Origin of the sequence: Streptomyces sp. NPDC002476 (assembly GCF_042889785.1) — a bacterium.
Lineage (GTDB): Bacteria > Actinomycetota > Actinomycetes > Streptomycetales > Streptomycetaceae > Streptomyces.
Genome location: NZ_JBIARH010000001.1, coordinates 304,360 through 354,072, shown reverse-complemented (window position 1 = coordinate 354,072; position 49,713 = coordinate 304,360). Strand labels below are relative to the sequence as shown.

Here is a 49,713-nt window from a genome sequence, read left to right as displayed (position 1 = left end):
CCGCGCGGACCAGGCCCGAAACTGAGACCGGCCCGTCGACCGGGCCGTCCGGCGGCAGGGGCCCACCGGCATGGAACGACCGGCGCAGGACGGTGCAAAAGAGGGTGGGGCGCACCCAATCGGTCCGCCCCACCCTCTTTTCCGTTTCCGCCGCGTCGGGCGTCAGCGCATCTTCCCGCCGCCACGAGGCATCCGCATGCCCTTCGGCATCGGACCCTTCGGCAGCGGCATGTTGCTCATCAGATCGCCCATCGCGCGCAGCCGGTCGTTGGCGGTGGTCACCTGCGGGCCGGTGAGCACCCGAGGCAGCTTCAGCATCTTGGTGCGCACCTTCTTCAGCGGCACCTGGCCCTCGTCGTTGCCGACGATGATGTCGTGCACCGGCACGTCGATCAGGATGCGCGCCATCTTCTTCTTCTCGGCCGCGAGCAGCTGCTTCACCCGGTTCGGGTTGCCCTCGCCGACCAGTACGATGCCCGCCTTGCCGACGGCGCGGTGGACGACGTCCTGGCTGCGGTTCATCGCGACCGCAGGGGTCGTGGTCCAGCCGCGGCCCACTCGTTCGAGCACCGCCGCCGCGGCACCCGGCTGCCCCTCCATCTGCCCGAAGGCCGCGCGCTCGGCACGCCGCCCGAAGACGATCGCCATCGCGAGGAGAGCCAGTACGAAGCCCAGAATGCCCAGGTAGACCGCGTGGTCGATCAGGAAGCCGACCCCGAGGAGGACACCGAAGGTGACGATTCCCACGCCCGCGACGACAAGACCGACCTTGGGATCGGTCCGCCGGGTCATCTTGTAGGTCAGGGCGATCTGCTTGAGCCGCCCCGCGTTCTCGGCGCTCTCCGCGCCTTCAGTGTTTGCCTTCCTCGCCATGCACAGAAGTTTACGTGGCTCAGGAACGACGGTCGGCCGCGGCCTCCGGTACGTGCCCGGCCAGTACGTGCTCGGTCTCCACGCGGTCCTCGGCCCGGCGGCGGTCCTCCAGGACGGCGGTCCAGGCGTTGCGGCGGGCGGTGCGCTGGCCGCCGCTCAGCAGCAGCGACTCGACGGCGCGAAGAGCATGGGTGACGGAAGGGAGGGGGGTGGCGCGTACCGGCACGGTCTGCATCGTGGAGATCTCCTCGGAGCGGATGTGCGGACCGGGTCGTGCGGACGAGCCGCGCGTACCCGGCTGCCCGGATGGGACGGACCGGGGCGGACTGCTCCGGACCGCGTTGCGCGAAGTGAGCGGGGAAGCGAGTGGGTGGGCGGTGGAGTGGGTGCGGGGGACAGGACGGTGGCGGCGACAGCGGCGCGGGGTGCCGCCGCGGCGTGACCGCCCGGCGTCACCGTGCTGCGACCACCTGATGTCACCACGCCGTGAGCACCCAGCGTCACTGTCCGGTGTGACCAGCGTATGACCGGTCGGCCACACACCAATGAAACCTCGATCCGGACGCGGCGCACGCCGAAGCGGCCCATATGCGCCTTTGACCTGCGAGGAGCGCACGGGGCCGCTTCGGACCGGTGGTGACCGGAGAGTATTCGCCTGTGGGCGGATTCACACGGTGGGAGCCGTGGTGGCGGCGCCACGCCGCTCCATCGCCTGCTGGAAGAGCCGGCCCGCGCGGTACGAGGAGCGGACCAGCGGCCCGGACATCACGCCGGAGTAGCCGATCGCGTCGGCCTCGTCCTTCAGCTCCACGAACTCCTGCGGCTTCACCCAGCGCTCGACCGGGTGGTGGCGCACGGACGGGCGCAGGTACTGCGTGATCGTGATGAGCTCGCACCCCGCCTCGTACAGGTCGCGCAGCGCCTCGCTGACCTCCTCGCGGGTCTCGCCCATGCCGAGGATCAGGTTGGACTTGGTCACCAGACCGGCCTCACGGGCCCGCGTGATGACCTCCAGGGAACGCTCGTAACGGAAACCGGGGCGGATCCGCTTGAAGATCCTCGGCACGGTCTCGACGTTGTGCGCGAGCACCTCGGGGCGCGCGGAGAAGACCTCGGCGAGCTGCTCGGGCACCGCGTTGAAGTCGGGGATCAGCAGTTCGACCTTGGTACGGCCGGCCTCCCGCTCCGCGGTCATCGCGTGGATCCGGCGCACGGTCTCCGCGTACAGCCAGGCACCACCGTCCTCCAGGTCGTCGCGCGCGACGCCCGTGATGGTGGCGTAGTTCAGGTCCATGGCGACGACGGACTCACCGACCCTGCGCGGCTCGTCCCGGTCCAGCGCCTGCGGCTTGCCCGTGTCGATCTGGCAGAAGTCGCAGCGCCGGGTGCACTGGTCGCCACCGATGAGGAACGTGGCCTCGCGGTCCTCCCAGCACTCGAAGATGTTGGGGCAGCCGGCCTCCTGGCACACCGTGTGCAGACCCTCGCTCTTCACGAGCTTCTGCAACTGGCTGTACTCGGGACCCATCTTCGCCCGGGTCTTGATCCACTCGGGCTTGCGCTCGATGGGGGTCTGGCTGTTCCGGACCTCCAGGCGCAGCATCTTGCGCCCGTCGGGTGCGACAGCGGACACTCCGGCACTCCCCTTTGCTTTCACTGCACTGGTTGCTTCGGTTGCTTCGGCATTGGATTCTTCGGCGGACACCAGGGTACGCCCGTGGTTCACACGGCTTTACGACTGGCCAACCTGTGGCCGGCAGGCCCTATTCCCGGCGGGCACGTCCCGCGCCCCCGTCGGCCGTCACCGGACCGCCCGGGGCACCGGGCTCCGGCCGTCACCGGACCGCCTCGGCCGTCACCGGGCCGTCACCGGGTCGTCCCGGCCGTCAGGCCGTGGCCACGGCGTCCGTCGGGCGTTCGACGGCGCGCGGGGCGAGCTCCGCGTTCTCCAGGACGTCCTTGAGGTGCTTCTCGACGACCGGCAGCACCTCGGCGATCGTGATGTCGCGGCCCAGCTCGTACGCGAGCGAGGTGACGCCCGCGTCCCGGATGCCGCACGGCACGATGCGGTCGAACCAGGTGGTGTCGGGGTTCACGTTGAACGAGAAGCCGTGCATGGTCACGCCCTTGGCGACCCGGATGCCGATCGCGGCCAGCTTGCGGTCCTCGCGGCGCTGGCCCGCGTTGGACGGGGCGTACTCGGGCCCGTGCAGCCGCGCGTCGAACTCCTCGTCCGTCAGCCGCGGGTCGAAGTCGAGGGAGAGACCGCCGAACGCCGGGCGGTCCTCGACCGGGTCGCCCAGCACCCAGACCCCGCTGCGGCCCTCGATCCGGGTGGTCTCCAGACCGAACTCGGCGGCGGTACGGATCAGCGCCTCCTCCAGCCGGCGGACGTGCGCCACCACGTCCACCGGGCGGGGCAGCTTCTGGATCGGGTAGCCGATGAGCTGGCCCGGGCCGTGCCAGGTGATCTTGCCGCCCCGGTCCACGTCGATGACCGGGGTGCCGTCCAGTGGGCGCTCGCTGTCGGTCGTGCGCCGACCCGCCGTGTAGACGGGCGGGTGTTCCAGCATCAGGCAGGTGTCGGGGACGGCGTCCTCGAACCTGGCCGCGTGCACCTCGCGCTGCTTCTGCCAGGCCACCTGGTAGTCGACGGCTTCCTCGCCGAATCCCAGCCGGACGAACCGGAGCTCGGTCACGACAGATGCCTCCCTACTCGTGGTGGCGGGAGCCGGGAGTGCCCGGAGCCGCGTCACCAGCACTGAATCAGCCCCGAGCCACTGTACGTCCGGTACCGGGGAGACGGACCGGCAGGTGGATTCCGTCGACCCTCGTCAGCACCGCCCTCAATCCTCACACGATCGGATGAAAGCGAAGTGAAGGCGGCTTGGGCCTGGGCGAGGGCCGCTAAATTCACGCCGTTCCATTAGGGCTGCCCGCCGGCCCCGAAGGCAGGAGACCGTACAGCTGATGTCGGAACGACCTCCGCAGCGCACCCCCAACCGCCGACTCGCCTCCCTCATCACCGAGGCCGGCTTCTCGCACGCCGGCCTGGCCCGCAGGGTGGACCAACTGGGTCTGGAGCACGGCCTCGACCTGCGGTACGACAAGACCTCCGTGACCCGCTGGCTGCGCGGTCAGCAGCCGCGCGGCACCACGCCGGCGCTGATCGCCGAGGTCTTCACCCGGAGACTCGGCCGCCGGCTCTCCGCGCAGGACCTGGGCCTCGACGCGTGCGCTCCGGTCTACGCGGGCCTGGAGTTCGCCGCCACGCCCGCCGAGGCCGTCGACATCGTCAGCGGACTGTGGCGGAAGGACTCGGGCAGCCACGCCGAGCTGCGCAAGATCGCCTTCACTCCGGCCGGGCTCGTCGTGCCCAGCCGGGACTGGCTGATCGGCCGGGCCGATGAGTGGGTGGCGCGGGGGAGCGAGTCCGCCGCGCCGGTGCCGGGCGACGCGGCCGGGAGCCGTACGCCCGGCGGGGTCCGGACGTCCGAGGGGGCCGGAACACAGGGGGCACGCGGGTCGCACGGGGCACACGGGTCGCATGGGGTGCACTGGCCCGGAGGCATGCACGGCGGCCACGTCGGGACGCGAGGACCGGGTCCGTCCCGGCCCGCCGGACCGCCCGCGCCGCCCGGGCCCCCCGTCGGTCCGCCCGGCGGTCCCGCTGTGCCCCGGCAGCGGCAGACCGAGCGGAGCCCCGGCCAGCGCGTCGGCGGTGGTGATGTCGCCGCCCTCCGATCGGTCGGCGAACTCTTCCGCACCCTCGACCACACCTACGGCGGCGGGCACGCCCGCCAGGCGCTCGTCCGCTACCTGGAGCACGAGACGGAGCCGATGCTGCGGGGCACGTACGGCGAGGCCACCGGGCGCCGGTTATTCTCCGCCGCCGCCGATCTGACCCGGCTGGCGGGCTGGACCTCGTACGACATCGCGGCCCACGGCCTGGCCCAGCGGTACTTCGTCCAGGCGCTGCGGCTGGCCCAGGCCGCGGGGGACCGCGCGTACGGCAGCTACGTCCTGATCACCATGAGCCGGCAGGCGGTCTATCTCGGGCACGGCAGGGAAGCCGTGCAGCTGGCCCGGGTGGCGCAGCAGGGCATCGGTTCGTCGGCGCCGCCCGTCGTCCAGTCCCTGCTGCACGCCGTCGAGGCGCGTGGGCACGGGGTGCTCGGCGACGCCAGGTCCTGCACCGCCTCGCTGGCACGGGCGGAACGCGCACTGGAGATCGCCCGCCCCGGGGACGAGGTCCCGCACTGGGCGCGGCACTTCGACGAGGCCCAGCTCGCCGACGAGTTCGGGCACTGCCATCGCGACCTCCAGCAGTACCGCGCCGCAGCGCAGCATGCGGAGCGCTCCCTCGAACTCCGCGCGCCGGTGTACGCCCGCAGCCGGTTGTTCTGCCGGGTGGTGCTGGCCTGCGCCCGGCTCGGGCTCGGTGAGCTGGACCAGGCGTGCCTGCTGGGCGCCGAGGCCGCCCAGCAGGCGATGGAGATGCGGTCGGCACGGGCGACGGAGTACGTACGGGACTTCGAGCGCCGTCTGGAGCCGTACCGGGACGCGGCCGCGGTGCGCGGATACCGCGAACGGGTCGCCGCGCTGGGCTGAGGCGAGTCGCGCCGGGGCGGGGCATACCTCGCCGAGGTGACGGCGAGCCGTTCTCCGCCCCGGTCCGGCGGGCCGCTCCTGCCGGGGGTCACGCCGCTCCGGCGGCCCGGGCCGGAGGCGTCACGCGGCTTCGGGGAGTGCCTTACCGCCTCCGTCGCCCTTTCCTCCGCGCCCCGGGCGCACGCCCAGGTCCGTGAGGATCGCCTCGGCCGCGCGACGCCCCGAGAACAGGGCGCCCTGGACCGTGCTGGTGTCGCGGTGGTCGCCGCACACGTACAGCCCGGCGAGCAGCCGGACCGGGCGGCGCAGATCGTGGGGCGCGGGCATCGCGGGGACGGCTTCGGGGTCGTGATGGGCGGCCAGCAGCTCCCAGTCGTCGGTGGGGGTGCCGTACAGGACGGCGAGATGGGAACGGACCGCGCGGTCCAGGTCCGGCGGCGGGGTGCCGAGCACCGTCGAGCTGATCAGCGTCCGGCCGCGCGGGGCGCGCGCGGGGTCGACCGCGCTCATCACCGCCGTGTGCGCGACCGGACCCGAACGGTCGGAGTCGAGCAGAAGTGAGGCACCGGTCTGCGGGGGAACCGGCGCGGTGTGATGAAGCACCGTCACCGGGTGGAAGGTGGGCACCCGCAGACCGGGCAGCAATGCGGCGGCGGCACCGGCGCCGGTCGCCAACAGCAGGGAACGGCAGCCGAGTTCGCCGTGGTCCCTGGTGCGGACCGAGGTGATGTCGGCGGCCGTGACATGGACCCCCGTCCGTATCGTGCCGGGCGGCAGCGAGGCCGCGAGCAGTTCGGGCAGCCTGCCCGCACCGCCCGCCGGCACGCACAGCCTGCCGCGCGCGTAGTCGCGCAGGACGAGGTCGGCACAGCGGCTGGACGTGGTGAGTTCCGGGTCGCTCAGGAGCGCGGAAAGAAGCGGGCGCAGGAAGCCGTTGACCGTTCGGGAAGGCAGGCCCCGGTGGGACAGGGCGGCGAGCGCGGTCTGCTCGGGCCGGGCCAGGATGCGGGACGCCGGGGTGGCGGCGAGCCGGTTCAGGGCGGCACCCAGCCGTGCCTGGTCGATCGGCCCGCCCATCGGCGGCCGGGGAGAGCTCGCCAGGGCGCGTGCTGCCTTGAACGCGCCCCGCGCGCCCCGTACGTCGCCGGTCCGGTACTGGCGGCCCTCACTGTGGACGAGCGGCCCCGGTGCGAAGGGGCGCAGGGCGAGTCCTTCGAGGGCGGGCGTGAGGCGGAGCTCCGGGTACGCGGTGCTGAGGAGCGGTCCGAGGCGGTCGAGCAGGAAGCCGTCCGACTCGGTCGTGGTCATTCGGCCGCCGACCCGGTCGCTCGCCTCCAGGACGTTGACGCTCACTCCCGCGCTGGTCAGGCGGTGGGCGGCCGACAGGCCGGCGATGCCTGCCCCGATGATGACGACGTCCGCGTGATGTGCCGAGCTGAGCACGTGCCCTCCCCGAGCCGTCGCAACCGGTGGGGGCTCTTGTCCCCGACGGGCCCCCGGAGTACCGGAGTTCGCAAGGAGGCTAGGAGGGCGGCCGGGACAGTCGCAGACGCGCGCGCCCGGGGCACCGTTGCACGGGGTCGCACGTCCGTCCGATTCGGTGGCGGGCGCGGACGGCCGCGCGTCCGAGAGGCGCGACCGGTGTGCGCCGGTGCCCTTCACGGTGCGCTGGGCGCGGCGCCGCGAGGCGCGTTCGGTGTGGTGCCGGGTGGTGGTGTACGGAGCGTTCGGTCTCGGTGGGGGTGGTGCACGGCCGCGTTCGGACCGGTGTTCCGCGCCGCGTCCGGCACGGTGTCGTACGGAGCGGCGCGGGCCGTTCAGCGCAGCGCCGCGCGGATCGCCGCGTCGATGCCGGGGAAGGCGAACGCGAAGCCCGAGTCCAGCAGCCGGCCGGGCAGTACCCGCTGGCTGGCCAGCACGTCCTCGGCGAAGTCGCCGAGGACCAGGCGCAGGGCCGGTGCCGGTGCGGTCAGCAGCGTGGGGCGGCGCAGTACCCGGCCCATGGCGGCGGTCACCTCGGCGTTGGTGACCGGGTCGGGGCCGGTGAGGTTCACCGGGCCCGACAGCGACTCCGTGTCCAGGATGTGCCGCAGCGCAGCGACCTCGTCGTGCAGGGCGATGAAGCTCCAGTACTGGCGCCCGTTGCCCAGACGTCCGCCGAGCCCCGCCCGGAACAGCGGGAAGAGGCGTCCCCAGGCCCCGCCGGCGCGGGCCACGACCAGACCGGTGCGGGCGTGGACGGTCCGTACGCCCGCCTCCTGCGCGGCCGCCGTCGCCGCCTCCCACTCCACGCAGACGGACGGCAGGAACCCGGTGCCGGCCGGGGCGCTCTCGTCGACCGCCCGGTCCCCGGTGTCGCCGTAGTAGCCGATGGCCGACCCGGACACCAGCACCTTCGGCGGCACGTCCAGCGAGGCGAGGGCCTCGGCCACCGCCGTCGTCCCGTGCACCCGGCTGTCCCGGATCTCCCGCTTGTACGCCGGTGTCCAGCGGTGGTCGCCGACCCCGGCCCCGGCGAGGTGGACGACGGCGTCGCAGCCGACCAGGCCCGCCACGTCGACGTACCGGCGCTCGGGGTCCCACTCCACCTCGTCGCCGGCCCGCGCCGGGTGTCGTACCAGGCGGACGACCTCGTGCCCGTCGGCCCGCAACGAGCGCACGAGCGCCGCTCCGATGAGTCCGGACGATCCGCTGACGGCGATACGGGAGGGCAGCATGGCCCCATCTTGCCGCAGGCGTTCCCGGATGCCCCAGCGGCCGGGCCGACCGGGTGGGAGAACGGCCCCACCGGGCCGCCGACGGCACGGGGCGGGGCCGGTCCGCCGACGGACGAAAAGAGCTGTTCCGACGGGTGGGCTGCGTGGCACAGTGGCGCGCATGCAAGACATCCACACGCCTCCGGCCTGTTCCGTGCGCCCCGCGAACCTCTCCGACGACGACGCCCTCGGAGAACTCGACCGCGCCACCTGGTCGACCCTGCACGCGGTGATGCCGAGGCCGCAGCCGCCGTACCCGCCCTTCTTCGACGACCGCCACCGCCCCGAGGACCTGCTCGTGGCCGAGGGGCAGAACGAGGCGGGGAAGACGGCCATCGCCGGGTACATCAGGGTCGTTCCGCCGACTCCGCTGCCCTGCAACTCCCACGTCCGCCAGATACAGGGCCTGGCCGTGGCCGACTGGGCGCGCGGCCGGGGCGTCGCCAGGACCCTGCTGCGGGCCGCGTGCGCGGCGGCACGGGACGGGGGCGCCAACCGGATGACACTGCGGGTGCTCGGGCACAACGCGCCCGCGCATGCCCTGTACGAGTCGGAGGGATTCGTCGTCGAGGGCGTGCTGCGCAGCGAGTTCTTCCTCGACGGCCGTTACGTCGACGACGTCCTGATGGGGCGTTCGCTCGCCCCCTGATCCGCCCTAAGGGCTGTCCCGTAATCCCTGGCGGGCGCGCGACGACAGCTGCGGCACCTCGCCGCGTTGTCGGAACGTCCGCATGCGTCCAGTATGCGGACGCCCCTCCGCCTTGCGATGCACCACATCCGACGCCGCGCGCTGGTCCGCCACGGATTACGGGACAGCCCTTAGCGCCCCCGGCTCGGTCGCCGAACAGTCGCATGCCGCCGATGAGCTCGTGCAGGCAGCGCACCGCGAGATCGGCGGGTGAGCCGCGCCCGGTCGCGCTCAGTCGCCCCGGAAGCGCGCCCAGAGCGCGGGGAAGTGCTCCGCGAGGCTCGCCTCGTCCTCGATCGCGAGCGGGACGCCTTCCGGTTCGGCGGGCTGGGCCGGCAGCCCGAGATCCGGGTCGACCACGCCGGTGAGCTGTTCGTACGCCTCGTCGGCGGCGTAGCCGAGGTCCTCGCCGTCCCCGTCGATCTCCTCGTCGAAGTCGTCGAGGAGATCGGCGAGGGCGTCCGGATCGTGCAGCGCGCCCTCGAAGACCTCCCGGCCCTGCCCGATCAGCCAGCAGCGGAAGAAGTCGAAGGCGTCGTCGCCCGTCCCGCCGAGCAGCACGGCGGCGGCGCCCCGCAGATCCCAGCGGTACGCGCGGTTGTAACGGGCCTCGAAGTGCCGGGCGAAATCCAGCACGGCTTCCGGATCGAGCCGTACCAGCCGTTCGACGAGCAGGTCGGCCTGATCCTCGGGGTCGCCCTCGGCGTCCTCGCGGGTGCTGTCGATGATCTCCCAGAACTCCGTCTCGTCCATCACGGATCAAGCATCGGCCGTGTCGGCGGACCGCGCACGTGGACGCGACCGGAGGACGCGCTCAGCGGTACAGGTCGTGCAGGCGCCGCGCCGCCGCGGCGAGACGGGTCCGCAGACCGGCCGGTTCGAGCACCTCCGACTCGGGCCCCAGCCCCAGCAGTTGGGTGTACGCGATCTCCAGGGACTCGACCGGCAGAGTGAGCGTGCGCCACCCCCGCGCGTCGGGCGGGCCCGCCGCCTCCAGGGCCTGCCGGACCGCCGAACGGTCCATCACGTGCGGCAGTCGGCGTACGCCTTCCTCCGACACCCGCACCGTCACCTCCTCCCGCAGCAGTGAGCGGGCGAACTGCGCGGACCGTTCCACCCAGAACCTCGGCAGGTCGAAGTCCTCGTCGCGCGCGAACCGTTCGTCCGACACCGTGACCGCCGAGAACCGGTCGATCCGGTACACCCGGAAGTCCTCCGCCACCCGGGCGCAGAGGTACCAGACACCGGCCTTCAGGACGAGTCCGTACGGGGCCAGCTCCCGCTCCACGTCCTCGTCCCGCCCGTTGCGGCGGTAGCGGGCACGCACGATCCGGTCGTCCCACACGGCCTGCGCGACGGCGGACAGCAGTTCGGGGGTCTCCGGCTCCCGGAACCAGCCGGGCGCGTCCAGGTGAAAGCGCCGGGCGGTGCTCTCGGAGGCGTCCCGCAGCGAGGGGAGCAGGGCCGCCGACACCTTGAGCCGGGCGGCGGACGCGGCTTCCTCCAGACCCATCTCGCGCAGGGCGGAGGGCAGACCGGAGAGGAAGAGCGCCTCGGCCTCGTCGCGGGCGAGACCGGTGAGGCGGGTGCGGTACCCGCCGACCAGGCGGTAGCCCCCGGCCCTGCCCCGGTCGGCGTACACGGGAACGCCCGCCTCGGAGAGGGCCTGCGCGTCCCGGGTGACGGTCCGCTCGGACACCTCCAGCTCCCGGGCGAGCTCGGCGGCGGTCATGGCGGGGCGGGACTGCAGGAGCAGCACCATCTTGATGAGGCGGGCAGCACGCATGGCCCCATTGTGGCCGCGGGCCCTCCATCGCCCGCGCCCGCCGCCCCGGCCCGCGCCGCCCCGGTCCCGGCGTCGGCCGGCCTGCGCCACCTGGCCGCGGAAACGATGCGGCCGCGGAAATGACGCGGCGGTGGAATCGGTGCGGCGGTGGAATCGGTGCGGCGGCGGCCGGGTGCACCCGGCCGCCGCCTTCCACCGTTCCCGGTGTCACTCCGGGGTCACAGCCCGTACCGCTCCCGGGCCTCCTTGACCGCGGCCGTGCTCACCTCGCCGCGGCGGACCAGCTGGGCCAGCGCCGCGACCGTGATCGACTGCGCGTCCACACCGAAGTGGCGACGGGCCGCGTCACGGGTGTCGGACAGGCCGAAGCCGTCCGTGCCGAGCGAGGACCACTCCTGCTCCACCCACTGGCTGATCTGGTCCGGTACCTGCCGCATCCAGTCGCTGACCGCCAGGACCGGACCCGGCGCGCCCTCCAGGGCGCGGGTCACGTACGGCACCCGCTGCTCGCCCCGCAGCAGCGCCTCGTCGCACTCCAGGGCCTCCCGGCGCAGCTCGCCCCACGAGGTCGCGGACCACACGTCGGCCGTGACGCCCCATTCAGCCGACAGCAGCTCCTGCGCCTCCAGGGCCCAGTGGATCGCCGTACCGGAGGCCAGCAGCTGGACGCGCGGCGCGTCCGCCTCCGCGGGCGTGCCCTCCTTGAAGCGGTAGAGGCCCTTGAGGATGCCCTCCTCGACCCCCTCCGGCATCGCGGGCTGCGGCTTCGGCTCGTTGTAGACCGTCAGGTAGTAGAAGACGTCCTCGGCGTCGGGGCCGTACATCCGGCGCAGACCGTCCTTGACGATCACCGCGATCTCGTACGCGAACGCCGGGTCGTAGTTGAGCGAGGCCGGGTTCGTGGACGCGATCAGGTGCGAGTGACCGTCCGCGTGCTGGAGACCCTCGCCCGTCAGCGTCGTGCGGCCCGCCGTGGCGCCGACCACGAAGCCGCGGCCGAGCTGGTCGCCGAGCTGCCAGAACTGGTCGCCGGTGCGCTGCCAGCCGAACATCGAGTAGAAGATGTAGAAGGGGATCATCGGTTCGCCGTGCGTCGCGTACGACGTGGACGCGGCGATGAAGTCCGCCATGGCACCGGCCTCGGTGATCCCCTCGTTGAGGATCTGGCCGTCCTTGGCCTCCTTGTAGTACATCAGCTGGTCGCGGTCGACCGGCTCGTACGTCTGGCCCAGCGGCGAGTAGATGCCGGCCGACGGGAAGAGCGACTCCATGCCGAAGGTACGCGCCTCGTCCGGGACGACCGGTACCCAGCGCCTGCCCGTCCGCTTGTCCCGCATCAGGTCCTTGACGAGGCGGACGAAGGCCATGGTGGTGGCCATCTCCTGCTTGCCGGACCCCTTCTTCAGCGCGGCGAACGCGCGCTCCTCGGGCTCGGGCAGTGCCACGGCGTGCACCCGGCGGGCCGGGGCCGGACCGCCGAGGGCGGCGCGGCGTTCCTGGAGGTAGCGCACCTCGGGGGAGTCGGCGCCCGGGTGGCCGTAGGGCACCAGGCCGTCCACGAAGGCGCTGTCCGGGATCGGCAGCCCCAGCAGGTCGCGCATGTCCTTGAACTCGTCGGCGGACAGCTTCTTCATCTGGTGGTTGGCGTTCTTGGACTCGAAGCCCTTGCCGAGCGTGAAGCCCTTCACCGTCTGGGCGAGGATCACGGTCGGGCCGCCCTTGTGCTCCAGGGCCGCCTTGTACGCCGCGTAGACCTTGCGGGGCTCGTGGCCGCCGCGCGAGGTGTAGAAGCACTCGGCGATCTTCGCGTCGGTGAGCAGCTTCGCCATCTCGACGAGTGCGGGCTCGGCGCCGAAGAAGTGCTCCCGGATGTACGCGACGTCGCGGGTCGCGTACGTCTGGAACTGCGCGTCCGGGACCTCGCGGAGCCGGCGGACCAGCGCGCCCGTGGTGTCCAGCTGGAACAGTTCGTCCCAGGCGTTGCCCCAGAGCGTCTTGACGACGTTCCAGCCGGCCCCGCGGAACGCGCCCTCCAGCTCCTGGACCACGCGGAAGTTGGCGCGCACCGGGCCGTCGAGGCGCTGCAGGTTGCAGTTGATGACGAAGGTCAGGTTGTCCAGCCGCTCGCGGGCCGCGAGGGCGAGGGCGGCGGTCGACTCGGGCTCGTCCATCTCGCCGTCGCCGAGGAAGGCCCAGACGTGCGAGTTCGAGGTGTCCTTGATGCCGCGGTTGGTCAGGTAGCGGTTGAAGCGCGCCTGGTAGATCGCGGAGAGCGGGCCGAGGCCCATCGACACGGTGGGGAACTCCCACAGCCAGGGCAGCCGCCGCGGGTGCGGGTAGGACGGCAGGCCGTCGCCGCCCGCCTCCTGGCGGAAGTTGTCGAGCTGCCGCTCGCCGAGCCGGCCGTCGAGGAAGGCACGGGCGTAGATGCCGGGGGAGGCGTGGCCCTGGACGTAGATCTGGTCGCCCGAGCCGTCCCCTTCTTTGCCGTGGAAGAAGTGGTTGAAGCCGGTCTCGTACAGCCAGGCGGCCGAGGCGAAGGTGGCGATGTGACCGCCGACCCCGAACCGGGCGCCGCGGGTGACCATCGCGGCGGCGTTCCAGCGGTTCCAGGCGGTGATCCGGTTCTCCATCTCCAGGTCGCCGTCGAACACGGGCTCGGCGGCGGTCGGGATGGAGTTGACGTAGTCGGTCTCCAGCAGCTTGGGCAGCGCGAGACCGGCGCCCTCGGCGTGCTGGAGCGAGCGGCGCATCAGGTACGCGGCGCGGTGCGGGCCGGCGGCCCTGGTGACGGCGTCCAGGGAGGCCGCCCATTCGGCGGTCTCCTCGGGGTCGCGGTCCGGGAGCTGGTCGAGCTCGCTCGGAAGCTTTACGGGGTCGGTCATGATCGCCGCCTTCCGGAGTGGGAGGAGGGTGGAGAAGTCCCTGGCTGGCAGGACAGGGCGATGGGGCCGGTGAGCCCGCGAGTGAACTCTAGGCCGTCGATCGATGATCGATCAAAGGGTGAACGGCAAAACTTCTCGATACGAAGAAATTGGCATTCGGTGCCACGAAGTGGGGCACGGAGTGACGGGATTTAGCGCACAAAAGGGGCGCGTGATCGCACGGCCGAGCATCCCTCACCACAGATGCGTCACCCGTACCGGACGGCCTGTGCGGCGCCGGACAAGTCCCGGACGGCCCCGCGGGCGACGGACGAGCGCCGGACGGGTCGCCGGAATGCCGGACGAGTCCCGGGCCGGTCGCCCGGGTGCTGGAGGAGCCCCGGGCCGGTAGCCGCCGTGCTGCTCAGGCGCGCGGCGCGCAGCCCAGGACGTGTGCCTTGACCAGCGCCCCGATGTCCGGGTCCTTGCGCAGGAACGCCTCGATGAGCGCCTCGTGCTCCTCCGCGTACGACTTCTGCACCGTGCCCAGCCAGCGGATCGACAGGGCGGTGAACACCTCGATGCCCAGGCCCTCCCAGGTGTGCAGCAGCACGGCGTTCCCGGCGGCCCGCACCATCTCCCGGTGGAACGCCACGGTGTGCCGCACCTGCGCCTCGCCGTCGGCCAGCCGGTCCGCCTCGTAGAGCGCCGCCACGTGCGGGGCCAGGCGCGAGCAGTCCTCGCCCAGGGCCGGGGCCGCCAGCTCCGCGGCGATCTGCTCCAGACCGGCCCGGACCGGATAGCTCTCCTCCAGATCGGCCGCGGTGAGGTTGCGGACCCGCACGCCCTTGTTGGGGGCGGACTCGATCAGCCGGAGCGTCTCCAGCTCCCGCAGGGCTTCGCGCACGGGCGTCTGGCTGACCTCCAGCTCGGTGGCGATGCGGCGCTCCACGATCCGTTCGCCCGGCTTCCAGCGCCCGCTGACGATCCCGTCCACGATGTGCTCGCGGATCTGTTCGCGCAGCGAGTGGACGACGGGCGGGGTCATGTGGAGCTCCTTCGGGGCGGACCGGTGCTGTCTGCGCCATCACGGCGGCCGGGGCGACCGGTGAATGACTGGTGCCACTCCCGGCAACGTCTGCCCTGTCGGCGCCGCCCGGCACGCACGCTCGCGGCGTGGCCGAAACCCCACGCAGCCCCGCTACGAGGACTTCCGGCCGCCTCGCGATCGCTCGCACCGGACAACGCGCCTTCCGGGCAAACATTTCCGGTCACGGCACTGGTGCCACTCCCGGCAACGTTTGCCCCGGGCAAACCTTTCCGGTCACGGCACTAGGACGTGTTTCGAACGTAGCGTCGTCCGTCCGAAGGGCGGGGTCCGCGGCGTCCGGTGCGGTGCGTCGCAAGGCGGAGGGTCGTCCTCGTACGGGGGCGTACGTGGACGATCCCGACGACGTGGCGAGGCGCCGTGCCAGGCGTCGCGGGCCGGACGGGACTTTCGAAACACGTCCTAGACAATACGGCGGTGCCCCCGCCCGGACGTGATCCGGACGGGGGCACCGCTCGTGAGGCTGGTTACAGCCGCGACATTCAGAGGCCGAGCTCGACCTCGAACTCACCGGCCTCCAGGATCGCCTTGACCGTGGTCAGGTAACGGGCGGCGTCCGCGCCGTCCACCAGACGGTGGTCGTAGGAGAGCGACAGGTACGTCATGTCGCGCACCGCGATCGTCTCGCCGAGGTCCGGGTGGTCGATGACCACCGGACGGCGGACCGTGGCACCGATGCCCAGGATGGCGACCTGGTTCGGGGGAACGATGACGGTGTCGAACAGCGCACCGCGCGAGCCGGTGTTGCTGATGGTGAAGGTGGCCCCGGACATGTCGTCCGGCGTCAGGCCGCCACCGCGGGCCTTGCCCGCCAGCTCCGCGGTCTTCTTCGCGATACCGGCGATGTTCAGGTCGCCCGCACCCTTGATGACCGGGGTCATCAGACCCTTCTCGGCGTCCACGGCGATGCCGATGTTCTCCGAGTCGAAGTACGTGATGGTGCCCTCGTCCTCGTTGATCCGGGCGTTGACGACCGGGTGGGCCTTCAGCGCCTGGGCCGCCGCCTTGACGTAGAACGGCATCGGGGACAGCTTGACGCCCTCACGGGCCGCGAACGCGTTCTTCGCAAGGCCGCGCAGCTTCATCAGCTTCGTGACGTCGACCTCGACCACCGACGTCAGCTGGGCCTGCGAGTGCAGCGCCTTCATCATGTTGTCGCCGATGACCTTGCGCATGCGGGTCATCTTGACCGTCTGGCCGCGCAGCGGGGACGCCTCCAGCTTCGGCGCCTTCGAGGCGGCAGGGCCCGCTGCGGTCACCGCGGCGGCGACCGGAGCCGGCGCGGCGACGGCGGCCCGGGCGGCCTCCGCGGCGGCGACGACATCGTGCTTGCGGATACGGCCACCGACGCCGGTGCCCTTGACCGCGCCCAGGTCGACACCGGACTCGGCGGCGAGCTTACGGACCAGCGGGGTGACGTACGCGCCGTCGTCACCGGCGGTCGCGGCCGGGGCGGCGACGACGGGAGCCGGGGCGGGGGCGGCGGGCGCGACCGGGGCGGGAGCCGGGGCGACCGGAGCCGGAGCCGGGGCGACCGGAGCCGGAGCCGCCGGGGCGACAGGAGCCGGGGCCGGAGCCGGTGCGGGGGCCGGTGCGGGGGCCGCCGGAGCGGCCGGAGCCGGTGCGGGAGCCGGTGCGGCGGCGGGCGCGGGGGCGGCGGCCGGAGCGGCCGGGGCAGCCGCCGGAGCGGCACCCGGGGCACCGATCACGGCGAGCTTGGCACCGACCTCGGCGGTCTCGTCCTCGGCGACCACGATCTCCAGCAGCACGCCGGAGACCGGTGCCGGGATCTCGGTGTCGACCTTGTCCGTGGAGACCTCCAGGAGGGGCTCGTCCTCCGCGACCTCCTCGCCGACCTCCTTCAGCCAGCGGGTGACGGTGCCCTCGGTGACGCTCTCGCCGAGCGCGGGGAGGGTGACGTCGGTGCCGGCCGCGCCACCGGCCGGAGCGGCGGCGGGCGCCTCGGCGACCGGGGCCGGGGCGGCGGGGGCCTCGGGAGCCGGGGCCGGGGCGGCCTCGGGCTCGGCGGCGGCCGGGGCGGCAGCGGCGGCGGGCGCACCCGTGCCGTCGTCGATGACGGCCAGCTCGGCGCCGACCTCGACGGTCTCGTCCTCGGCGACCTTGATGGCGGTGAGGACGCCGGACGCCGGGGCGGGGATCTCGGTGTCGACCTTGTCGGTCGAGACCTCGAGCAACGGCTCGTCGGCCTCGACGCGCTCGCCCTCGGCCTTCAGCCAGCGGGTGACAGTGCCCTCGGTGACGCTCTCACCGAGCGCCGGAAGGGTTACGGAAACCGACATGGTTTCGGTTGCTCCTTACGAAAGTGCGGAAGTGGTCGTCGTCGCGCCCGGTCGACTGGATCAGTCGTGGGAATGGAGGGGCTTGCCGGCCAGAGCCAGGTGGGCCTCGCCCATCGCCTCGTTCTGGGTCGGGTGGGCGTGGATCAGCTGCGCGACCTCGGCCGGCAGCGCCTCCCAGTTGTAGATCAGCTGGGCTTCGCCGACCTGCTCGCCCATGCGGTCACCGACCATGTGGACGCCGACCACCGCACCGTCCTTGACCTGGACGAGCTTGATCTCGCCCGCGGTCTTCAGGATCTTGCTCTTGCCGTTGCCCGCGAGGTTGTACTTCAGGGCGACGACCTTGTCCGCGCCGTAGAGCTCCTTGGCCTTGGCCTCGGTGATGCCCACGGAGGCGACCTCGGGGTGGCAGTACGTCACCCGCGGGACACCGTCGTAGTCGATCGGGACGGTCTTGAGACCGGCCAGGCGCTCCGCGACCAGGATGCCCTCGGCGAAGCCGACGTGCGCGAGCTGGAGCGTCGGGACCAGGTCGCCCACGGCCGAGATGGTGGGCACATTGGTGCGCATGTACTCGTCGACGAGGACGTAGCCGCGGTCCATCGCGACCCCGGCCTCCTCGTAGCCCAGGCCCTGCGAGACCGGGCCGCGGCCGATGGCGACCAGCAGCACCTCGGCCTCGAAGGTCTTGCCGTCGGCCAGGGTGACCTTGACGCCGTCCTGGGTGTACTCGGCGCTCTGGAAGAACGTGCCGAGGTTGAACTTGATGCCGCGCTTGCGGAAGGCGCGCTCCAGGAGCTTCGAGCTGTTCTCGTCCTCGACCGGGACGAGGTGCTTCAGGCCCTCGATGACCGTGACGTCGGTGCCGAAGGACGTCCACGCCGAGGCGAACTCGACGCCGATGACGCCGCCGCCCAGCACGATCGCCGACTTCGGGACGCGGTCCAGCTTCAGCGCGTGGTCCGAGGAGATGATGCGGTTGCCGTCGATCTCCAGGCCCGGCAGCGACTTCGGCACGGAACCGGTCGCCAGCAGCACGTGGCGGCCCTGGACCCGCTGACCGTTCACGTCCACCGAGGTGGGGGAGGAGAGCCGGCCCTCGCCCTCGATGTACGTGACCTTGCGCGAGGCGATGAGACCCTGCAGGCCCTTGTACAGGCCCGAGATGACGTCGTCCTTGTACTTGTGGACGGCCTTGATGTCGATGCCCTCGAAGGTGGCCTTGACACCGAACTGGTCGGCCTCGCGCGCCTGGTCGGCGATCTCGCCGGCGTGCAGCAGGGCCTTCGTGGGAATGCAGCCGTTGTGCAGGCAGGTGCCGCCGACCTTGCCCTTCTCGATCAGGGCGACGTCCAGGCCCAGCTGCGCCCCGCGCAGGGCCGCGGCGTAACCGCCGCTACCGCCGCCGAGGATCACTAGGTCGAAAACGGTGCTGGCGTCGTTCGCCACGTCACGTCCTCCATGCATGTGCGCCGTATGCCGGGCCCCGTCGCTGGGGGATGACCGGCCGGTCGGCTGGTGTGCGGCCGCTTGTCGTTCGGCCCTGTGGTGGGGGCCCTGTCCTGCCGAGAACCCATCTTCGCACTTGTCGACGGGTGGTGGGACGCGGGGCCCGGGTCCGGGAAGGATGCTCATCCGTTCCGGACGGTTACCGCTGCGTAGTGAGGTGCTGTGCCCATCACGTTTCGTCGAGAGCGAAACCCTCCTCCGCGCCGTGGTGCCAAGGGGGGAACGCGAACGGCCCCGGGCGTATGCCCGGGGCCGACGGTCGTCCGCGTGACGCGACCTCAGCCGAGGTCGCCGGCGGCCGTGCGCTCGGCCAGCCTCACCAGTGTGCGGACCGCGGAACCGGTGCCGCCCTTCGGCGTGTAGCCGTACGGCGCACCCTCGTGGAAGGCCGGGCCCGCGATGTCCAGGTGCGCCCAGGCGATGCCCTCGCCCACGAACTCCTGGAGGAACAGGCCGGCCACCAGGCCGCCGCCCATCCGCTCGCCCATGTTGGCGATGTCGGCCGTCGCGGACTCCATGCTCTTGCGCAGGTCCGCCGGGAGCGGCATCGGCCAGGACGCCTCGCCGACCTCCTCGGCGATCTCGTGGACGGAGGCGCGGAAGGCGTCGTCGTTCGCCATGATGCCGAAGGTGCGGTTGCCCAGCGCCAGCATCATCGCGCCGGTCAGCGTCGCCACGTCGACGATCGCGTCCGGGTTCTCCTCCGAGGCGCGGGTCAGCGCGTCGGCGAGGACCAGCCGGCCCTCGGCGTCCGTGTTGAGGACCTCGACGGTCTTGCCGCTGTACATGCGCAGCACGTCACCGGGGCGGGTGGCGCTGCCCGACGGCATGTTCTCGGCGAGCGCCAGCCAGCCGGTGACGTTGACCCGGAGGCCCAGACGGGCGGACGCGACGACGGCCGCGAACACGGCGGCGGCGCCGCTCATGTCGCACTTCATCGTCTCGTTGTGGCCGGCCGGCTTCAGGGAGATGCCGCCCGAGTCGTAGGTGATGCCCTTGCCGACCAGGGCCAGGGTCTTCTCCGCCTTCGGGTGCGTGTAGGCGAGCTTCACCAGGCGCGGGCCGTTGACCGAGCCGCTGCCGACGCCGAGCAGGCCGCCGAAGCCGCCCTTGACGAGCGCCTTCTCGTCGAGGACCTGCACCTTGATGCCGTGCTCCTTGCCCGCGGCGGTGGCCACGGCGGCGAAGGACTCGGGGTACAGGTCGTTCGGCGGGGTGTTGATCAGGTCGCGGGCGCGGTTGATCTCCTCGACCAGCGCGACGGCACGCTCGGCGGCCTCCTTGAACGCCTTGTCGCGCGGCTTGGCGCCCAGCAGGGCGACCTCGCCCAGCGGCAGCCTGGGGCCGTTGCCGTTCTTCTTGCCCTTGGGCGCGATCTTGTCCTCGCCGCCCTGGTACGCGGTGAACGCGTACGCGCCGAGCAGCGCGCCCTCGGCGATCGCCCCGGCGTCCTCGGCGGACTCGACGGGCAGCGCGAAACCGGCCTTCTTCGAACCGGCCAGCGCGCGGGCGGCCGAGCCCGCGGCCCGGCGCAGCGCCTCGGCGTCGTACGCCTCGCCCTTGTCCGGGACGGATCCGAGTCCGACCGCCAGGACGACCGGGGCCTTGAGGCCGTCGGGCGCGGGGAGCTTGGTCACCTCGCCCTCGGCACCGGTGGCGCCCAGGGCCTCCAGGACGGTGGCGAGCTTCCCGCCGAACGCCTTGTCCACGGCCTCGGCGCCCGGTGCGAGGACCAGGCCCCCAGACTTGGATCCGGCGCCCTTGCCGACGCCGACGACGAGTGCGTCGGCGCGCAGCGTCGCCGCACCGGCAGTGCTGAGAGTGAGAGCAGTCACGGTGGTGAAATCTCGCTTCCGTTGAGTTCGTTGTCGGTCGAGGGGTGGGCCGACCATGCCCGGCGCATCGTAGACGCCGTCGCGATGTGCCGGGAATGAGCCTACGCGCGCCTTTACCGCAGGATCACGGCGGCGGGCCGTCGAAGAACGGCGCGGGGGCCCGGGCCGCGCTCGCGGACGGCCGTCGGCGGGGGCCGGGGCCGCGGGGCGCCCGGACATGCGGCGGGGGTCGTACGGGGTGAACACGCGGTGGACGCAGGGTCGTTCGGAATGCCGCACCCGAGGGGCAGAACCATGCCCGCCCGAGGAGCCGCCCGCCCGACACGTCCGGGCCCGGTGCTGCCGACCGTGGTCCTGGCCCTGCCGGCCCCTGCTGGCCGGCTGCACCGCCGCCCCGGAACCCGGCGGGACGTCCGCCGCGAGTTCCGGGAAGTACGAACTGCCGGTCGCCCGGTTCTGCGCCGACTCGAATCGGCTGGGCCTCAGTTCGCTGCGGAGGAAGTACGACCTGGGCGTCCGGCGTCAGGAGTGCCCGCGGGCCCGGCCGTAGTCCCCGCCCGTCGCGCCGGACCGGGGGAACGGTCATGGCCCCGCCCGTCGCACGGGGGTGTGGGACCTATCCGAGCGCGAGCACCACCAGCGCCGTCGTCGCCGCCGTCTCGGCCAGCGCCCCGAAGACGTCCCCGGTCACCCCGCCGAAGCGCCGTACGCAGTGCCGCAGCAGCAGGTCGGCGGCGGCGAGGGCGGCCACTACGGCGAGCGCGTGGTGCGCCGCCGCCCCGTACCCGCCCAGCGGCGCACCCGCCCCCGCGCACGCCGCGACCACCACGACGCCCGTCGCCACTGCCCCCGCCACCGGGACGGTCCCGGCCACCGCCGCGCCCAGCCCCTCCGGGCGTGCCGCGGGCACGCCCCGGCGGGAGGCGAGGGTGAGCGCCAGCCGGGCCGCCACCGCGGCGACGACCGCCGCCACCGCGCCGTGCGCCCAGCTCCGCCCGTACGCCTGCTGAAGCACCGCCACCTGGGCCAGCAGCACGAACAGCAGCGTGATCACGCCGAACGGGCCGATGTCCGACCGCTTCATGACGCGCAGCGCTTCGTCGGCCGGCTTGCCGCTGCCCAGACCGTCGGCGGTGTCCGCGAGACCGTCCAGATGCAGCCCCCGGGTCAGCACCGCGGGCACGGCGGCGGACGCCACCGCGGCGAGCAGCGGCCCGGAGCCGAGCAGCAGCGGCAGAACACCGGCCGCCGCCGCGAGTACTCCCACCACGAGACCGGCGAGCGGGGCGCACAGCATCCCGGCGCGGGCGGTGTCCCGGTCCCACCGGGTGACGCGGACGGGGATCACGGTCAGGGTGCCGAAGGCGAAGCGCGGGCCGTGGCTGTTCGGGAAGGTCACGGCGCGCAGGCTAATCGCTGCGACCGGCCGATGGATTGGACGGAGGCCGGATGAAAAACGGCCAACCATGACAAAGCGTGATGAAAGCGGCTTGTCGGGGGTGGGTGGCATGGGTCACTGATTCGACCGGAACATCGTCGAGCCGGGGAAGCTGCCCCTGCTCCTCGCGCCGGCCGCCTTCGTGCTCATCTTCGCCGTCACCCGGGTCGTCACCCGGACGATCAGGGCGGGGAAGGGCCCCTTCCGCAACATCACGCCCGGTGGGCTGCACGTCCATCACGTGGTGCCCGGTGTGGTGCTGAGCATCGTGGGCGGCACCGGGCCCGCGCCGCAGACTTCAGGACCTCATCGGCGGGGCGCCGGACCGGGCCCCGGTCCGCGGACGGCGCGATTCCTGAGTGCGGCGGTCCGCGTCACGGCCCCGGCGCCGGTGCCGGGCGACCGTGACGACGCACAGCACGAGCACCGCGGCGATCGCCGCCAGATGCTCCTTCCCGGCCAGGTTGTTCTTGAGGAACACCTCGACCACCATCGCCACGATCACCAGCCCGCCGGTGAACCACGCCCGGTAGACGCAGCAGACGTACACGGCGAGACCGACCACCGCGGCCGACGGGCCGGTGTCGACGACCCGGGCGTCGGAAGCGGGCAGCCCGAACGGGCCGTCCGGGCCCAGGGCGATGCCGATCCGCGCGTACAACGTCCCGGCCAGGGTGGCGCCGTACGCGACGGCGAGCGTGCGCCACCGGCCCAGGCAGATCTCGGCGATCCCGAACACCACCAGGATCTGCGCCAGCGCTCCCCACACCGGCAGGTCGAGCGCCGGGACGAACAGCGACAACGGGGTACGCAGCAGGGCCGCCCAGAACGGGTCCTCGGCCCGCACCGCCCCCAGCGCCCGCACCGCCCCGACCCCCCAGGGCCGGCTCTGCACCGCGTGCAGCAGCGCCGTCAGGCAGACCGCGGCGAGAGTCAGGGGGACGGCGCGCAGCCGGGCGGCCACGAGCCCCGCGCGCACGGTCCGCGCCAGTGTCTCCCACTCGCGTCGGGCCGCCCCGCGCAGTCCGCGGCCAGGTCTCATCCCCCCGCCCCGAGCTGTGAACGGTGCAGCCACTTCGGCAGCCCCGGCGCCTCCAGGAACCCTTCGGCGCGGCCCGCGGCCAGGCCGATGCGGGGCAGGTCGGCACTCTTCTCGAAGAGCATGAAGCGCGGCTCCCAGATCGGCCGGTACTTGGCGTTGGCACGGTACAACGACTCGATCTGCCACCAGCGCGAGAAGAAGCCGAGCATGGAACGCCACAGCCGCAGCACCGGTCCGGCGCCGAGCCGCGAACCCCTCTCGAAGACGGACCGGAACATCGCGAAGTTGAGCGAGACCTGAGTGATCCCGATCTCCTCGGCGCGTCGCAGGAGTTCGATGACCATGAACTCGACCAGTCCGTTCTCGGAGTCCCGGTCACGGCGCATCAGGTCCAGCGAGAGACCGTGCGGCCCCCACGGGACGAAGCTCAGCAGCGCCCGCAACCTGCCGGGGCCGCCCTCCTCCCCGGGCGCGTCACGGCATTCGAGCATCACGCACCGGCCGTCGGCCGGATCGCCGAGCCGGCCCAGCGCCATCGAGAAGCCGCGCTCGGTCTCCCCGTCCCGCCAGTCGTCGGCGCAGCGCACCAGCTCGGCCATCTCGTCCGCCGGGATGTCCTCGTGCCGGCGCACGGTCACCGCGTACCCGGCCCGCCGGACCCGGTTGTACGCCTGGCGCACGGTCCGCATCGCCCGGCCCTCCAGGGTGAACTCGGCGGTCTCCACGATCGCCTCGTCGCCCAGCTCCAGCGCGTCGAGGCCGTGGCGCGCATAGATCGTGCCGCCCTCCTCGCTCGCGCCCATCACCGCCGGGATCCAGCCGTGCTCGCGGGCCTCGTCCAGCCACGGGACGATCGCCCCCGGCCATGCCTCCGGGTCGCCGATGGGATCCCCCGAGGCCAGCGAGACCCCGCCGACGACCCGGTAGGCGACGGCGGCCTTGCCGGTCGGCGACCAGACGACGCTCTTCTCCCGGCGCAGTGCGAAGTAGCCCAGCGAGTCCCGTTCCCCGTGCCTGTCGAGCAGCGCCCGCAGCCGGGCCTCGTCCTCCGGAGCGATCGGGTCGACCGCCCGACGGGACCGGAACGCCGCGTACACGACGGCGATCAGCAGCAGCGTGGAGAGGATGTTGATGGTGACGTCGACCCAGCCGGGCGTGGTGATCCCGTCGTAGTGCACGTCGTTCTCGGCGATCGACACCAGGCGCAGCGTGCCGTAGCGCCAGCGGTCCAGGAACGTCGAACGGTACTCGTCGTGGGCGGTGTTGGTGAGGGTGACCAGGCCCGCGGCGATCAGTGAGGTGACCAGCAGTCCGCCGCCCGCGACGAGGGCGGCCAGCTTCGGGTTGGACCGGTCGCCCTTCGCGTAGAACTCGCGCCGTCCCAGGAGCAGCGCCAGGACGAACACGGCGGTCAGCGCCAGCGACACCCAGTTCTGCGGGTACCGCCGCACCTCCGGGAACGGGATCACCAGCGCGAAGAGCAGCAACAGCAGGCTGCTCACCACCATGTTCACGATCCACGCGGCCCGCTTGCGGCGGCGCATGGTGATCGCCAGGAAGAGTGCGACCACCCCGGAGGAGAATCCCGCGGTGAGCAGGTAGGGGGTGAAGAGGTTCGCGGTGTTGTGGCGACGCAGGTCGTTGCCGAGGGTGACCCAGACCGCGCTCAGGAAATTGATGAACGAGACGACCCGGAGGTACCAGATGGTGTACGCGGCGCAGCGGCGTGACCGGGCGGTGCTCGGTGCCCGGGTGCCGTCCCGCCGGGATTCCACGGTGGACAATCGGACCTCTCCCATGAAAAGCGATCATATGGTGCATCGCGTCGAGTGAGAGAGCGGGGCCGCGGCCGAAGTCCGTCGACCACGGCCCGCCGGATCCGCCGGCCGCCGATCAGGGCCCCGCCGGGCCGGTCAGCCGACGGCCGTCCCGCCGACGCCGCTCCTCCCTCCGGCCCCGGCGTCCTCGCCCTTGCCGCTTCCGGTGTCCTCGCCGGTGTCGCCCTCCTCCGCGTCGGCCCCGCGCTCGGGGAGCTCCGCCGCCAGCGCGGCCGCGGCCCGGACCAGCGGGAGCGCGAGCAGGGCCCCGCTTCCCTCGCCCACGATGACGCCGTGATCCAGCAGCGGGTTGAGCGCCATCCGGTCCAGTGCCTTGGCCTGCGCCGGCTCACCGCTCGCCTGGCCCGCCAGCCACCAGTCCGGCGCCCGGAAGGCCGCCCGCTGGCCCACCAGCGCACAGGCCGCCGAGACCACACCGTCCAGGATCACCGGCAGCCTGCGCACCGCGCACTGGAGCAGGAACCCGGTCATCGCCGCCAGGTCCGCCCCACCCACCGCGGCCAGCAGCTCCAGCTGGTCGCCGAGGACCGGCCGGGCACGCCGCAGCGCGTCCCGGATCGCCGCGCACTTGCGCATCCACGCCAGGTCGTCGATGCCCGCCCCGCCGCGCCCGGTGACCACCGAGGCGTCCGTGCCGCACAGCGCCGCGATCAGCGTGCCCGCCGCCGTCGTACCGCCCACGCTCAGATCGCCCAGCACCACCAGGTCCGTGCCCGAGTCGGCCTCCTCGTCGGCGATCGCCGCGCCGAGCCGTACCGCCCGCTCGGCCTCCTCGGCCGTCAACGCGTCCTCGACGTCGATCCGGCCGCTGCCCCGCCGCACCCGGTGGCGGACCACGGACTCGGGCAGCAGCTCCGGATCGCAGTCCAGACCGGCGTCCACGATCCGCACCGGTACGGAGAACTGCCGGGCCAGCACGGCGAGCGGGGTCGCGCCCTCCAGCGTGGCCCGCACCAGTTCGTGCGCGCTGCCGGCCGCGCGCCCCGATACCCCCAGCTCGGCCACCCCGTGATCACCGGCGAAGAGCACCACGCGCGGCCGCTCGATGGCCTTGACCGGAACGGACTGCTGGGCGGCCGAGAGCCACTCGCCCAGCTCGTCCAGGCGGCCGAGCGCGCCCGGCGGGACGACCAGGCGCTCCCGGCGTTCCTCGGCATCGCGCCGTACGCCGCCGTCGGGGCGTTCGATCAGGTCGGAGAAGTCGTCCAGATTCACGGGATCTGCCTCGCGGGTCGATACGTCGGTACGTCGGTGATACGTGATGGGTCTGCGGGCCCGGCGGCGGGCCCACTGCGGAACAGTACCCGGAGCGTTTCCGGTCCTCGGCCGTCACGAGGCTCCGCGTCCGGGGCGGTGCCCGGCCGTCGTGCGACGGCCGCGTCATCGCGGGGCGCGGCATCCGCGCAGCGCTCGCGTCATCGCGGGGCCGGGCCCGTGTCCCCGAAGTCTCCGAACCGCAGCCACGTGATCGCGGGTGTCAGGGCCCGCACCCCCGGCAGCAGCGACTGGAGCCGGATCAGTCCCCCCATCGTGCCCCGCCCGCGCGGCAGCCGCAGGGCTCGCACCTCGGTGATCCCCGGATGGGCGCCGCGCAGCTTGGGCCGCTCGCCGGGGTCCATCGCCCAGCGCATCGGCGGAATGGTCAGCCCGCCGACCCGCCACCGTCCCGTCAGCGTGTACTCGGCCGGCCGGCGGGCCATCGAGTCCAGGACGAGGGCACCGCCGGGCAGCCGCTCGGCACAGGCGGCGAGGATTCCCCGCACCTCCGCCGGACGCAGATACATCAGCAGCCCCTGCGCCGTGACGACGACGCCGCGGCCCCGCGGGTCCTCGATCTCGTCGAGCCAGGCCGGATCGGTCGCCGAGCGGGCCAGGACACGCGACCGGTCCGAGGCCGGCAGCAGCTCCAGGCGCAGTTCGGCGACCTCCGGGAGGTCCACGCTCAGCCAGTTCAGCAGACCGTTGTCGACCCGCCAGAAACCGGTCTCCAGGCCGTCCCCGAGCGCGACCACGGTGGCGCGGGGCCGTTCGGCGAGGTACGCCTGCACGGCCAGGTCGAAGCAGCGCGAACGCAGCCCCTGGAGCTGCGAGTAGAACGCGTTCGGGTGGCCGAACCGCTCCTCGAAGGGGTAGTCCAGCGCCTCCATCAGCCGGAGCGCCATCGGATCGTCCAGCACCGGATAGCACCGTCCCGCCTCGTACGCCCGGTTGTAGAGGGTCCACAGCAGGGTCTCGGGGACCCCGCTCAGCATCGGCCGTATCCGCGCCATGACCGCTCCTCCTCGTCCTGGTCGTTCCCTCGTCCTGGTCGGTCTCCTCGTCCTCTCCTCGCGCACGTCCGTCCGCCCCTGCGTTCCGGCCGCTGTCGTCGCGTCAGCCGCGCAGCGTCAGCACCTGACCGGCCACGACCAGCAGCACCTGTTCGCACTCGTCGGCGAACGCCGCGTTCAACCGCCCCAGTTCGTCCCGGAACCGCCGCCCGGCGGCCGTCGCGGGCACCACGCCCGAGCCGGTCTCGTTGGTCACGGCGACGACCGTGCGGCGCGTCCCGCGCACCGCGGCGACCAGTTCGGCGGTCCGCTCGCGCAGCGCGCTGCGCCCGCCGTCCGCCCACGCCGTGTCGTCCCAGGCGTCCACCCGGTCCATCGCGTCCGTCAGCCACAGCGACAGACAGTCGATCAGCAGCGGGGGGCCGTCCGACTCCAGCAGTTCCACCAGCTCGCAGGTCTCCTCGGTGCGCCAGGCGGCGGGCCTGCGCTCCCGGTGCAGCCCGATCCGGACCGCCCACTCCGTGTCCCCCTCCCGGGTGCCCCCGGTCGCCACGTACACCACCTCGGGGTACGTCTCCAGGCGCCGCTCGGCCTCCACCGACTTCCCGGACCTGGCACCGCCCGTCACCAGGGTGCGCCGGGGCGTCCGGGGCGGCGTCCGGTACTCGCCCACCACCAGCGTCGTCCCGTCCGGCACGGCCCGTGCCCCGGCGGTCGCGAGCCGCCGGTCCAGCTCGGCGCCGGGCGGTGCGTCGTGGCCCACGTGGACGGCGATGATCTCGGTGTGCGGGCCGATCGCCTCGACGGCCCGCAGCCGCGCCACCGCGTCCGGCCGCCCGACCACGTCCCCGGCCACGGCGTCGTACGGCTGCGCCACCCGGTCCGTGAGACCGGACGGCGCCGCGCCCGGCGGCAGGTAGAGCAGCCGGACGCCCTCCGGTCCGGTCACCTCGTAACCGGTCCCCGGGGCGTCCATCGCCACCGCCCGCACCCGGTGTCCGCTGATCAGCGTCAGCTCCCGCCCGTCCGGTACCCGCCCCGCGGGAGGCAGCCCGGCGGGCAGCTCCACGGCGGGCCCGTCGTGCGGATGGGTGAGCAGCACCTGCCGTACCCCGGTGAGCGAGTGGCCCGCGCGGGCTGCGGCGAACACGGCGCCGGGTGTGAGGTCGAGCAGCAGCGCGTCGTCGACCAGCAGCGCGGTCGCCGCCCGCGAACGCGTTCCACGGGCGGTCGCACAGGCGGCACAAGGGCATTCGGGCCTCGGCAGCCCGTCGGGGGCGCCGGTGCCGAGCAGAGTCAGTTCCACGTTCCGATCCTCCCGCGTCCGCGCGGCCGATGCGCGGCCTGGGCGTTCACCGGGCAGACGCACGCCCCGCCCCCGTGCCGGACGCGGGCCCTCGCGGCGCGACCGCCCCGGCCGGGCCGCCGCCGCGAGGGTGCGTGCCGGGCCGCGCGACGGGGCAGACTTCGCCGGGAGGCGGCCCGGGACCTGTCCCCGGACTGCCGTCGTTCGGCCGGAGGCCGGGCCGAGCGGCGTCCGGTGCTTCCCCGGGTTCTCGGTTCTCGGCTTCGCTCGAACAGGGGAGACCCCATTGATCGCAAGGCGGAGGGCCGTCCTCGTACCGGGCGTACGAGGACGTTCCGGCAAGGCCGTGAGTATGCGTGGCAGGCGGCGGTTCGACGACAGGGCCTAGGCTGCGGGCAGCAGAGAGATCCAGGAGGCGGGAATGGCGTGGACATGGCGGTTCGAGAAGTCCGACGGCACGGAGACGGAGCCGGCCCTGCGGCCGGAGGAATTCACCACGCAGGGCGACGCGGAGTCCTGGATCGGTGAGAACTGGAAGGAGCTCCTCGACGGCGGGACGGAGCAGGTGACGCTCTTCGAGGACGCCACCGAGGTCTACGGACCCATGAGCCTCGACGCCGAGCGGGCGGAACAGGGCTGACCGCGCCTTCCCCGGCCCCGGGCGGCCCCGGCCCCGGCACGTGACGACGAGCGCGGCCGGCTGAAGCACGGCACGGTCCGAGGCGCGGCCGGTCGCGCGGCCCGTACCAGGAGATCGTCCGCCACCGGGAGATCGTCCGTCGGCCCGGCCCGGCCCGGCCCGCCACGACCGTACGGCCCGGAGCGGGCCGCACGGTCGCGGTGCCGCCGGGTCCGGTACGCGGTCACGTCCGACGGGCCGAAGGGCCGGGCCCTTTCCTCGCGGCGGGGCCGCCCGGCGCGCCGCCCGGCGGCAGTTCGACGGCACGGGTCAATACACCTAGGGCGTGTTTCGAAAGTCCCGTCCGGCCCGCGACACCTGGCACGGCGCCTCGCCACGTTGTCGGGGTCGTCCACGTATGCCCAGTACGTGGACGCCCCTCCGCCTTGCGATGCACCGCACCGGACGCCGCGGGCTGGTCCGCCACGGATTACGGGACAGCCCTTAGATCTCGCCCAGCGTGACCCGGGCCGTCGTCACCCGCCCGTTGCGCTGGTACGTCACCGTGACCTTCTGGCCGGGCTTGTCCGAGGCCAGCGTCTCCGACAGGGAGGTGATCGTCGTGATCGGTGTGTCATCGATCCTGGTGATGACATCGCCGGTCCGCAGCCCCGCCTTCTCCGCGGCTCCGCCTCTCATCACCACCACCAGTGCCACCCCGGCCGGCTGGTAGTTCTGGTCGACGACCGTGCGCCCGGTGATGTTCAGGGCGGCCCGGCCGGAGTCGACGACCCGGCCGTACCTGATGATCTGGTCGGCGATCGTCTTCACCATCGACGCCGGGATCGCGAACCCGATCCCCGGCGCCGCGCCGCCGCCCAGATCGGGGTCCGTCGCCGCCAGTGTCGGGATGCCGATCACCTCGCTGTTCAGGTTGACCAGCGCGCCCCCGCTGTTCCCCGGGTTGATCGCGGCCGAGGTCTGCACCATGTTCGCGATCGTCGCGCCGGTCCCGCCGCCCGAGCTGCTCTCGCTGACGGTCCGGCCGACCGCGGAGACGATGCCCTGGGTGACGCTCGACGACAGACCGAGCGGCGAGCCCATCGCCAGCACGATCTGCCCCACCTCGACCTTCTCCGATTCGCCGAACGTGGCGGGCCTCAGCCCCTTCGGCACGGTGTCGAGCTTGATGACGGCCAGATCCTGTTCGGGGTACGCGGCCACCAGCGAGGCGCCCTGGGCCTTCTCGCCGGTGGCGACCGTGACCCGGAACCGCCGCTCCGTGCCGACCACGTGGGCGTTGGTGACGATATGGCCCTTGGAGTCGTAGACGACGCCGGAGCCCAGGCTGTTGGACGCCTGGATCTGTACGACCGACGGCAGCACGTTCTTGATCACGGCCTCGTACTGGGCCTGGAGATCGTCGCCGTCGCCGGACGGCTGGGACACGGAGCCCTGCCGCGACGAGGCCGTCGTGGTGACGCCGGGCTCGGATGACCCGGAGCCTCCGCCCGAACAGCCGCTCACCAGGGCGATCGCGCAGAGACCCGTGGTCAGGGGGAGCAGCAGCCGACGCGAGCGCTGGCGGGAGTGGAATGCGTCCATGTCCGGATCATCGCCTCGCCACCCGCCGACGGCCCGCCGGGTTCCGCCGACCGGGTGCCCCACCAGGGTCGAGCGGAGCGACCGATCCGGCCGCTCACCAGGGACGACGCACAAGACGACGGCTCCGGCCCCGCACCGCCGGTAGCGGTCGCGCACCGTGGGCGGCAGACCCGGTCGCGCACAGCTGTCCGCGGTCCCGCACCGTGCGCGGCCGTTCTCAGCCGCGCACTCCGCACAGATGCAGCAGCGCGGCCACCCGGCGGTAGGGATCCGTCCGCCCGGCCCGGTCCTCCGCGGCCAGCAGCCGCTCCAGCTCGGTGGCGGCCGGCAGCTCCACGTCGTTGCTCACGTTGTCCGTGAAGACGCGCACCCCGTACCAGGCGTGCAGGGGCGCCGCGATCCCGGCGAGCGTGGCGGTCAGGGCGTCCAGCCGGTCGGCGCGGACCGTGAGACCGAGCCGGTTGGTGTACGTGTCCGTCTCGAAGGCGTCCAGCGCCGCGTCCCAGTCGCCGGCGTCGCCGGGGCGCATCGCGAGCGCGTCGGCGTTCCGTACGAGCAGCGAGAGCAGTCCGCCGGGGGCCAGCATCCGGGCCAGACCGGCCAGCATCGCGTCCGGCTCCCGGACGTACATCAGCACGCCGTGGCAGAGCACCACGTCGAAACTGCCGGGCAGGAAGTGCACCCCGGTCTCCAGGCCGTCGCCCTCTATCAGCCGGACCCGTTCGCGGATGCCCGCAGGCTCGCCGCCGAGCGCCTCGCGCGCCACCCGCAGCATCTCGGCGTCCGACTCCAGGCCCGTCACGGTGTGGCCGGCCCTGGCCAGACGCAGTGCCTGGGTGCCCTGCCCCATGCCGACGTCGAGGACGCGCAGCCGCTGACCGACCGGGAAGCGGGACGCGATCTGCTCGTCGAGCTGGCGGGCGACGAGCTCCTGGCGGACCGTGTTGCGCAGTCCCCCGAGCCCCTTCAGCCATGCCGAGGGCGCTCCCGAGAAACCGGTGACGGGGGCGATGTCGCCCGGCGGGCCGGCGGGTGGACCGCCGACCGTTCCGGAGGTGTCTGCGCTCAGGGTCGTTCTCCGCGCTTGACCTGCGGCTTCGGCAGCCGGAGCCGGCGCATCTGGAGGGTGCGCATCAGCCCGTACGCGACCGCGCCGCGCTTGGGGGTGTCGGGGAAGCGGGCGTTCAGCTGCTTGCGCATACGGAACGCCAGGCCGATCGAGTCGACGACGATCAGCACGATCACGAAGAGCCAGAGCAGCAGCGAGATGGTCTGGATGTTCGGCACCTGGATCACGCTGAGGATCAGAATGATCACGGCCATCGGCAGGAAGAACTCCGCGACGCAGAAACGCGAGTCCACGAAGTCGCGCACGAAGCGGCGCACCGGCCCCTTGTCGCGAACCGGCAGATAGCGCTCGTCGCCGTTGGCCAGCGCCTCGCGCTGCCGCGCCAGGTCCGCACGGCGCGCCTCGCGCTGCCGCCGCACGGCCTCCTTGCGGTCCAGCGGCGCGCCGCTGGAGGCACGACGGCGCTGCGACTGGGCCTCGCTGCGCTTGGGGGTGGGGCGACCCTTGGGGGCCTGCGGGTCGCGGGGCTGCTTGGAGAGGTCCGCCGTCACCTTGCCGGTGGGCGCCTTCTCTTCCTTCGAACGGCTACGGAACACAAGGCCCAAGGGTACGGGGTCGCTCGCCGCGTCCCCAGGCCGGTCGGGAACGATCCGGCAACGGACCGCGTCCTCACGGGCGTCACCGGGGGTTTCCACGCCCGGATACGGCGGCGGTGTCCCGGATGTCGCGGCGGCCCCCGGACGCGCCCTACTCCCTGGGCCGGACCGGTGACCGGGCGCAGTCGTCCTTGGGGAGGAGCACATCGGTGCTCGAACAGTGCGGTAATAGAGGTAGGGCCCGTACTGTGGGTTCTGTATGGAGTGCTGGAGCTCAGTCCGTCAGAAGGGGGCGCGCGAAGCCCATGAGCGGTGTCATGAAGCGTATGGGGATGATCTTCCGCGCGAAGGCGAACAAGGCCCTTGACCGGGCCGAGGATCCGCGCGAGACCCTCGATTACTCGTATCAGAAGCAGCTGGAGCTGCTGCAGAAGGTGCGTCGCGGGGTCGCCGACGTGGCCACCTCGCGCAAGCGGCTGGAACTGCAGCTGAACCAGCTGCAGGGGCAGTCCGCCAAGCTGGAGGACCAGGGCCGCAAGGCGCTCGCGCTCGGCCGGGAGGACCTGGCCCGCGAGGCGCTGTCCCGGCGCGCCGCGCTCCAGCAGCAGGTCACCGACCTGGAGACGCAGCATTCCACGCTGCAGGGCGAGGAGGAGAAGCTGACCCTCGCCGCCCAGCGGCTCCAGGCCAAGGTCGACGCCTTCCGCACCAAGAAGGAGACCATCAAGGCCACCTACACCGCCGCCCAGGCGCAGACCCGGATCGGCGAGGCGTTCTCCGGTATCTCGGAGGAGATGGGTGACGTCGGTCTGGCGATCCAGCGGGCCGAGGACAAGACCCAGCAGCTCCAGGCCCGGGCCGGCGCGATCGACGAACTGCTCGCGTCCGGCGCCCTGGACGACCCGACCGGCACGGCCAAGGACGACATCGCGGCCGAGCTGGACCGGATCTCCGGTGGTACGGACGTGGAGCTGGAGCTCCAGCGCATGAAGGCCGAGCTGGCCGGCGGCTCCGCCCCGCAGCAGGCGATCGAGGGCGGCCCGCAGGACGCGGCACAGCGGCAGGCGTCCCAGTCCCCGCACAAGTTCGACAAGAGCTGAGGCAGCGTCATGATCGTACGGATCATGGGGGAGGGCCAGGTCGCCCTGGCCGACAGTCATCTCGCCGAGCTCGACGCGCTCGACGACGAACTGCTGACCGAGATGGAGAGCGGCGACGGCCCGGCCTTCCGTTCCACCCTCCACGCGCTCCTGGACAAGGTGCGCGAACTCGGTGCGCCGTTGCCGGACGACTCCCTGGAACCGTCCGATCTGATCCTGCCGTCGCCCGACGCGACTCTCGAAGAGGTGCGCGCGATGCTCCATGACGAGGGTCTGATCCCCGGCTGACACGCGCGCCCCTCGCCCTCCAGTACCGGCACGACCCCGTACCCGCACGGGCACGGGGTCGTACCGCGCGCATCCGTGCCGCACGGGCCCGTGTCCGTACACGTCAGCCCGTCGGCCCGCGCGTCGGCTCGTGCCCCGGGTCGCCGGTCCGCCGGGGACCCGGGGCACGGTCGTGTCCGGAACCTTCCGGGACCGGGCCGGACCATGCGCGACACGCCGTAACGTAGCCCGACGTGACCACCCTCGGAACCGGCGTTCCGCGTGCCCGGAACTGGCTGCGCGACCATCCCCTGGCCATGGACGCCGCGCTCGCGCTGGCCGCCCTCCTGACCATGCTCACCGTGTCGTTCGTCCATCCCGGCGTGCCCGAGGGCTCGGGCATCGACACCCGCAGCCCGGACACCGGCGATGTGCTGCTGATGGCGATCGGTGCCGTGGCGCTGGTCTGGCGGCGGCATCACCCCATGGCGGTGCTGGTCGTCACCACCGTGCCGTCTGTCGTCGAGCTGGTGATCTCCGATCCGCCCTCGCCCGTGGTGATGACCAACGCCATCGCGCTGTACACCGTCGCCGCGCGCACCGACCGGCCCACCACCTGGCGGGTCGGCCTGCTCATGGCGGTCGCGCTGACCGCCACGGCCATGTGCTTCGGCGCCGGACCCTGGTACGGGCAGGAGAACTTCGGGGTCTTCGCCTGGATCGGCATGGCCTGCACCGCAGGTGACGCCGTCCGTTCCCGGCGCGCCTTCGTCGACGCGATCAGGGAGCGCGCCGAACGCGCCGAGCGGACCCGGGACGAGGAGGCCCGGCGCCGGGTGGCGGAGGAGCGGCTGCGGATCGCCCGCGACCTGCACGACGTGGTCGCCCACCACATCGCGCTCGTCAACGTGCAGGCGGGGGTGGCCGCCCATGTCATGGACCGGCGCCCCGACCAGGCCAAGGAGGCGCTGGCCCACGTCCGGGAGGCCAGCCGGTCCGCGCTCGACGAACTCCGGGCCACCGTCGGCCTGTTGCGGCAGTCCGGCGACCCGGCCGCGCCGACCGAACCGGCCCCCGGGCTCGCGGTCCTCGACGAACTGGTGGACACCGTGCGGCGGGCCGGCCTCGCCGTGGAAGTGGCCTGTGCGGACGGGCGGCCCACACTGCCCGCGGCCGTCGACCTGGCCGCGTACCGGGTGATCCAGGAGGCCCTGACCAACGTCCGCAAGCACGCGGGTCCGGGAGCGAAGGCCGAGATCAGCGTCGTACGCGTCGGAGCCGTCGTGGAGATCACCGTGATCGACAACGGACCGGGCGGCGGAGGTCACGATGCGCGCGGCGATGGACCCGACTCGGGCGGTGGACCCGACGCGCGTGGCGGTGGACATGACTCGCGTGGCGGTGGACATGACTCGCGTGGTGGCGGTGGCGGCGGTCATGGCCTGCTCGGCATGCGGGAACGCGTCACCGCGCTCGGCGGCACCCTCACCGCCGGGCCCCGCTACGGCGGCGGATTCCGCGTCCATGCGATCCTGCCCGTCGAGGCCCGTACGGCGGAGCCGGACGAACGGCACGCACCGGGCATCACGGGTGCGGCGGGAGCCGCGGGCCGGACCGGCCGGACGGGGGAGGACGAGAACGCATGACACCGCCCATCAGGGTGCTGCTCGTGGACGACCAGGCACTGCTGCGCAGCGCGTTCCGGGTGCTGGTCGACTCGGAGACCGACATGGAGGTGGTCGGGGAGGCGGCGGACGGCGCCCAGGCCGTGGAACTCGCCCGCTCGACCCGCGCCGACGTGGTGCTGATGGACATCCGGATGCCCGGCACGGACGGCCTCGCCGCGACCCGCCTGATCAGCGCCGACCCGGAACTGACGGGCGTGCGGGTCGTCATGCTCACCACCTTCGAGGTCGACGAGTACGTGGTGCAGTCGTTGCGGGCCGGGGCGTCCGGATTCCTCGGGAAGGGCGCGGAGCCGGACGAACTCCTCGCCGCCATCCGTATCGCGGCCGCGGGCGAGGCTCTCCTCTCACCGGCCGCGACCAAGGGCCTGATCGCCACCTTCCTCGCGCAGGGCGGCGGTTCGGGCGGCGGCGAGGGGGCGCGCGCCACCGAGTACTCCGAGCGGCTCTCCGCGCTCACCGGCCGGGAACGCGAGGTCCTCGTCCTCGTCGCGGGCGGGCATTCCAACGACGAGATCGCCGAACGGCTCGCCGTCAGCCCACTCACCGTCAAGACCCATGTGAACCGGGCGATGGCGAAGCTCGGCGCGCGGGACCGGGCGCAGTTGGTGGTCATTGCGTACGAATCGGGACTGGTGCGGCCCCGCGCGGAATGAGGCGCAGCCCGGGTGGGGCGGCCTGTCGCGGGGGCGGGTGCTCCCAGGGGTGGAGCGGCAGTCCGCCCGGGGTGCGGCGAGGGGTGGAGAAACGACGTACTCCAGCTGCGGTATGCGGAGCATAAGAAGGCGACCCAGGGGCCGAGGCTTCCGAGTCTGGCCATGAGGGATCGTGTACGTGGGCCGGGTCCGTCCCCCAGCCACCCGCCGCCCACCTGCCGCGCAAGCCACAGAAGAGAGACCACCACCCATGTCCTGGCTGTCCAGATTCAGCCTCGCGCAACGGGCCCTGATCGGACTGATATCGATCGTCGCCCTCGTCTTCGGCGCGATCGCGATACCGCAGCTCAAGCAGCAGCTGCTGCCCACCATCGACCTTCCGATGGTGTCGGTGCTCGCCCCCTACCAGGGCGCGTCGCCCGACGTGGTCGAGAAGCAGGTCGTCGAACCGCTCGAGAACTCCATCAAGGCGGTCGACGGCGTCACCGGCATCACCTCGACCGCGAGCGAGGGCAACGCCGTCATCATGGCGTCCTTCGATTTCGGCAGCGAGGGCACCAAGCAGCTCGTCGCCGACATCCAGCAGGCGGTGAACCGCGCCCGGGCCCAACTGCCCGACACCGTGGACCCGCAGGTCGTGGCCGGTTCGTCGGACGACATGCCGACCGTCGTCCTCGCCGTCACCTCCGACAAGGACCAGCAGGCGCTCGCCGACCAGCTCGACCGCACCGTCGTTCCCGCGCTGGAGGACATCGAGGGCGTCGGCCAGGTCTCCGTGAGCGGTGTGCGGGACCTCCAGGTCTCCGTCACCCCCGACGCCCAGAAGCTCGCGGCGTCCGGTCTGAACGCCATGACGCTCTCCCAGGCGCTCAAGGCGGGCGGGGCGACGATCCCGGCCGGTTCCTTCTCCGAGTCGGGCAAGAGCCGCACCGTCCAGGTGGGCGGGCAGTTCACGTCCCTGAAGCAGATCGAGGACCTGCGGGTCACCGCGACGGACCCGGCCACGGGCAAGTCCGGCAAGGCCGTCCGGGTCGGTGACGTCGCCACCGTGAAGCAGGAGCCGGCCACCGCGGACTCCCTCACCCGCACCAACGGCCGTCCGAGCCTCGCCGTGATGGCCACGATGGACAAGGACGGCAGCGCCGTCGCCATCTCGGACACCGTCAAGGACAAGCTCCCCGACCTGCGGGGGGACCTCGGTTCCGGTGCCGAGCTGACCATCGTCTCCGACCAGGGCCCCGCCGTCTCCAAGGCCATCTCCGGCCTCACCACCGAGGGCGCGCTCGGCCTGGTCTTCGCCGTCGTGGTGATCCTGTTCTTCCTCGCCTCGCTGCGCTCCACGCTGGTCACGGCGGTCTCCATCCCGCTCTCCGTGGTCCTCGCGCTGCTCGTGCTCTGGACCCGCGACCTGTCGCTCAACATGCTCACCCTCGGCGCGCTGACCATCGCGATCGGCCGCGTCGTCGACGACTCGATCGTGGTCCTGGAGAACATCAAGCGCCACCTCGGCTACGGCGAGGAACGCCGGACGGCGATCATCACCGCCGTCAAGGAAGTGGCCGGCGCGGTCACCTCCTCGACCCTCACCACGGTCGCCGTGTTCCTGCCGATCGGTCTCGTCGGCGGCATGGTCGGCGAACTCTTCGGCTCGTTCTCGCTGACCGTCACCGCGGCCCTGCTGGCGTCCCTGCTGGTCTCGCTGACCGTCGTCCCCGTCCTGTCGTACTGGTTCCTGCGCGCTCCCAAGGGCACCTCGCAGGACCCGGACGAGGCCCGCCGCCAGGCCGAGGAGCAGGAATCCCGCAGCCGGCTCCAGCGGCTGTACGTCCCGGTCCTGCGGTTCGCCACCCGGCGCCGGATCACCAGCATCGTCATCGCGTTCGCGGTGCTGTTCGGCACCTTCGGCATGGCGCCGCTGCTCAAGACCAATTTCTTCGACCCGGGCGAGCAGGAGGTCCTGTCCGTCACGCAGAAGCTGGCCCCCGGCACCAGCCTGGCGACCACGGACGCGGCGGCCAAGAAGGTCGAGAAGGTCCTCAAGGAGGAGAAGGGCGTCAAGGACTACCAGGTCACCGTCGGTTCCTCCGGCTTCATGGCGGCCTTCGGCGGCGGCACGGGCGCCAACCAGGCGTCCTACCAGATCACCCTGAAGGACGCGGGCGACGCCGAGGCCGTACGCAAGCGCCTGGAGACGGAGTTCGGCAAGCTCGACGGCATCGGCGACACCACCCTCTCGGCGGGCAACGGCTTCGGCAGCCAGGATCTCGCCGTGGTGGTCAAGGCCGCCGACGCGGACGTCCTGAAGAAGGCGTCCGAGCAGGTACGAGCCGAGGTCGCCGAGCTGAAGGACGTCACCGACGTCCAGAGCGACCTCGCGCAGAGCGTCCCCAGGATCTCCGTCAAGGCCAACGCCAAGGCGGCGGACGCCGGCTTCGACCAGACCACGCTGGGCGCGGTCGTCGCCGGAGCGGTGAGCGGCACCCCGGCCGGCAAGGCGATCATGGGTGACACCGAGCGCGACGTCGTCGTCACCTCCGCCCACCCGGCTACCACGATGGCCGAGCTGAAGAAGCTCCCCCTCGGCCCGGTCACGCTCGGCCGGATCGCGGACGTCGAACTGGTCCCCGGCCCGGTCTCGAAGACCCGTATCGACGGCCAGCGCGCGGCGACCATCACGGCCCGCCCGGTCGGTGACAACACCGGCGCGATCGGCACCGAGCTCCAGAGCAGGATCAACGCCCTGAAGCTCCCGGACGGCGCCACGGCCACCATCGGTGGTCTCTCCGAGGACCAGAGCGACGCGTTCCTGAAGCTCGGCCTCGCCATGCTGGCCGCGATCGCGATCGTGTTCATGCTGCTCGTGGCGACCTTCCGGTCCCTCGTCCAGCCGCTGATCCTCCTGGTCTCCATCCCGTTCGCGGCCACCGGCGCGCTCGGCCTGCTCGTCCTCACCGGCACCCCGATGGGCGTCCCGGCGATGATCGGCATGCTGATGCTCATCGGCATCGTGGTCACCAACGCGATCGTGCTGATCGACCTGATCAACCAGTACCGCGCCCAGGGCCTGGGCATCGTCGAGGCGATCGTCGAGGGCGGCCGTCACCGCCTCCGCCCGATCCTGATGACGGCACTCGCGACGATCTTCGCCCTGCTCCCGATGGCGCTCGGCGTCACCGGCGAGGGCGGCTTCATCTCGCAGCCGCTCGCGGTGGTGGTGATCGGCGGTCTGGTCACCTCGACGCTGCTGACGCTGCTCCTGGTGCCGACGCTCTACGCGATGGTCGAACTCCGCAAGGAGCGCCGCGCGAAGAAGAAGGCGGCCGGGCGTGCCGGGAAGACGGGCACCCCGGCCCCGACCGAGGAGACGCGCACGGCGGAGCCGTCGGGCGTGTAGCGGATCTGCCGAGAACGGCGACGGCCTGTCCCACGGATATTCGTGGGACAGGCCGTCGCCGTTGTGCCTGCCGCTACTTGAGGAGGGCGACGAAGTCGTTCCATGCGGGGGCGGAGATGAGGAGTGCGGGGCCGGTCGTCCGCTTTGAGGAATCCGCGTCGCAGGTTCGACGGTGCATCCGCGCTGCTGGGCGATCTCGCTGAAGGCGTCGTGCTCGCGCTGCCAGGCAACCGCCCGGTCGGCCGCTGTCCGACAGATGTACTCCTCGGTGGAAACACCCAGGACGGCCGCATGGGCGTCGATCGCCGCCTGTTCTCGTGGGGGTGAACGTCATCGCGGGTCCTCCCTGGGGCCGGCGGGCCCGCCCAGCGGGGGTCTGAGCGGGCATGCCATGTCCGGCGTTATCGGTCGCCGAGCAGGGCGGTGGCGTCCTCGGCCGCGGTGGTGAGGGCCTGGTCGAGGTGTTCGGGGCGGCGTCCGCCGGCGCTGGCGAGGGCGCCTGTGCCGCCGCCTCCGCCGCCGACCGTCTTCGCGGCGCGGGCGATGACCTGCGCGGCCTGGACGCCTCGGCCGAGCAGGTGAGGCGAGATGGCCGCGACGAGCAGGGCCTTCCCGGAGTGCTCCAGAGCCAGGATCACGACCGCGGGCCCGGCCGGCAGGTGGGCCAGGGTCTCGGAGGCCAGTTGCCGCAGCTCGTCCGGCGTGATGCCGGTGACCTTCTGAGCGAGGAGCTGGCCGCCGCTGGCAGGGCGGGCCGTGCTGGCGAGCCGCGCGGCTTGGGAACGCAGTTCAGCAGCCCGCAGCTGCCCCAGCTCCGCCTGGGCGGTGGCGAGGGCGTCCAAGCGCTTACGCAGGGCGTCGGGAGCCTCGGTGGGGCGGGTACCGAGCAGGCCGGCGAGCTCATTCAGCAGCCGCCGTTCGGTGTCCAGGTGGCGGAGGGTGCCGTGGCCGGTGAGGGCCTCGACGCGGCGGAGGTTGGAGCCGATCGAGGACTCGCTGAGGAGGCGGAAGGCGCCGACCTGGGAGCCGTGGGCGACGTGGGTGCCACCGCAGAGCTCGCGGGAGAAGTCGCCGATGTCGACGATGCGGACCCTGTCGCCGTACTTCTCTCCGAACAGCGCGATGGCGCCCGCGGCCTCGGCCTCAGCTCGGTTGGCACGCCAGGCCCGAACTTCCGGGTCGTCGAGGACGTGGCCGTTGACGGCCGTCTCGATTTCCTGGAGCTGGTCGGGGGTGAGCGCGGCGAAGTGCGCGAAGTCGAAGCGGAGCCGGTCGGGTTCGACGAGGGAGCCCTGCTGGCGGGCGTGATCGCCGAGGGTGGCCATGACGACGGCGTGCAGGATGTGGGTGGCCGAGTGCGACCGCATCAGACCGGCCCGGCGCCCGGTGTCCACGACGGCTTCGCCGGTGGCACCGGTGCGGAGCTCGCCCTGAAGGACGCGGGCGGTGTGGATGCGGAAGCCTTCCAGGCCGTAGCGGGTGTCGGTGATCTTCAGTCGGCTGCCGTTGCTCATGGTGAGGGTCCCGGTGTCGCCGATCTGTCCGCCGGCCTCGGCATAGAAGGGCGAGCGGTCGAGTACCAGCTCGACCTCGCTGCCTTCGCCGACGTTGTTGACGGTGGTGCCGCCGGAGATGAGGCCGGTGACGGTGGCCTCCGCGGTCAGCTGCTCATAGCCGAGGAACTCTGTCCTCGGGAGGCGGGCAGCCAGCTCGCGGTAGGTGTCCATCTTGCGCAGGGCCTCGGCGGTCTTGGCCTTACCGCCGGCCTTCGCCCGCTTCTTCTGCTCGTCCAGCAGCGCGGCAAAGTAGCCCTCGTCGACGGTTAGCCCGGCGTCGCGGGCGGCCTCGACGGTCAGTTCGAGGGGGAAGCCGTAGGTGTCTGCGAGCTCGAACACGGTCTCTCCCGGCAGGGCGGCCGAGCCGCTGTGCTGGGTGCGGCTGATCGCGGCGTCCAGCAGTCTCGTGCCCTGGGCCAGGGTCCGGGTGAAGGATTCCTCCTCGGCGGTGACGACCCGCTCGATCAGCGCGGCCTGGGCCGTCAGCTCGGGCCAGATGCTGCCGAGGTTGCCGATCACCGAGGCGGTCGCGGCGGGCAGGACGGGTCGGCCGATGCCGAGCAGACGCGCGTGGCGGATCGCGCGGCGCATCAGACGGCGCAGGACGTAGCCGCGGCCGTCCTTGGCAGGCAGGACGCCGTCGGCGATCAGGAACGCGATGGAGCGGGCGTGCTCGGTGACGACCTGGAAGGACACCTTCTCCTCGCCCTCGGCCGGGCAGGGCCGTCCGGCGAGGTCCTGGACGGTGTGGAAGGTGGGCAGGAGCAGGTCGGTGGTGCAGACGTTCTGGGCGTCCTGGAGGATCGCGGCGAGCCGGTCCAGGCCGAGGCCGGTGTCGACGCCTTTACGGGCGAGCTCGCCGAGGACGGGGAAGTTGCCCTTCTTGTCGCCCTCGCCGCGCTGGAACTGCATGAAGACCAGGTTCCAGATCTCGACGTAGCGTTCGCCGTCGATGGCAGGGCCGCCCTCTTTGCCGAAGGCGGGGCCGCGGTCGTAGTTGACCTCCGAGCAGGGGCCGCAGGGGCCGGGGACGCCCATGGACCAGTAGTTGTCTTCCATGCCGAGCCGCTGGATGCGGGAGGCGGGGACGCCGATGCGGCGCCAGAGGTGCTCGGCCTCGTCGTCGTCCTCGAAGACGGTGATCCAGAGCTTGTCCTTCTCCAGGTCATAGCACTCGGTGAGGAGTTCCCAGGCGAAGGCGATGGTGTCTTCCTTGAAGTAGTCGCCGAAGGAGAAGTTGCCCATCATCTCGAAGAACGTCGCGTGCCGGTTGGTACGGCCGACGTTGTCGATGTCGGAGGTGCGGGCACACTTCTGGATGCTGGTGGCGCGGGGGAACGGCGGGGTGGTCTCGCCCAGGAAGTAGGGCTTGAACTGGTTCATCCCGGCGTTGGCCAGCAGCAGGGTCGGGTCGTCCGGGACCAGCGGGCTGGACGGGACCAGCTGGTGGCCGCGGGAGGTGAAGAAGTCGGTGAAGGTCTGACGGATCTGCGTCGAGCGCATGGCGGAATGGCCTCACGGAAGAGTCGCGAAAGGTGGTGGGGGAAGATCACACGCCGAGCCGGGCCGAGAACTAGGACTGAGAGGGTTCTCAGTTCTCCAGCTCGACGCAGATAGCTCGCGCCCCCATGGGCCGCACCTTGACTCCAGATCCGTTGATCACATCGGTGGTGCAGCAGACCACCAGAGCTGCTGTCCTGGTCTGCTGCACCACCGACTGTAGCGGGACCGGCGCCAAGATCGCTTAGCGTGTGCGTGACGTCGCCGTGAGCCCGGCCGTCTAGCAGGACGTGAAGTCCAGCAGGCCGGGCCCGATCAGGGCCGGATCGTCCAGGACCGTGGCGGCCCCTGCGGCCTTGAGTGCTGCGGGTCCGGCGTAGCCCCATGCGGCCCCGAGCGGGGTGATGTCGGCCGCGCGGGCGGCGGTGATGTCCCCGCTTGTGTCGCCGAGGAACACCGTCTCGAACGGGGCGGCGCCGAGCTTGGCGAGGGCGAGCAGGAGTCCGTCCGGGGCGGGTTTGGGTTCGGCGTCCTCTTGGCAGACGGTGACGTCCAGCAGCGCGAGGACGGCCGGCGGCAGCAGCCAGGGCAGCCGGGTGCGGGTCTGCAGGGTGACCAGGCCCGTCGCGATCCCGGCGTCCTTGATCGCCATCAGCCCTTCCAGCACTCCTGGGAACAGGGCGGTGCCGGCGGCGGTGGCCAGGGCCGGACCCCACCAGAGCGCGCAGAGCTCGTCCGGGTCGGTGACCCCGAGTCCGGTCAGGACCTCCACCCGCGGGGTCGTGAGCGCGTCCGGCGGCAGGTCCGCCGCGGTGATGCGGCGTCCGAGGGCGGCGGTCGCGACCCCGGCGAGGGTGGCCAGCATCGCGTGGCGGCTGTCCAGCAGGACCCCGTCCATGTCAAACAGCACCGCCCCTGTCACGACGCCGCCCTCTTGGCGGTGGGCAGGTCGGCCTCGGTCAGCAGTGGGTGGAGGGCGACGCCGTGCTCGTGAAGCAGCAGCCGTCCGCCGAGCGTGCGTTCCAGCACGCACAGCGCGTGGGTGACCGGGGCTCCGGCGACCCGCAGTATCCGGGTCATGGCCAGCAGCTGCCCGCCGGAGCGGACCACGTCGTCGACCAGGACGACCCGACGCCCGGTGACGTCGGCGCCCTCGATCTGCCGCTTGGAACCGTAGCGCTTGGGCAGCCGCCTGAGGAACGCGGCTGGCAGTCCGGTCGCGGCCGACAGGGCGATGACCAGCGGGACCCCGCCGAGCTCGATCCCGGCCAGCACCTCGGCGTCCTCGGGGACGAGGGCGGCCATCGCGTCGGCGACGTCGTGCAGCAGCTGCGGGTAGGCGGCCAGGCGGTACTCGTCGAAGTACGCGTCCAGTACCTGTCCGTCGGCCAGGGTGAACGCGTCGCTGACGCAGGCCGCCTCGGCGACGCGGGCCGCCAGGGTGGCGGCGGTGGTGACGGTCATGCTTCGGCCTCCTTCTTGGCGCTCAGGTCGTGGAGCTGGGTGGCGAACGTTGCCGCTGACGCGATCGGGCTGATGAAGCCCAGCTGCCGGGTGGGCGTCTCGAACAACCACTTCTTCCGCCGCAGGAAGGCCAGCAGCCCGAGTGCGGTGGGGCCGGTGATCCAGACGGGGACGGGGCGGATGTTGCCTGCGTAGTAGAGGGCGGCGGTCAGCTCGTGCAGGGTGCCGACGCCGCCGCCCATCGCGACCACCACGTCTGCGGAGTCGAGGTAGTGGTTGAGGCGGGCGCCGACGTCGGGCAGGTGGACCGAGTCGGTGACGTACGGGTTGAAGTCGCCCCACTCGGCGTGCTTGTCGGCGAGGGTGACGGCGATGACTGTGCCGCCCTTGGCCGTAGCCCCGCGGGCGGCGGCTTCCATCAGCCCGTTGTAGCCGCCGTGCAGCAGAACAAATCCGGCCCCGGCCAGGGCCATGCCGACCTCTTCGGCGAGGCGTTCCTCGTCCGGGGAGGCGGGGACCACGCCGCCGAAGAACACCGCCGTCATCTGCTGGCCCTGGGCCCCGTCCCCGCTGACGGCCGGGATGGGGAGGCGGCGGCCCTGGGGCTTCACGCCAGCTCCAGGTAGGTGCGGTAGGCGATCAGGGCGTCCGCGAGGCCGTCCAGGGCATTCGGGCAGGCCCTCTTCGTCAGTGCGATCACCCGGTCCAGGTCGGCGTTGACGTCGGCGGCGTCCGGGATGGCCGGTGAGGTGATCGCGGCGTCCAGGTCGGCCAAGCAGGCCCGGCCGATCGGGGTGAGCGCGAGTTCCTCCCGCAGCTGGTACCAGCCCCAGAACCGCGAGGTCGGCGCGAGCGCGGTCTTGATCAGGTCCTTCGTCGCGGTGTGCAGCAGGTGCCACTCGGCGTAAGCGACGAACCGCTGACCGCGCTGGATGCGCTTGTGCAGCAGCACCGCCAGCACCAGGTGCTCGATCAGCAGCTCGGTGCACGAGCGCGGCCCGGCCGTCAGCTCGGCCACGTGAGTCTTGGCCTGCTCGATCTGGGAGGTGGTGATCTGGGCCGGCGGGCGTTCCAACAGCATCTTGCCGCCGACCTTCCGCCTCAGGGCGGTGATCTGGGAGGCGGGTGCGATGTAGAGGTCGACCTGCTGGAGTTTGCCCTCGTGCTGGACGAGGAAGACGAACCCGATGCCGCCGAGGTCCGCGACGATGGTGTCGCGCCAGCCGGGCAACAGGGCCCCGGCCGCGACCGTCATCAGGTCGTTCAGGGCCGCGGTGAAGGCGGGCAGGTCGCGGTCGTGGACGCCGACGACGAAGTCGACGTCCGAGAGGCGGTCGGCGGTGCCGGAGGCGAGCGAGCCGCGTACCAGCAGGTGGGTGACGGCCGGGGAGGCGGACAGCAGTCCGGCGATGCGGGTCAGCAGCGGCAGCTGGGTGGGCCGGTTGACCTCGGTGAGTTCGGCCATGTGGAGTTCGGCCGGGGCCAGGGACAGTGCGGTGGGCATGAGCAGGAGTCCTTCCGGGCTGGGGGTGGCGCGGACAGGCGCGGGCGGCTTCACGAGACGAGGGCGAGGAGCTTGGACTTCGCGGCCGTCCAGCGCTGGTTCGCCTCGATGTCGCCGAGCGCGGTGTGCAGGGTCGCGATCAGGTCGTAGGCGGTGCCCTCGGGCAGGGCGAAGGAGTAGAACAGCCGCAGCAGCAGCTGTTCGGCGGCGTCCACGTATCCGAGGTCGGCCAGGCACCGGGCGGCGGCGAGCCGCTCGGCCAGATCTGCCTCCGACGCAGCCGGCAGTCGCTCGGCGGCCGACGGCTCCTTCGTTCGCCCAGCCAACTGCTGGTAGGCGTCGTCGCCGTAGACGTCCGCGATCAGGTGGATCCGGTCCGGGCCGAGCAGGTTGCAGACCCCGTGCGCGTAGGTCGGGGTCAGCCGCCAGATCCGCCCGCCGGCCATGTGGACCTTGGTGCCGCCGGTGACCAGGAACGCAGAGGATTTGGTGTGCAGGGGGATGTGCAGCCGGTGGCGTTCGACCTGGTCGAGCTCGTCGTAGTCGCGGTGTTCCCAGAGGAACGCGTTCGCCTCCAGCCGGGCAAGCCGAACCCACATATAGTTCAGGCCCAGTTCGTCCAACAGGCCGGCGGTGGCGGGCATGTGCCTCAGCAGGGCGGTGGGGCGGGCGGTGCCATCGGTGATCCTGACGTCGGCGGCGTCGCCGGAGGCGTTCATCAGCGAGGTCGTCCACCAACCACCGGACTGGAACTCGCCGTACTCGGCCTTCCAGGGAGCCGGAGCGGTCAGAGCCTCGTGCCGCATCCGCTCGATCAACTGCCCGTCCAGACCGTCCAGCTGGACGATCTGCCCGGACAGGGCGGCGGTCTGTTGTGCGTCTCCCATCGGGTCCCTCTCGATCTCTTCAGCCCCGGGGTCGGGCCCGGAGCGTGTGGATGGGGGTGGAAGGCGCGACGTCCGGCCGGATGCCCTGAATCACCAAGGGGGAGCCGTGGATGCCGGGGTCAGTCGGCCGGACGCGGCGCCGGGATCCAGAGTGATCCGCTCGCGTTGTCGCAGGTAGTGAGAGGTGCCCGCCCCTCGGGGGCGGTGCGGCCGCCCCCGGCGGGCGGTGCGGCCGCCCCCCGCTCAGGGGTTTGATCGCGTGCCGGTTCAGGCAGGCAATCGTTGGCCGTCACAGGCGGCGCAACCCGGTGCCGCCGTGTGTTCGTGGGGGAGGCAACCGGTGAGATCCCAGCCGAAACAGCAGGACAGAGAGGTCCATGACGTTTCCTGCGGCAGAGCCCTGCGTGAGAGGGCCCTGGGCTGGGCCGGCTCACCCGACCCCGTGCCGCAGGGCCTGGTCGCGGTCATCGCCGCCGAGATCGAGTCCCACTGCGGCCACCGTCGGCTCAAGTGCCGCCGCCTGGCGATGGGATGGACCGTCGCGCAGGCTGTCGCCGCCGCCCATCAGCTCGTCGAGGACGAGAACCTGGCCAAGGTGGGTCTGTCCGAGCGGTCCTGGAAGGACTGGGAGGCCGGCGGCCTGCCCAGTCCCGACTACCAGGACCTGCTGTGCCGCCTGTTCGCCACCAACCCCGTCGAGCTGGGCCTCGCCCGCGACTACTCACCCGCCCCCGCAGCGGGCGGGACCAGTCCGCTTTGGAGCGGGGACGGCTCCGATGGAACACTTTCCGAAGGGGAAGCGGCCCGAGTGGGTGCGGGCTCACGGACCTGCACGGAGGTGGAGGCAACGAAGCGTCGCGACGCGGTGAAGCTCGCCGGACTGGTCGTGGCAGCCCCGGCTGCCGCAGCACAGATCCTTCAGCAGGCCGCCGCCGAGGCCAGGGAGTTCACCCGGCAGGCTGAGGCGACCTCGCTCGGCTCGGGAACCCTGGACCATCTCGACCTCGCGGTCACCGAGTTCAACCGCGCGTACTCGCTCAAGCCTCCGAAGGCCGTCTTCGACGCGGTGATGGACTACCGACGCAAGGTCGACGCCCTCCTGAAGGGCCGACACACCCACCGGCAGGAACGGGAACTGCTGGCGTTCGCCGGCTGGTTGTCCGAACTCTTGGCGTGGCTCGCCCACGACCTCGGGGACGCCCGCACCGGGCTGGCGTTCGCCACCGACGCGTTCGTCCACGGACAACAGGCCGGGCACGGCCAGCTGTGCGGGTGGGCGATGGACGCCTCCGCCTCCATCAACCTGTATGAGCAACGGCCCGGCAAGGCCCGCGACGCGGCCCTCCAGGGCCTCATCGAGGCCCCGGAGGGCCATCCGCTGACCGTGCGGCTGCATGCCCAGGCAGCCCGGGCTGCCGCCGCCGACGGCGACGCGGACGGCTTCACCACCGCCTTCCAGGCGGCCGAGGAGGCCCATCGGCTCCTGCCGCCCCGCTCGCCCCGCCGCTTCGGCCTGGACGTGCTGCCCCTGGCCGACTACGCGCTCACCTCGTATCCAGCGACCTCGTTCATCTGGCTCGGCCAGGCCGAGCAGGCCCGGCAGCGCGCTGAACAGGCTCTGGCAACCTATGAGGCGGCCCCCGCGGCATCACGGTCCCCGAGCAGGGAGGCCATCGCCCGCATCGACCTGGCCCTCGCTCATGCCCTCCTCGGTGACCCCGACGACGCCGTTGCGCTGGGCCACCAGGCCCTCGACTCCGCCCGCGTCGTCGATTCCGTCCGCCACCGGGCTGGCGACCTCACCTCGTTCCTGAACCGCCGCTACCCCCGCCAGGCGGCCGTCGAGGGCCTGCGCGAACGGCTGGCCGCCGCCGACGCTTCCGCCCGACCGGCCCTGCCCCCCACCTCGACCAGAGCGTGAAGGACACCGCGATGACCATCAAGCCGCCTGCCGAGCACGCGCTCAACATCCGTAAGCCCTACTTCAACCTGATCGCCACCGGCGCCAAGACCATCGAAGTCCGCGTCGGCTATGGCAAGATCCGCAAGATGGCCGCCGGGGACACCCTGCGGTTCAACTCCGGCGACGACACTCTGACCACCCGCATCACCGCCCTGAACGAGTACAACTCCTTCGAGGAGATGCTCGACGCCGAGGACAACACCGTCATCGGAGAACCGGGCACGACCCGCGATGAGCTGTTGGCTGCCTGCCGCGGCATTTACCCGCCCGAGAAAGAAGCCCTCGGCGTCTTCGCCATCCACCTCAACCGCCGGGTATGACCTCCCCCTCCTCCTTGAGAAGGGAGGACCCGTGGCGGGCAGCCACTGGGGACTGCCCGCCGCGTACCACTGAATGTCCCCCAGTCGCGTACGACGTCGTCGTGCACCATCGTGTACAGATCTACGTGCCCACTGCCGATGCCGTCGCTTCAGGCTCGTCCCTGGGGTGCCCGCGGCCGCGGTTGGGTGGGCAGCGAGCGGACTTTGGGGTCTGGAGCCGCGAGCCGCTGACGCAGTTGCCGGTTCTCCATCTGCGCCTGGTGAGGGCGCCGACCAGGGATTCGAGGTCCGACCGTACTACCGCGAGTTCTTTGGCGTCCGCAGCCCGCAGTCCCTTGAGTTTGGTCACTTCGCGGCGCAGTCGCTTTGCCCGCCGGGCGCCGGGCAGGCCGCGGACCAAGCCGCGGCGCCCGCAGCCGCCGACCGGACAGGCCGGGGGCTACGGGCGCCGATGGGCCGGGGCAGGGGCCCGACGCGCGGCTACGGCAGAGCCAGCATCCGCTCCAGGGCGAGCTTCGCGTACTTCTCCGTCTCCGGGTCGACCTGGATCCGGTTGACCGGCTTGCCGTCGGCCAGCGACTCCAGGGCCCACACCAGGTGGGGCAGGTCGATGCGGTTCATCGTCGAGCAGAAGCAGACCGTCTTGTCGAGGAAGACGATCTCCTTGCCCTCGGGGGCGAACCGGTTCGCCAGGCGGCGCACCAGGTTCAGCTCCGTGCCGATCGCCCACTTCGAACCGGCCGGAGCCGCCTCCAGGGCCTTGATGATGTACTCCGTGGAGCCGACATAGTCCGCCGCCGCCACGACCTCGTGCCTGCACTCCGGGTGGACCAGCACGTTGACGCCGGGTATCCGTGCGCGCACGTCGTCGACGGAGTCGAGCGAGAAGCGGCCGTGCACCGAGCAGTGCCCGCGCCACAGGATCATCTTCGCGTTCCGCAGCTCCTCGGCGGTCAGGCCGCCGTTCGGCTTGTGCGGGTTGTAGACGACGCAGTCGTCGAGGGACATCCCCATGTCCCGGACCGCGGTGTTCCGGCCCAGGTGCTGGTCGGGCAGGAAGAGCACCTTGGCGGCCCCGGGCTCCCGCTGTTCGAAGGCCCACTCCAGGGCCCGCTCGGCGTTGGACGAGGTGCAGATCGTGCCGCCGTGCCGCCCGGTGAACGCCTTGATGTCGGCGGAGGAGTTCATGTACGAGACCGGTACGACCTGGTCCGCGATCCCGGCCTCGGTCAGCACGTCCCAGCACTCGGCGACCTGCTCGGCGGTGGCCATGTCGGCCATGGAGCAGCCCGCGGCCAGGTCCG

Annotated in this window: 39 protein-coding genes and 1 pseudogene (1 of these 40 only partly in view); 11 read left to right on the top strand and 29 right to left on the bottom strand. The window is 72.2% G+C overall.

Annotation, left to right across the window (positions count from 1 at the left end; genetic code table 11):
* Positions 1 to 162: 162 nt before the first annotated feature.
* The 4 genes from ACFYXM_RS01535 to lipB all read right to left on the bottom strand — a co-directional run bounded on the left by ACFYXM_RS01535 (position 163) and on the right by lipB (position 3,572).
* Positions 163 to 873 (bottom strand): DUF4191 domain-containing protein, encoded by a 711-nt coding sequence (locus ACFYXM_RS01535; protein WP_389285778.1) that lies wholly within the window; start codon positions 871 to 873, stop codon positions 163 to 165.
* Between the two features lie 19 nt (positions 874 to 892).
* On the bottom strand, positions 893 to 1,108 hold the full coding sequence (locus tag ACFYXM_RS01530) for a hypothetical protein (protein WP_389285776.1): 216 nt from the start codon (positions 1,106 to 1,108) through the stop codon (positions 893 to 895).
* 432 nt (positions 1,109 to 1,540) lie between these two features.
* Entirely contained in the window at positions 1,541 to 2,506 is a 966-nt protein-coding gene (gene lipA, locus ACFYXM_RS01525; RefSeq protein ID WP_389285775.1) for a lipoyl synthase, read from the bottom strand.
* Between the two features lie 253 nt (positions 2,507 to 2,759).
* Positions 2,760 to 3,572 (bottom strand): lipoyl(octanoyl) transferase LipB, encoded by an 813-nt coding sequence (gene lipB / locus ACFYXM_RS01520; protein ID WP_389285774.1) that lies wholly within the window; start codon positions 3,570 to 3,572, stop codon positions 2,760 to 2,762.
* Between the two features lie 271 nt (positions 3,573 to 3,843).
* On the opposite strand from lipB, the gene ACFYXM_RS01515 reads away from it, so the two are divergent.
* Positions 3,844 to 5,484: a regulator gene (locus ACFYXM_RS01515; RefSeq protein ID WP_389285772.1), complete on the top strand. Its 1,641-nt coding sequence runs from the start codon at positions 3,844 to 3,846 to the stop codon at positions 5,482 to 5,484.
* 120 nt (positions 5,485 to 5,604) lie between these two features.
* Here the strand turns inward: ACFYXM_RS01515 and ACFYXM_RS01510 are convergent, their stop codons facing one another.
* A complete protein-coding gene (locus ACFYXM_RS01510; RefSeq protein WP_389285770.1) occupies positions 5,605 to 6,927 on the bottom strand; it encodes an NAD(P)/FAD-dependent oxidoreductase in 1,323 nt (440 codons plus the stop codon).
* A 374-nt stretch (positions 6,928 to 7,301) separates the two neighbouring features.
* Complete coding sequence (locus tag ACFYXM_RS01505; RefSeq protein WP_389285768.1) at positions 7,302 to 8,201, bottom strand: TIGR01777 family oxidoreductase; 900 nt, start codon at positions 8,199 to 8,201, stop codon at positions 7,302 to 7,304.
* Positions 8,202 to 8,361: 160 nt separating this feature from the next.
* Here ACFYXM_RS01505 and ACFYXM_RS01500 point away from each other — a divergent pair, with 160 nt between their 5' ends.
* On the top strand, positions 8,362 to 8,889 hold the full coding sequence (locus ACFYXM_RS01500) for a GNAT family N-acetyltransferase (protein ID WP_389285766.1): 528 nt from the start codon (positions 8,362 to 8,364) through the stop codon (positions 8,887 to 8,889).
* A 270-nt stretch (positions 8,890 to 9,159) separates the two neighbouring features.
* Here ACFYXM_RS01500 and ACFYXM_RS01495 read toward each other — a convergent pair whose 3' ends face one another.
* The 8 genes from ACFYXM_RS01495 to ACFYXM_RS01460 form a co-directional block, all read right to left on the bottom strand.
* Positions 9,160 to 9,681 carry a DUF4240 domain-containing protein gene (locus ACFYXM_RS01495; RefSeq protein WP_389285934.1) on the bottom strand — a complete coding sequence of 174 codons (522 nt, stop codon included), beginning with the start codon at positions 9,679 to 9,681 and terminating at the stop codon, positions 9,160 to 9,162.
* 61 nt (positions 9,682 to 9,742) lie between these two features.
* A complete protein-coding gene (locus tag ACFYXM_RS01490; RefSeq protein WP_389285764.1) occupies positions 9,743 to 10,714 on the bottom strand; it encodes a helix-turn-helix transcriptional regulator in 972 nt (323 codons plus the stop codon).
* 218 nt (positions 10,715 to 10,932) lie between these two features.
* On the bottom strand, positions 10,933 to 13,599 hold the full coding sequence (gene aceE / locus ACFYXM_RS01485) for a pyruvate dehydrogenase (acetyl-transferring), homodimeric type (RefSeq protein ID WP_389285763.1): 2,667 nt from the start codon (positions 13,597 to 13,599) through the stop codon (positions 10,933 to 10,935).
* 403 nt (positions 13,600 to 14,002) lie between these two features.
* Complete coding sequence (locus tag ACFYXM_RS01480; protein WP_073782202.1) at positions 14,003 to 14,626, bottom strand: GntR family transcriptional regulator; 624 nt, start codon at positions 14,624 to 14,626, stop codon at positions 14,003 to 14,005.
* 542 nt (positions 14,627 to 15,168) lie between these two features.
* Entirely contained in the window at positions 15,169 to 16,986 is a 1,818-nt protein-coding gene (gene sucB, locus ACFYXM_RS01475; RefSeq protein WP_389285762.1) for a 2-oxoglutarate dehydrogenase, E2 component, dihydrolipoamide succinyltransferase, read from the bottom strand.
* A 60-nt stretch (positions 16,987 to 17,046) separates the two neighbouring features.
* Positions 17,047 to 18,435, bottom strand: coding sequence for a dihydrolipoyl dehydrogenase (gene lpdA, locus ACFYXM_RS01470; protein ID WP_389285760.1), 1,389 nt, complete (start codon positions 18,433 to 18,435; stop codon positions 17,047 to 17,049).
* Positions 18,436 to 18,773: 338 nt separating this feature from the next.
* Positions 18,774 to 20,330, bottom strand: coding sequence for a leucyl aminopeptidase (locus tag ACFYXM_RS01465; RefSeq protein WP_389285759.1), 1,557 nt, complete (start codon positions 20,328 to 20,330; stop codon positions 18,774 to 18,776).
* A 616-nt stretch (positions 20,331 to 20,946) separates the two neighbouring features.
* Positions 20,947 to 21,729: an adenosylcobinamide-GDP ribazoletransferase gene (locus ACFYXM_RS01460; RefSeq protein ID WP_389285757.1), complete on the bottom strand. Its 783-nt coding sequence runs from the start codon at positions 21,727 to 21,729 to the stop codon at positions 20,947 to 20,949.
* A gap of 133 nt (positions 21,730 to 21,862) precedes the next feature.
* Here ACFYXM_RS01460 and ACFYXM_RS01455 point away from each other — a divergent pair.
* A pseudogene (locus ACFYXM_RS01455) lies at positions 21,863 to 22,093 on the top strand (hypothetical protein); the annotation flags it as partial.
* Here ACFYXM_RS01455 and ACFYXM_RS01450 read toward each other — a convergent pair.
* The 5 genes from ACFYXM_RS01450 to ACFYXM_RS01430 all read right to left on the bottom strand — a co-directional run bounded on the left by ACFYXM_RS01450 (position 22,067) and on the right by ACFYXM_RS01430 (position 28,224).
* Positions 22,067 to 22,810 (bottom strand): hypothetical protein, encoded by a 744-nt coding sequence (locus ACFYXM_RS01450; protein WP_389285755.1) that lies wholly within the window; start codon positions 22,808 to 22,810, stop codon positions 22,067 to 22,069. The pseudogene ACFYXM_RS01455 and the gene ACFYXM_RS01450 sit on opposite strands and share 27 nt — an antisense overlap.
* The gene (locus ACFYXM_RS01445) at positions 22,807 to 24,609 is read right to left on the bottom strand and encodes a phosphatidylglycerol lysyltransferase domain-containing protein (RefSeq protein ID WP_389285753.1); all 1,803 of its coding nucleotides are present in this window, start codon (positions 24,607 to 24,609) and stop codon (positions 22,807 to 22,809) included. The genes ACFYXM_RS01450 and ACFYXM_RS01445 overlap by 4 nt, the downstream gene beginning before the upstream one ends.
* A 114-nt stretch (positions 24,610 to 24,723) precedes the next feature.
* Positions 24,724 to 25,863 carry a nicotinate-nucleotide--dimethylbenzimidazole phosphoribosyltransferase gene (gene cobT, locus ACFYXM_RS01440; protein ID WP_389285751.1) on the bottom strand — a complete coding sequence of 380 codons (1,140 nt, stop codon included), beginning with the start codon at positions 25,861 to 25,863 and terminating at the stop codon, positions 24,724 to 24,726.
* A 200-nt stretch (positions 25,864 to 26,063) separates the two neighbouring features.
* Positions 26,064 to 26,918 (bottom strand): class I SAM-dependent methyltransferase, encoded by an 855-nt coding sequence (locus ACFYXM_RS01435; RefSeq protein ID WP_389285749.1) that lies wholly within the window; start codon positions 26,916 to 26,918, stop codon positions 26,064 to 26,066.
* A 103-nt stretch (positions 26,919 to 27,021) separates the two neighbouring features.
* Complete coding sequence (locus ACFYXM_RS01430) at positions 27,022 to 28,224, bottom strand: bifunctional adenosylcobinamide kinase/adenosylcobinamide-phosphate guanylyltransferase (protein WP_389285747.1); 1,203 nt, start codon at positions 28,222 to 28,224, stop codon at positions 27,022 to 27,024.
* Between the two features lie 421 nt (positions 28,225 to 28,645).
* Between ACFYXM_RS01430 and ACFYXM_RS01425 the strand changes: the two genes are divergently transcribed.
* Positions 28,646 to 28,864, top strand: a complete 219-nt coding sequence (locus ACFYXM_RS01425) for a hypothetical protein (protein WP_389285745.1) — start codon at positions 28,646 to 28,648, stop codon at positions 28,862 to 28,864.
* A gap of 483 nt (positions 28,865 to 29,347) precedes the next feature.
* On the opposite strand, the gene ACFYXM_RS01420 is transcribed toward ACFYXM_RS01425, so the two are convergent.
* From ACFYXM_RS01420 to ACFYXM_RS01410, 3 genes are all read right to left on the bottom strand, one after another.
* Entirely contained in the window at positions 29,348 to 30,448 is a 1,101-nt protein-coding gene (locus tag ACFYXM_RS01420; RefSeq protein ID WP_389285743.1) for a S1C family serine protease, read from the bottom strand.
* Positions 30,449 to 30,665: 217 nt separating this feature from the next.
* Positions 30,666 to 31,400 carry a class I SAM-dependent methyltransferase gene (locus ACFYXM_RS01415; protein ID WP_389285931.1) on the bottom strand — a complete coding sequence of 245 codons (735 nt, stop codon included), beginning with the start codon at positions 31,398 to 31,400 and terminating at the stop codon, positions 30,666 to 30,668.
* Positions 31,401 to 31,513: 113 nt separating this feature from the next.
* Positions 31,514 to 32,113, bottom strand: a complete 600-nt coding sequence (locus tag ACFYXM_RS01410) for a DUF3043 domain-containing protein (protein ID WP_389285741.1) — start codon at positions 32,111 to 32,113, stop codon at positions 31,514 to 31,516.
* A gap of 317 nt (positions 32,114 to 32,430) precedes the next feature.
* Between ACFYXM_RS01410 and ACFYXM_RS01405 the strand changes: the two genes are divergently transcribed.
* From ACFYXM_RS01405 to ACFYXM_RS01385, 5 genes are all read left to right on the top strand, one after another.
* Positions 32,431 to 33,213, top strand: a complete 783-nt coding sequence (locus ACFYXM_RS01405) for a PspA/IM30 family protein (RefSeq protein ID WP_073782216.1) — start codon at positions 32,431 to 32,433, stop codon at positions 33,211 to 33,213.
* A 9-nt stretch (positions 33,214 to 33,222) separates the two neighbouring features.
* Entirely contained in the window at positions 33,223 to 33,501 is a 279-nt protein-coding gene (locus tag ACFYXM_RS01400; RefSeq protein WP_389285740.1) for a hypothetical protein, read from the top strand.
* A gap of 233 nt (positions 33,502 to 33,734) precedes the next feature.
* Complete coding sequence (locus tag ACFYXM_RS01395; RefSeq protein ID WP_389285738.1) at positions 33,735 to 35,126, top strand: sensor histidine kinase; 1,392 nt, start codon at positions 33,735 to 33,737, stop codon at positions 35,124 to 35,126.
* A complete protein-coding gene (locus tag ACFYXM_RS01390; RefSeq protein ID WP_389285736.1) occupies positions 35,123 to 35,821 on the top strand; it encodes a response regulator in 699 nt (232 codons plus the stop codon). The genes ACFYXM_RS01395 and ACFYXM_RS01390 overlap by 4 nt, the downstream gene beginning before the upstream one ends.
* Before the next feature lie 250 nt (positions 35,822 to 36,071).
* Entirely contained in the window at positions 36,072 to 39,215 is a 3,144-nt protein-coding gene (locus ACFYXM_RS01385) for an efflux RND transporter permease subunit (protein WP_389285735.1), read from the top strand.
* A gap of 401 nt (positions 39,216 to 39,616) precedes the next feature.
* On the opposite strand, the gene alaS is transcribed toward ACFYXM_RS01385, so the two are convergent.
* The 6 genes from alaS to ACFYXM_RS01355 all read right to left on the bottom strand — a co-directional run bounded on the left by alaS (position 39,617) and on the right by ACFYXM_RS01355 (position 46,126).
* Positions 39,617 to 42,274: an alanine--tRNA ligase gene (gene alaS, locus ACFYXM_RS01380; RefSeq protein ID WP_389285733.1), complete on the bottom strand. Its 2,658-nt coding sequence runs from the start codon at positions 42,272 to 42,274 to the stop codon at positions 39,617 to 39,619.
* A gap of 277 nt (positions 42,275 to 42,551) precedes the next feature.
* Complete coding sequence (locus ACFYXM_RS01375; RefSeq protein ID WP_389285732.1) at positions 42,552 to 43,181, bottom strand: HAD family hydrolase; 630 nt, start codon at positions 43,179 to 43,181, stop codon at positions 42,552 to 42,554.
* An 8-nt stretch (positions 43,182 to 43,189) separates the two neighbouring features.
* Positions 43,190 to 43,735: an orotate phosphoribosyltransferase gene (locus tag ACFYXM_RS01370; protein WP_389285730.1), complete on the bottom strand. Its 546-nt coding sequence runs from the start codon at positions 43,733 to 43,735 to the stop codon at positions 43,190 to 43,192.
* Positions 43,732 to 44,346 carry an LOG family protein gene (locus ACFYXM_RS01365; RefSeq protein WP_389285729.1) on the bottom strand — a complete coding sequence of 205 codons (615 nt, stop codon included), beginning with the start codon at positions 44,344 to 44,346 and terminating at the stop codon, positions 43,732 to 43,734. Before ACFYXM_RS01365 ends, ACFYXM_RS01370 begins: the two co-directional genes overlap by 4 nt.
* Positions 44,343 to 45,239: a hypothetical protein gene (locus tag ACFYXM_RS01360; RefSeq protein WP_389285727.1), complete on the bottom strand. Its 897-nt coding sequence runs from the start codon at positions 45,237 to 45,239 to the stop codon at positions 44,343 to 44,345. The genes ACFYXM_RS01365 and ACFYXM_RS01360 overlap by 4 nt, the downstream gene beginning before the upstream one ends.
* A 50-nt stretch (positions 45,240 to 45,289) precedes the next feature.
* The gene (locus ACFYXM_RS01355) at positions 45,290 to 46,126 is read right to left on the bottom strand and encodes an aspartyl/asparaginyl beta-hydroxylase domain-containing protein (RefSeq protein ID WP_389285725.1); all 837 of its coding nucleotides are present in this window, start codon (positions 46,124 to 46,126) and stop codon (positions 45,290 to 45,292) included.
* 340 nt (positions 46,127 to 46,466) lie between these two features.
* On the opposite strand from ACFYXM_RS01355, the gene ACFYXM_RS01350 reads away from it, so the two are divergent.
* Both ACFYXM_RS01350 and ACFYXM_RS01345 read left to right on the top strand, forming a co-directional pair.
* Complete coding sequence (locus ACFYXM_RS01350) at positions 46,467 to 48,047, top strand: tetratricopeptide repeat protein (RefSeq protein ID WP_389285723.1); 1,581 nt, start codon at positions 46,467 to 46,469, stop codon at positions 48,045 to 48,047.
* A gap of 11 nt (positions 48,048 to 48,058) precedes the next feature.
* The gene (locus ACFYXM_RS01345) at positions 48,059 to 48,409 is read left to right on the top strand and encodes an ASCH domain-containing protein (protein WP_389285721.1); all 351 of its coding nucleotides are present in this window, start codon (positions 48,059 to 48,061) and stop codon (positions 48,407 to 48,409) included.
* Between the two features lie 480 nt (positions 48,410 to 48,889).
* Here ACFYXM_RS01345 and nadA read toward each other — a convergent pair whose 3' ends face one another.
* Positions 48,890 to 49,713, bottom strand: the 3' portion of a protein-coding gene (gene nadA / locus ACFYXM_RS01340) for a quinolinate synthase NadA (RefSeq protein WP_389285719.1). Its footprint extends 385 nt past the window's final position; only the last 824 of its 1,209 coding nucleotides appear in the window; its start codon lies off the right edge, out of view; it ends in the stop codon at positions 48,890 to 48,892.

Coding starts and splice junctions, on each gene's coding strand:
- ACFYXM_RS01405 (WP_073782216.1), top strand. CDS start 32,431: ATGAAGCGTATGGGGATGATCTTCCGCGCGAAGGCGAACAAGGCCCTT.
- ACFYXM_RS01445 (WP_389285753.1), bottom strand. CDS start 24,609: ATGGGAGAGGTCCGATTGTCCACCGTGGAATCCCGGCGGGACGGCACC.
- ACFYXM_RS01435 (WP_389285749.1), bottom strand. CDS start 26,918: ATGGCGCGGATACGGCCGATGCTGAGCGGGGTCCCCGAGACCCTGCTG.
- ACFYXM_RS01425 (WP_389285745.1), top strand. CDS start 28,646: ATGGCGTGGACATGGCGGTTCGAGAAGTCCGACGGCACGGAGACGGAG.
- ACFYXM_RS01480 (WP_073782202.1), bottom strand. CDS start 14,626: ATGACCCCGCCCGTCGTCCACTCGCTGCGCGAACAGATCCGCGAGCAC.
- ACFYXM_RS01355 (WP_389285725.1), bottom strand. CDS start 46,126: ATGGGAGACGCACAACAGACCGCCGCCCTGTCCGGGCAGATCGTCCAG.
- sucB (WP_389285762.1), bottom strand. CDS start 16,986: ATGTCGGTTTCCGTAACCCTTCCGGCGCTCGGTGAGAGCGTCACCGAG.
- ACFYXM_RS01535 (WP_389285778.1), bottom strand. CDS start 873: ATGGCGAGGAAGGCAAACACTGAAGGCGCGGAGAGCGCCGAGAACGCG.
- ACFYXM_RS01400 (WP_389285740.1), top strand. CDS start 33,223: ATGATCGTACGGATCATGGGGGAGGGCCAGGTCGCCCTGGCCGACAGT.
- aceE (WP_389285763.1), bottom strand. CDS start 13,599: ATGACCGACCCCGTAAAGCTTCCGAGCGAGCTCGACCAGCTCCCGGAC.
- ACFYXM_RS01515 (WP_389285772.1), top strand. CDS start 3,844: ATGTCGGAACGACCTCCGCAGCGCACCCCCAACCGCCGACTCGCCTCC.
- ACFYXM_RS01360 (WP_389285727.1), bottom strand. CDS start 45,239: ATGCCCACCGCACTGTCCCTGGCCCCGGCCGAACTCCACATGGCCGAA.
- ACFYXM_RS01505 (WP_389285768.1), bottom strand. CDS start 8,201: ATGCTGCCCTCCCGTATCGCCGTCAGCGGATCGTCCGGACTCATCGGA.
- ACFYXM_RS01390 (WP_389285736.1), top strand. CDS start 35,123: ATGACACCGCCCATCAGGGTGCTGCTCGTGGACGACCAGGCACTGCTG.
- ACFYXM_RS01345 (WP_389285721.1), top strand. CDS start 48,059: ATGACCATCAAGCCGCCTGCCGAGCACGCGCTCAACATCCGTAAGCCC.
- ACFYXM_RS01530 (WP_389285776.1), bottom strand. CDS start 1,108: ATGCAGACCGTGCCGGTACGCGCCACCCCCCTCCCTTCCGTCACCCAT.
- ACFYXM_RS01385 (WP_389285735.1), top strand. CDS start 36,072: ATGTCCTGGCTGTCCAGATTCAGCCTCGCGCAACGGGCCCTGATCGGA.
- ACFYXM_RS01420 (WP_389285743.1), bottom strand. CDS start 30,448: ATGGACGCATTCCACTCCCGCCAGCGCTCGCGTCGGCTGCTGCTCCCC.
- alaS (WP_389285733.1), bottom strand. CDS start 42,274: ATGCGCTCGACGCAGATCCGTCAGACCTTCACCGACTTCTTCACCTCC.
- ACFYXM_RS01495 (WP_389285934.1), bottom strand. CDS start 9,681: ATGGACGAGACGGAGTTCTGGGAGATCATCGACAGCACCCGCGAGGAC.
- ACFYXM_RS01500 (WP_389285766.1), top strand. CDS start 8,362: ATGCAAGACATCCACACGCCTCCGGCCTGTTCCGTGCGCCCCGCGAAC.
- ACFYXM_RS01490 (WP_389285764.1), bottom strand. CDS start 10,714: ATGCGTGCTGCCCGCCTCATCAAGATGGTGCTGCTCCTGCAGTCCCGC.
- ACFYXM_RS01450 (WP_389285755.1), bottom strand. CDS start 22,810: ATGAGACCTGGCCGCGGACTGCGCGGGGCGGCCCGACGCGAGTGGGAG.
- ACFYXM_RS01370 (WP_389285730.1), bottom strand. CDS start 43,735: ATGACCGTCACCACCGCCGCCACCCTGGCGGCCCGCGTCGCCGAGGCG.